Raw genomic sequence first — 57,614 nt, 5'->3', positions numbered from 1 at the left:
TCACATTGCTGTTGGTTGATGACAGTCCGGTCGACAACGAGGTCACGTTACTGTTGGTCGAGCTCAAGCCTGTCGACAACGAAGTCACATTACTGTTGGTGGAACTCAAACCCGTCGACAACGAAGTCACGTTGCTGTTCGTGGAACTCAAGCCGGTCGACAACGAAGTCACGTTACTGTTGGTGGAACTCAGACCGGTGGATAACGAAGTGATACCGGTCGACACTGCCGTCGACAATGTAGTGAGCTGGCGAACCGTTACTGCATCCTGAAGAGCAGAACCATCTGCCACATTAGTAATGCGACGCAACGCGGTTGGCGCGCCGACCGAGATTTCCGAAAGTGCCGTGGTTCCAGTCAGGAAACCCTGGCTAGTCGATGTGCTCAGTCCGGTAACACTGCCCTGTCCAATCGCCACGCTGTTGGCATAACTTGCAGTCGCCCCGACGCCAATGGCGACACCATTGGTGGCAGTGCTTATTACGGAGGACGATTTTCCGATTGCAATGGACTGATCAGCGGCAGCTTTTGAGCCATTAAAAGTGTCACCACTACCGCCGCCAATAGCGACTGATGAAATTCCGCTGGCAGTGGCATCGTCGCCTAGAGCGAAGGAGCCGGCCTTGGTCGCTTGGGCATTAGAGCCGATCGCGGTTGAACTACCTCCAGAAGCATTCGCAACATTCCCGATAGCGATGCTGTAGTTGTTAGCTTTCGCGCCGTTGCCGAGTGCGGTTGAATTAGTTCCATAAGCATTCGCGCCGTTGCCGAGTGCGGTTGAATTATCTCCAGCAGCATTCGTGCTAGATCCCACGGCAACGGAGTTGGCTCCGCTTGCGGTAGTGCTGGAACTGGCATTGTTACCATTGCCACCTTCCCCAATCGCTATACTGGTATTTGAAGCAGAGCCTCCGCCAAGCTGAGTCCCGACCGCCCCCGCTCCCGGAGACGCCAACATCACCGCTCCCAACACCGCAGCAACCATCACAGCCCCAACCTTCGAACTACTACGCTTACCCCGTGCGGCAGTATTCTCAGAGACGGCAACCCACGTGCCAAGTACTTCGCTGTATACGGTGCGGTAAATTTTATTCATGTTTAGCTCTATGCAAAATTTGGTACGGCTCGCGACAAGGGATCAGATTGATCGCGCAAGCGGGATCACATGGAAATCAGGAATGCTAAAAGCGGGAAGACAGCTGATGGCGGTTGGCCGGGTACCGTTACCGGGACCGATATCGGGACCGGCAACGCGTCATTTGGCGGCAGGAGTTATGGCGCCGTACTGGTAGCCAACCGGCACCCAGCGTTCGCCCTGCCAGACCAGCGCTACTCTTTCCCAGGCACGCGCTTTGGCGTAGCCCGACACAAAAGTGACGCTGACAAACTCGCCGTGCGGCAAGTCGGGGTGATCGATCTGGTGTTCCATCGCCTCCCAGACCCGCGCGTCAAGAGAGCGGCCTAGTTGAGTGCGCATGCCGCCGATGTAGCCGATCCAGGTGTTCCGGTCCGACTGGCTTTTCATCAAGGTGGAGCTCTGCTCCCACATCTGCCCTGCCTGATCGGCATCGGCCAATGTCAGCCATTGACGCGCGACGCTAATGGCGGCGTCTGCGGATTGGGCCATCGCACTTGCCGAAAGCGACATGCTCACGGCAAATAGCAAAATCAGTTTCGCCAGCCCTTTGAATGAAATCATCTGATGCAACTTGCCCATCTTTTTCCCCGAAAATTTGCCGCTTCCCTGACCAAAGAGCACTCAGCTTCATCGCATCAAAGATGAAAGACCCAAGTGATTTGGCCACTTGCCTCAAATCTCGATTGAAAAATTAGGAGCTCAGATAAATTGCCTTGCTGGCGGATTTTGGTACCGCTCTTGTCATATTTCAAAGTTCACAATATTAAACTTCAAATAACATTTAACGACGTCTTAAGTTCTTCTTACTGATCGTTTTGTTACACAAATGTCACCGCCCCTCGCCGGTACCTGGTGGCACCGGTCATACGCCTGGGCAAAAATGGCGGAATTTCAATTTAGACAACATGCTTTTGCATCTGAGCGCTCAATTAATTGCCCATCGCTGCAATTTGAACGTCAATAAATGTCCAAAATTCATATTTTACAAAACGAGGCAAATGTTAATTTCAATTAGCATTTATGTCATTAAAATAAGTTCCCCAAAGTCGCTAATAAACAACGAAAAATTTCATATATGACGCCCCGTTTCCTTAAAATAAATCATGATTTTTCACGATTACTCATAAAAAAATATGTCGCAAATCCTTGTAAACATTAAAAATTTTTAGTTATATAAAATTCGTATATCACAAGAAAAAAATTTTCAAGATAAAAAATTAACGGGTCACAATTGTTCACATATCGATAGTAAAAACCCTCTAAAGTAAAATAAACCCAAAAAGTATTTCTGCGTGGAAATGATAAATATGTCTCTTAAAATTAATGTCATGACAACCAATAAAATTTCCAGCCGACAAATTTACAATCACAACCGCGACTACCCGATTCGATGCATAAATAACATTTTATATAGCAGTAATTACAAGATATGAATGGCGCGCGGTAGCCCTTTTCAGCCGTCGAATAGCAGGATGCGCGGCAATCCGGAGCATATGGAGAGGCTTGAGGAGTGATTCTGGTTATTTCATTACCAGATGTAGTGAAGTAGATAGAAATGTGAAATTAATTGTCAATTCAACCATCTTACGGGTGCTCTGATAACCCCCCTCCCAAATTCCCCGGGCAATAAAAAAACCCGCAGCGACATGGTCGTTGCGGGTTTTTATTGCGAAGCGGAAGCAGATTATCTCGTGCTGTCCTGATTGTCTTGATCGTCGCTTTCCGCCTCTGCCTTAGCCTCGGCCAGACGCTGCGCTATTTCTTCCTGATGACGTGCCAGCAATGCCGCCCGAGTCTGTGGCGTTTCCAGGCTGATGCGGCCAAGCGCGCCGGTCCGGTAATCTTGCAACAAGGTGTGCGCGGCCTTCTCCAGATCAAGATCGCCGCCCTTGAGGCGAAAACCACGACGTAGCGCCACACCTTCAATCACGCTAACGCCATCGATACCTTCCGTCTTGATGCCGTAACGTGCCGCCAGCAAAGGTGCGTAGCGAATCAGCAACTCGTCGGCCAGGAACGTCGCGACTTCTTCCTCGATCAGCGCATTGGTGCCGATGGCGTGGCTGGCCGCCAGCATCAGGCCGTCGCTCGGATGGGCGATCTTCGGCCATAACATGCCGGGGGTGTCGATCAACACCATGTTGTTGCCCAGGTACAGGCGCTGCTGAACCTTGGTCACGGCCGGCTCATCGCCTACCGCCGCCACGCGACGCTTCAGCAAGGCGTTCATCAGCGTCGATTTGCCAACGTTAGGGATCCCCATGATCATCATGCGCAATGGCTTCAAGGGCGTGCCGCGGTGCGGCGCCAGCTTCAGGCACAAACCCGGTATCTTGGCGACATCGGAAGGCTTCTTGCAGCTCAGCGCCACCGCATGAACGTTTTTCTGGCTGTTGTAAAAGGCAAGCCAGGCCTGCGTGACAGCAGGATCGGCCAGATCGCTCTTATTGAGGATTTTCAGGCAAGGACGCTGGCGAAACACGCGCAGCTGTTCGATCATCGGATTGCAACTGGCTTGCGGCAAACGGCCGTCGAGCACTTCGATCACAAGATCGACCTTCTCCATAGCTTCCGCCGCCTTCTTGCGGGCGGCGTTCATGTGACCTGGGAACCATTGTATGGACATGCGTTGTCTTGTCTGGCTAAAATAAACCGCTATTGTACGGACTTATTTCGGTTCTACCTTGGGTTCTACCTTATCCTTGACGGCGTTCGCTATATGGCAGAGGGTGGTCAATAGCGGTTTGCCCGGCCCTTTTCGCATCCCGCTCATGGTCCTGTGGCGATACATTTATTCGAGGTCGGCCAATACTTTCATATGAGCAACCACACTACGCCCTAGCGCCGACAGGTTGTAACCGCCCTCCAGGCAACTGACGATACGGCCCTGAGCATGCTGCGCAGCGACTTGCATGATTTGTCGGGTCAGCCAGGTATAGTCGGCCTCGACCAGGCCCATCTGCGCCATATCGTCTTCTCTGTGCGCATCAAAACCGGCAGAAACAAAAATCATTTGCGGGCGATGCGCCTCCAGCGCCGGCAGCCATTGCTCCGTCACCAATTTCCGCACCACGCTGCCATCGCTATAGGCTGACACAGGAATATTGACGGCATTATCGCCTTCATCCGGCTCGGTACCGCTGTACGGATAAAACGGGTGCTGGAAAAAACTCACCATCAGCACGCGCGGATCGTGCGCGAAAATCTGTTCCGTGCCATTGCCATGATGGACGTCGAAATCGACAATCGCCACCCGCTCCAACCCGTGCACCTCAAGCGCATGGCGGGCCGCCAGTGCAATATTGTTGAACAGGCAAAATCCCATGGAGGTGTTCGAGGTTGCATGATGCCCGGGCGGACGCACCGCGCAAAACGCGTTATCGATATCACCCGCAATGACCGCGTCAGTCGCGGCCAATGCAGCGCCTGCGGCACGTAGCGCCGCTTGCCAGCTATGCGCATTGACTGAAGTGTCGGGGTCCAGCGGATAAATACCGGCGCTACCGGCCAGAGCGCGGCTATGCTCTCGTACTCTGGCGATCATGGCGGCACTGTGTACGCGCGCCAGATCGTCCTCGAGCGCCAAAGGCGCGGTGCGGTGATCCAGCAACTGGTCGATACGGCTCGCAATCAGCTGGTCTTCGATCGCCTGTAGCCGCGCCGGCGATTCCGGATGCCCTGGGCCCATGTCGTGCAGCTTGCAGTCAGAGTGAGTATAGAAAGCAGTAGTCAATTGATCTCGCCAAAGGTCATGCTGAAAATGATGCCGCAATATGCCTAGTGTACCCAAGAAACGGAAGAAAAATGAGCAGATGCACATACTTCGTCCTGATCCATGGCTGGAAATCAGGGTGGCCTTAAGAAAAACGCCATAATTCCTTAAAGGAACTAGGTTAACTCCTGGGAAGTTTGTATGATTCTCTCTCCCGACTCTCTCCACCATGCCGCCCTTACCAGACAAACCCATGTTCGCAAAAATCCATGCAGTAGCACAGCAAGTCGGTCAGATCGTCGTCGGCAAGGATCACCAGATCCGCCAGGCGTTGGTATGCTTGCTGGCGGGCGGCCATCTCCTGATTGAGGATGTGCCGGGTGTCGGCAAAACCACCTTGGCGCATGCATTGGCCATTTCCCTGGGGCTGCGCTTCAATCGCCTGCAATTTACCAGCGATCTGCTACCTGCCGACGTGGTGGGAATTTCGGTTTTCGATCGCGAGAAAAGCAGTTTTGTGTTTCACCCGGGGCCGGTGTTCACCCAGGTGCTGCTGGCCGATGAAATCAATCGGGCCACGCCCAAGACCCAGTCGGCGCTGCTGGAAGCGATGGAGGAACGCCAGGTCACCGCGGAAGGTTTCACGCGCGACCTGCCGGAGCCGTTCTTCGTTATCGCCACCCAAAATCCAGCCCATCAGGTTGGCACCTTCGCCTTGCCTGAGTCGCAACTGGATCGCTTCCTGATGTGTTTGTCGCTGGGCTATCCGGACGCTGCCGCCGAACGCGCGTTATTAATGGGGGAAGATCGCCGCACCCTGCTGAAATCCATCGCCCCGGTGATGCACGCTGCTGAACTGATCGAAGCCAGGCTGGCATTGAAGCAGATCCATACCTCGACGTCGTTGATCGATTACATACAGGCGCTGGCCCATGCTTCGCGCCAAAATGGCTTGTTTGCGGAAGGCATGAGCCCGCGCGCTGCAATCGCGCTGCTGCAGGCGGCCCGGGCCTGGGCTGCCATGGAAGGCCGCAACCATGTCATTCCCGAGGACGTCCAGGCGGTATTGGTGCCGGTGACAGCACATCGCCTGCGCCCGCTGAAAGCACACGCCGGCAGTACTCTTGGCGCGCGCGACATGGTGCTGCAGCTGATGAAGTCGGTCGCGGTTTAAAACCAGCTTGCTTCGCTATCAGTCTGCGATCGCCACCATGCTGACCTCTCTGCGCAAACGATTCCGGGATTGGCTGGATCGCTCCTTGTTCCAGCTACGCGATGCCGAACCGGGGGAGGTTTTTCTCAACCAGCGACGGGTATTCATCGTGCCGAGCCGGCCTGGGCTGGCTTTTGCCGTCATGCTGGTATTGCTGTTCTTATGTTCCATCAACTACAACCTGAGCCTTGGCTTTGGCTTGACCTTCTTGCTGGCCGCCTGTGCTGTCATCGACATGCACCTGACTTTCCGTAACCTGGCCTATTTGCATCTGACTGCCGGCAAGGTAGCGGCGGTATTTGCCGGCGAAGATGCGCTGTTCGAGCTGCATCTGGCGAACCGGCGCAAGCATACCCGTTATGCCATCTGGCTTGGCTTCATCGGACGTGGCTTGCCTGCCATGGAACGGGCGACCGATGTTCCCGCCCATAGCACCAGCCACCTGACGCTAGCGACCACCACCACCCGTCGCGGCTGGCAGCCGGCTCCCAGGATACGTTTGCAAACGCGCTTTCCGCTTGGTTTGCTGCGCGCCTGGAGTTACTGGCAACCGGACAGCAGGGCCCTGGTCTACCCACGGCCGGAGGCATCGACATCGACCCCGCCGCTGCCGCTGGCGCCAATCGAAAGAAGCGACGGCAACGGCGTCGCCGGGCATCAGGATTTTGCGGGAATCAGGACCTATCAAAGCGGCGACTCGCTCAAACACCTGGCCTGGCGCCAAATCGCCAGGCTGGATACCGATCTCGATCCCAAGTTGATTACCAAGCAGTTTGAAGGCGGCGCAGTCAGCGATTTATCGATTGATTTTGATTCGCTGCCTTATGACATGGCGCTCGAAGACAAACTGTCGCGCATGACGCGCTGGATACTGGAAGCGGAAGCGCGCCAGCTGCCGTATGCGTTCCGCCTCGGCGACAACATCCATGCCGCAGCGCTGGGACCGACCCATCAGCGCGCCTGCCTGCGCGCGCTGGCGCTGTATCAAGGTGTGCCATGAACCACCACCCCATCCAACAGATCAGGGCCGAGCTTGAGAGCAAACCCTTGTTCCGTATCTCAAGCACGTACATGCATACGCTGCCGCGCGACAAAAGCGACACCTTGCTGCTGCTCGGCGCCTGCGCCATGGTGCTGCTGCCGCATTTTTTGCATCTGCCCTGGTGGACCTCGCTGATCTGCGGCGGGCTGCTGCTGTGGCGCGCCTGGGTCACCGTACGCGGCCAGCGCCTGCCGCCACTATGGCTGTTGCTGCCACTGGCGACGCTCACCATGGCGGGGATCTATATCGACTTTCACACCTTGCTCGGACGCGACGCAGGGGTAGCAATGCTGGCGTTATTGCTGACATTTAAATTGCTGGAAATGCGTGCCAGGCGGGATCTGTTCGTGGTGCTGCTGTTGAGTTTCTTTTTGCTGCTTACCGGCTTTTTCTATTCGCAATCGATGCTGTCCTTGCTGTGGATGATGGCTACCCTGGTGCTGATTTTGACGGTACAGCTGTCGTTTCAATATACCGGCCTGGTGCCGCCACTCAAACAGCGGCTGCGCCTGGGCGCTTTGGTATTGGCCATGGCGTTGCCGCTGACGCTGATTCTGTTTTTGCTGTTTCCGCGAATCCAGGGGCCATTGTGGGGCCTGCCGGGCGATGCCCACGGTGGCCGCACAGGTTTGTCGGATAGCATGGCGCCCGGGAATATCGCGCAACTGGCTTTATCCGATGAGATTGCCTTCCGCGTCAAGTTCATCGATGCGCCGCCTGCCCCTGCCAGGTTGTACTGGCGGGGCGCAGTGCTGAATGATTTCGATGGCCGCACCTGGACTCAGGGACGGGCAAGCCGTCCTGCAGTCGATACTGCGACTCATGTTCAGGCAGTATCTGATCTTAACCGCAGTCTTGATCCGGCAACCGCGGTACGCCAGCAAATCACAATGGAAGCGAACGGCCAACGCTGGCTGTTCGCACTGGAAACACCGCAACTGGCGCCGACGCTGGAGGGCATCCCGGTACGGCTGACGGCAGACCATCAAATTCGCGCAGCACGCGCGATCAACGAACGCGTACGCTACGATGTCACCTCGAATCTCAAACCCGCGCCGGCAGATCCGATATCGGCCAGCAGCCTGCAACAAGCGCTGGCATTACCGAACAATTTCAATCCGCGCACCCAGGAATTTGCGGCTGACTTGCGTAAAAAATGGCCGGACGACGTTGCGCTTGTGAACGCAGTGCTGAGTTTCTTTCGACATGAAAAATTCAGCTACACGCTGGAACCACCTCTGCTGGGCCGGGATAGCGTCGACGATTTTCTGTTTTCCAGCCGCGCCGGCTTTTGCGAACACTATGCCAGCTCCTTTGTGGTGCTGATGCGCGCTGCAGGGATTCCCGCGCGCGTGGTGACCGGTTACCAGGGCGGTGAAATCAATATGGTCGATGGCATGATGACCGTGCGTCAGTCCGACGCCCATGCCTGGGCTGAAGTCTGGTTGCCGCCACGCGGCTGGGTAAGAGTCGACCCGACGGCAGCGGTGGCGCCGAGCCGGATTGAAACCCAGCTCAGCAATGTACTGCCGCGCTCTTTCTTTGGCAACCTGCTAGGTGGCGCTGCGGGCCAGGCCAACTGGTGGTCCGGCTTGAACGACGCGACCGCCCTGCTCCGCGCCAATTGGGAAGCACTGGGCAACGGCTGGAACCAATGGGTTCTGAACTACACGCCAGCACGGCAAATGGGCCTGCTGCGCTGGCTTGGATTTGATGGATTCGACTGGCGCAGCCTGATCATCCTGATGCTGACCATCGGCACGGTCGCGGTCGGCAGCGTCACCTTGCCTTTGCTGTTAGCGCGAAACAAGAAGAACCCGCTCGATACTGTATACTCTTCGCTGTGCGCGCAGATGGCGCGGCGTGGCATGGCGCGCAACAAGCATGAGGGGCCGGGCACTTACGGTCGCCGGCTGTGCGCAAGCAACTCGCCACTAACGCCATCTGTCAAAATAGCGGTCAAGCGCTTCATGGCATTGTACGAGGCCCTGCAATACGGCGCCGACTACGGGCCGGACAATAAGCCACCGGCGCCTTTAATGGCACAACTAAAATTACTGCTCTCCCAATGTCGATGAAATCAACTTCAGGTCTCCACACTGTCGCCCAGCTTTGCACTATCGCGCTGGCGATCTCAGCCAGCCCCGATCTTCTGGCGCAGCAAAGCAACTCCGGCAAGACAGCTTCGGCAAGAAACCAGGCACAGGTGCAGGTACAGGTGCGTAAAGCCAGCAGCAATGCCGACGATGGCGAATTCGCCAATTTCGCCGACTGGAAAGAGGTCTCTGCTTTCATCGATCAGATGGTCGAAAAAAATGGCTTCGACCGCGCTGAGCTGGTCACCATGTTTAACAAGGTGCGCTATATCGACAGCGCTATCCAGTTGATGAAACCGGCGCCGGCGAGCAAGCCAAAGAACTGGGCAGCCTACCGCGCCCGTTTCGTCGAACCGGTGCGGATCCAGGCCGGCGTCGATTTCTGGAATACCTATGCCGATGCCTTGAGCCGCGCGGAAGCGCAATATGGCGTACCGGCGGAAATCATCGTCGGCATCATCGGCGTGGAAACCGTGTACGGCCGTAATGTCGGAAGTTTCAGGGTCATGGATGCCATCACCACGCTGGCATTCGACTATCCGAATACACCCACACGCGAGGCGCGGATGCGGTTTTTCCGCAGCGAGCTGGAAAATACCCTGCTGTACGCCAGGGAAACGGGCATCGATCCATTTACCTTGTTAGGTTCATACGCCGGCGCCATCGGCTGGCCGCAGTTCATGCCGAGCAGCATACGCCAGTACGGCGTGGACTTTGACGGCAAGGGGAAAATCGATTTGCGCAATTCGCCAATCGATGCAATTGGCAGCGTCGCCCACTATCTGGCGGAGCACGGCTGGAAAACCGGCATGCCGACCGTCTTCCCGGCAACGCTCTCAACAGACACCAGTTCCGAAAACCGCTGGCAGACATTTATCGGCCAGGGCCTGGAAGCCAAATATTCGCTGGATGATTTAACTGCCGCCGGAGTAGTGCCCGGCGTGGTGCCGCCGGCTGACATGCGATTCGGCCTGGTCGACTTGCAAAATGGCCAGGGACCGACCGAATACTGGCTAGGCACCGATAATTTCTTCGCCATCACGCAATACAACCGCAGTTTCTTTTATGCGATGTCGGTGGTGGATCTGGGTCGCGCGGTACGGGTGGCGCGCGACAAAAACTAACATCAGGGATTGCTGACGTTAGGGCGTATTGACCTATGATTTGGGAGTGCGAACGCGCGGCAGGCGTTGCGTGCCTAGGCGCAGCGACGCGACGTAGCGGGCTACGGCAAGGATGCGGATGGCCGCCCCCTGCAACAACGGCATGCGACGCCTGCAGCCGTTCCCGAAGGGTTCAAACCAAAACGTGCGCTGGCCGCGTTGCATGGCTTGCCGGGGTACCAGCCCCAGCTGCGCCACGCGCCTTGCCACCACACGTTTTGGTTTGAACGCATCTCCCAAATCATAGGTCAACACGCCCTAAGCTCGACTTCCACGGTCTGGTCACCGGCGGTCAGCCAGATCTGCGCATCCTGGATGGTGCATTGCAGCTGCATGTTACGCTGGGCGAAGCGGGTCAATGCCTCGCTGCTGGCCGCGGCAATATTGATGACGGTCAGGTTACGGGCGCGTGCCACTTTGCTGCTGATCTGATTCCACCAGATGTGGCTGGTACTGCTGTAGCTGTACACCACCACCTGCGCCGCCCGTCCGCAAGCCTTGAGAATACGCTTTTCATCGGGCTGGCCGACTTCAATCCAGAGATCAATCGCACCGGTCAAATCCTTGGCCCACAAATCGGGCTCATCAGCATCCGACAAGCCTTTACCGAATACCAAAGCAGCCGATGCGTGACGGGCGAAGGCCAGCAATCGCACCATCATGCGTTCGTCAGTTTCCGAAGGATGACGCGCCAACGTCAGTGCGTGCTCCTGATAATAATGACGATCCATATCGGCAATTTGCAGATCGGCTTTGAAAATAGTTGCTTTAAGGGCCATAACGCCTATTGTTATATATAAGTTGAATCAAACCCGGCGTGAAGCGATCACGGGATCGGAAGAATAACCCGATTTCTGCCAGATGTAGCACGAATAAAGTACATATATGCACGCCGGCAGGCTTGTTGCCTCCAGGTTCGCCCCTATATTTGTCTTAACACCTTGTAAATATTGATACTAATCCAATGACAACTGCTGCATCAGCAACATTATCGCCATTCTCCAGCGAAGTAATCGCTCACACCAAATTATGGCTGGAGCGCGCTGTGATCGGACTCAATCTTTGTCCTTTCGCCAAGGCGGTGTTTATAAAGGACCAGATTCGCTACGTCGTCAGCGCAGCGCAGACGCCGGAAGAATTGTTGGCAGATCTGATCAAGGAACTGGAATTTCTGCACCAGGCGGATCCGGAAGCGGTTGATACCACTTTGCTGATACATCCTGATGCGCTACGTGATTTTTTGGATTACAACGACTTTCTTGATGTCGCCGATGCGGCCGTCGATGAGCTTGAGCTGGATGGAGAAATCCAGGTTGCCAGTTTTCATCCCGACTATCAGTTCGCCGGCACCGAGGTGGATGATATCAGCAACTATACGAATCGTGCGCCGTACCCGACTTTGCATCTTTTACGCGAAATTAGCGTCGAACGGGCAGTAAATGCGTTTCCGGACGCGTCCGAGATATTCAACAAGAATATGCAAACCTTGCATCAACTGGGTTTAGATGGCTGGCAGAAAGTATTGAGGGAGGGATAGACAAAAACAAACTTTATTGGTATTTTACTAATTAAACAATGTTGTAAAACGATGTTCCTTGTATTTTTTACGGAAAGTTACTAAATAGTAATAGACATCGTAACAAGAAAATTTTAAATTGAGCTTGTGCAACTTATTTGTATATTTGGTCACTAAACAAAGGTAGGTTGTTTGTTACCAAAATAATATACAACATGCTGTGCAATGTACTTGGCGGTATCAGCTGTACCATGAAGAAAAAGATAGGGAGTTTCTTTATGACAAATATGTGCTCAAAATCAGTATAAAATACGGCAATCTTATAAGGCTGCCAATAAAACTGGGAGGTGCACTTGGTAATAGTTCGGTACAAATTGCACAAACACTTCCCATATATCAACTAGGATAACGGAATCAATTGATTATGACTATGAATACTACCCCAGACGCACCAACCAGCAACAAGCTCGATGAACAGGTGACCTATGACCCAAATCACCTGCTGGATTCATTGATCGACAAGTTGCATTTGAAAAATGATGCGGCACTTTCACGCTCGCTAGAAGTAGCGCCACCGGTCATCAGTAAAATTCGCCATCGCCGCTTGCCGGTTGGCGCATCGCTACTGATCCGTATGCACGAAGTCAGCGATCTGACGATTCGTGAGTTGCGTGCCTTGATGGGCGATCGTCGCGAAAAATTCCGTATCAGCGACAAGCAATTCAAGCCAAAGAGCAAGATCGAAGCCGAAAAGCTGAAGTAATCAGCATGTCGGCAACGTCCGAAACTCCTGCCTGGAGCAGTTCGCTTCAGGCAGGGAAAACGCCTGTAGATAAATAACGATCGCCGCGATCGCACACGACAAAAACAATCGTCGCGTTCTCTACTTGCTGCGAAATCCTGAGTGCCACTTCGCAGGCACCGCCTGTCGATATCCCACAGAAAATCCCCTCTTCGCTTGCCAGCCTGCGTGCCATATGTTCGGACGCGGCCTGACTGACGGACTCAATCTGGTCTACCCTGGAATGCTCGTATATCTTTGGCAGATATGCTTCCGGCCACTTTCTGATGCCTGGAATTTGTGAGCCTTCTTCCGGCTGCGCACCGATAATCCGGATCGCCTGATTCTGCTCCTTCAGATAGGTCGAAACGCCCATGATGGTGCCGGTGGTCCCCATCGCACTCACAAAATGAGTGATGCGTCCTTCGGTATCGCGCCAAAGTTCGGGACCGGTGGTTTCATAATGCGCCAGCGGATTGTCCGGATTGGCAAACTGGTCGAGGATCAGCCCTTCGCCGTCTTTCTGCATTTTTTCTGCCAGGTCGCGCGCATATTCCATGCCGCCGGTCTTGGGCGTGAGAATGATCTTGGCGCCGTATGCCGCCATGCTCTGACGCCGTTCCTCACTCAGGTTTTCCGGCATCAACAACACCATCTTGTAGCCGCGCATCGCAGCCACCATCGCCAGGGCAATGCCGGTGTTGCCGCTGGTTGCTTCAATCAGGGTATCGCCCGGTTTGATCTGGCCACGCGCTTCGGCATGCTTGATCATCGACAATGCCGGCCGGTCTTTCACCGACCCGGCTGGATTGTTGCCTTCCATCTTGGCCAGGATAACGTTATTGCGTTGTTCGGCATCGCTGCCGGGGATACGTTTGAGTTGTACCAGAGGCGTGTTGCCGATTGTGTCTTCGATAGTCAGATAAGGCATAGTGTGTGCAGGCGTCTTGGGCAAAGAACCCATTTTAATATGAGACTTTGTTACGCGTATGAAAGCCTGACAAACCGGACAAAATAGTGCCTGGCAAGCGCACAAGCAGTCTTGAAAAGAAAAGGCCCCGAAATACGGACGGGGCAAGCAGGAGCTTCATGGTTTGTTTGCCTGGATTTGAACCGGTAGCTGCCGGGACACCTACTTGGCTGGCGGCTTGGCCGTAATCTTGGCAGGTGCAGTGGCGGGGGTAGTGGCAGATGCGGTGGCAGATGCAGTGGCAGGTGCCGTTGCGGCCTCTCCACCCGCCTTCGGCTTACCGTTCACCAGCAAGCCGGCCTGTGACAACTTGACCGACTTCTTGTCGCCAATGCCTGGCACGCGGCTTTCAAAATCGGCCCAGTCCTTGAAGTTACCGCCTTTGCCGCGCTCGTCCACTATGCGTTTAGCGGTAGCGGAACCGATGCCCTTGACGCCGTCCAGGGCACTCAGATCACCCTTGTTGACGTCGACCTGAGCAAAACTGGCGGTGGCCATCAACATGCCAACTATCAGCAATAATTTTTTCAGCATTTCGTCTTTCTCCCATGAATGTGTTGGTGATTCAAATGATCAATCAGACGCGAAAACGTCCAATTAATTATAATCACCGACACATGGAAAATTGACTTTTACACCACAAACAAGATTTGACTTAGCTAAGGGAGGCGTTTCGCAAATAATGAAACGCTACCCGAGCAACTCTTCGCGGCTGACGGTTGCCGTACCGAGTTTGCCGACCACGATGCCGCCGGCACGGTTCGCCAGCGCAACGGCGTCGGCAATCGGCAATCCCGCTCCCAGCATCACTGCCAGGGTGGCAATCACGGTATCGCCAGCGCCGGAAACGTCATATACCTCGCGCGCCATGGCAGGAAAATGACGAATTTCCTTCGCGGTATATAAACTCATTCCTTCTTCCGAGCGCGTCAGCAGCAACGCCTCGAGTTGCAGCGACTCACGCAAGTTTTGCGCTTTGAGCGTCAACTCTTCCTCACTCTTCCAGTTGCCGACAATGTGCTTCATCTCCGCTTTATTCGGCGTCAGGACGGTTGCCCCCACATAGCGCGAGAAATCGTCGCCCTTGGGATCGACCAGAATGCACTTGCCGGCTTGCCTGGCGGCAGCGATCATTTCGGCGACGTTGACCAGGCTGCCTTTGGCGTAATCGGATAGCACCACTACCGGGTATTGCGGCAGCAAAGTATTGAAACGGGTCAGCTTGTCGCGCAATACTGCGTCGGTCGGCGCTTCCTCAAAATCGATGCGCAGCAATTGCTGCTGGCGGCCTATCACGCGCAATTTGATGATGGTCGAGATGGCCGGATCGCGGGTCAGGAAACTGCTGACGCCCATTTCCGCCAGCATGCTGTCGACGGTATCGCCAGCTTCGTCTTGACCTACCACGCCCAACAAGCCAGAGCTGCCGCCCAGAGTGGCGATATTGCGCGCGACGTTGGCTGCGCCGCCAAGGCGTTCTTCACGCTTTTCGACCCGTACGATCGGCACCGGCGCCTCTGGCGAAATCCGGCTTACTTCGCCGAACCAGTAGCGATCCAGCATGACATCGCCAACCACCAGGATCTGTACGCTTTCAAAGGAAGCGGGCACTTTGTAGACAGATGTGCTCATGTTCTTATCCTCGCGCCAGCACCGAACGACCGATGCCGTAATACTCGAAGCCCAGTTCGCCCATCACCCCGGGTTCGTACAAGTTACGGCCATCGAAGACGACTGGCGCCTTGAGCAACGTTTTTACCTGTTCAAAGTCGGGGCTGCGGAAGGTCTTCCACTCTGTCACGATGACCAGGGCGTCAGCATTTTGCAAAGCGTCGGTCTGGTTGTCGCAAAAACGGATGCGCTCGAAGGCGCCAGGCGTCGCGGCAAGATCCAGCGCCAATACCCGCCTGGCCTCGGCCATCGCTACCGGATCATGCACCGCCACGGTAGCGCCGCGCGCAAGCAGTTCGCCCAGCAGCACGCGCGATGAAGCTTCGCGCATGTCATCGGTATTCGGCTTGAACGCCAAGCCCCACAATGCAAAGTGCTTGCCGCTCAGGTCCGCGCCGAAACGTTCGGTGATCTTTTGTCCCAGCACGTGCTTCTGGTTGTTATTGACTTGCTCAACCGCGCGCAGGATATGTAATTCCTGGCCATACGCGCGTGCGGTCCGTTCCAGCGCCTGCACATCCTTCGGAAAACAGGAACCGCCGTAGCCGCAACCGGCATACAGGAAGCTGTAGCCGATGCGTGGATCGGAACCGATGCCATGGCGCACGGCTTCGATATCGGCGCCGACTTTATCGGCCAAGTTGGCCAGTTCATTCATGAATGAGATGCGGGTCGCCAGCATCGCATTCGCTGCGTATTTGGTGAATTCGGCTGAACGTACATCCATCCAGAATGTGCGTTCGTGATTACGATTGAACGGCAGGTATAGCTGTTTCATCAGCGCCTGCGCCTGCTGGCCCTCAGCGCTTTCGTCGCAGCCGATGACGATGCGGTCAGGCCGCATGAAATCTTCGACGGCGGCGCCTTCTTTCAGGAATTCCGGATTGGAGACGACCGAGAATTGCGGTGCCTTGCCGCTCAGCTTACGTGTGTCCAGTTCGGCCTGGATCGCTGCGCTCACCTTGTCTGCGGTACCCACCGGCACCGTCGACTTGTCGACAATGACCTTGAAGCCGGTCATGTATTTGCCGATGTTGCGGGCCGCGGCCACCACGTATTGCAGGTCGGCGGAACCGTCTTCATCGGGCGGCGTGCCCACCGCAATAAACTGCACCTGGCCATGCGCCACGCTGGCCGCAATATCGGTGGAGAAATGCAAGCGTCCGGCTGCGCGATTACGGCCGACGATTTCAGCCAGGCCCGGTTCATGGATCGGAATGCCGCCGCTATTGAGCAAATCGATCTTGCGTTGATCCAGATCCAGGCAAAATACATCGTTGCCCAATTCGGCCAGGCAAGCACCTGTGACCAAACCGACATAACCGGTACCGATAATAGTAATTTTCATGTTATTCCGTGAATGCGCTGCGCTGCCCGCTATAGGTGGCGGGCCAGCAGGATTAATTCATTACGTTCAATTCTTCAGTACGGCGCGGCGGGTAGGTTTCCCATCGGCTGCACCCCGGGCATTGCCAGTAGAACTGACGCGCCTTGAAACCACAGTGACTGCATTGGTAACGTGCCAGCTTCTGGGTATAGCCATGCACCAGATTTTTGACTACCGACAGCTCGGTATGCATTTCCGGCGTGATTTTCATCAAGCGTGCTTCCAGCAGCTTATCCAGGCCAAGCAAGGTCGGCGTACGCCGCAGTTCATCGCTCACCAGCTGATTGGTGGCTTCGACGCCATCCAGTTCCAGCACCGCCTTGAACACCACTTCCAGCAGATCGATGGAAGATGCTTCCGCAAGATAGGAGCGCAGCAAGCTGACGCCTTCATGCGGCCTTCCGACAGCACGATAGCCATCCATCAAACGCTGGGCCACCAGCGCCACATGCGGCACACTTTGCTGCTCGACCCGGCGCCAGGCATGCAATGCCGCTTCGACGTCACCCTGGGCCAGATGTACGTCGCCTAGCAACATGGTGGCACGCACGCTGTTGCGGTCGTTTTTCAGCGCTTTTTCCAGCAGGGACATGGCGGCTTCGGGGTGACCGTCCACCAGCTCATCCTGCGCCAACTCGCAATAAAACTGTGAAATTTCCTTTTGCCGTCCACCGGCGCCGGATTGTTGCAGAGTCTGTGCTGCCTCAATCGCGCGCAGCCATTCTTTTTCGCGCTGATAGATTTCGAGCAGCGCGCGCCCTGCTTGCGCCCCGTATTGACTGCCGGCGAGCAAATTGAAACTCTCTTCGGCGCGATCCAGCAAACCGGCTTTCAGGTAATCCTGCCCCAGCTCATACTGCGCGTGCAGGCGGTGCTCTTGCGCCAGATCGGGGCGTGCCAGCAAGTTCTGGTGCACCCGAATTGCGCGCTCGGTTTCGCCGCGGCGGCGGAACAGGTTGCCTAGTGCGAAATGCAGCTCGGCGGTTTCCGGATCGAGCTTGACGATTTCGATGAATGCATCGATAGCCTTGTCCGGCTGTTCGTTAAGCAGAAAATTCAAACCCTTGAAATACCCACGGGGCAAACTGCGCGATTCGGATATCAGTTGATTGATATCGACCCGTGCGGCGATCCAGCCTAATCCAAAAAAGACTGGGATACCGAGTAACCACCAAATTTCAAATTCCATACGGGCTGTGCTTTATGCGTGACCTGAGTCTCAGACGAGTCTCAGGTGTGATTTGCCGGTAAGCTGCCGCTGCAGCGGTATATAGCAACCAGCAATGCAGCGATGCAGCAAATTAAATACCTAGCGGCATTATATATTCTTGATGCTGTCCGGTTGCGGTGCTTGCGACTCTGCCAGCCGTTGCGCTTCTTGTTCTTTCTGCAGGGAAGTCAGTGCCTTTTTCGTCTTCGAGGCATTGCGACGGTGACGCAGTACAGATGGCGCCATGGCCAGTACGCCAAGGATCGCACCAAAGACAAAGAAGCCCAGCAGGAATAGCACCAGCGGCCCTTGCATCGTCGTGCCAGGGAAAAACTGGAGATCGACGGTGCTTTTGTTCTGCAACGCGAATCCAAAAAATACAACGAAGAGCAAGATCGAAAGAATTCGGGAAATGATTTTCATGATGCCTTTCCGTTTGATTGGGTAATAGCGGGTAGTGGCGGGTAGTAAGCGCGCTGCTTGAATGTGCAATTGGCCGGACAAAATCTTGCCATATTTACAAATTCACTACTAATACACAAACAATATAACTTTAAATGATGCGAAATTGTACGTGAAAAAAAACGGCATCCGAAGATGCCGTTTCGATTTGCTCGCGCGTTAACACTAACTAAGCACTAACTCAGCAACTACAACTCAGTCCTCTTGAATCGGTTGCCCGACCATCGCGTCGACCCGTTCGCGCAATTCCTTGCCTGGCTTGAAATGCGGCACCCGTTTTTCGGGCACCATCACTTTGTCGCCGGACTTGGGATTACGTCCGATCCGCGGTGGCCGCCGATTCAGCGCAAAACTGCCGAACCCGCGAATCTCGATACGCTGGCCGGTCGCCAAGGCGTCCGTCATTGCATCGAGTATCGTTTTCACCGCGTAATCCGCATCCTTAGCTACCAGTTGCGGATAACGCTCGGCCAAGCGGGCAATCAGCTCCGACTTTGTCATTAGCTTGACTCGCTCAGTTAATTGTTACTTAGTTCTTGCTGTTATCGAGCTTTGCCTTCAACAGTGCACCCAGGCTGGTTGTGCCGGAAGCTGCATTGGAGTCCGAAGACAGCTTTTGCATTGCTTCCTGGGTTTCAACATTGTCTTTCGCCTTGATCGACAGCTGGATGCTGCGAGCTTTGCGATCGATGTTGATGACCATGGTTTCAACAGTGTCGCCAACCTTCAGGTGGGTACCGGCATCTTCCACGCGGTCGCGGGAGATTTCGGATGCACGCAGGTAGCCTTCGACTTCTTCCGACAACTGGATCACTGCGCCCTTAGGCTCAACCGACTTGACCGTACCGGAAACCAGTGCGCCCTTGTCGTTCATTGCAGCGAAGTTGTTGAATGGATCGCCTTCCAGTTGCTTGACGCCCAGGGAAACGCGCTCACGCTCAACGTCGATTGCCAGAACGATGGCTTCCAGCTCGTCACCCTTCTTGAAGCGACGAACGGCTTCTTCGCCGGTTTCAGTCCAGGACAGATCCGACAGATGCACCAGACCGTCGATGTTACCGGCCAGGCCGATGAACACGCCGAAGTCGGTGATCGATTTGATCGCGCCCTTAACTTTGTCGCCCTTTTTGTGGGTAACAGCGAAATCGTCCCAAGGATTAGCCTTGCATTGCTTCATGCCCAGGCTGATACGGCGACGGTCTTCGTCGATTTCCAGAACCATGACTTCAACTTCATCGCCCAATTGAACGACTTTGTTTGGCGCCACGTTCTTGTTGGTCCAATCCATTTCGGAAACGTGGACCAAACCTTCGATACCTTGTTCGACTTCAACGAATGCGCCGTAGTCGGTGAGGTTGGTGACTTTACCGAACAGACGGGTGCTTTGCGGGTAACGACGTGACAGACCGGTCCAAGGATCGTCGCCCAGTTGCTTGACGCCCAGGGAAACGCGATTCTTTTCTTGATCGTACTTCAGAACCTTGGCAGTGATCTCTTGACCGACTGTCAACACTTCCGATGGGTGACGCACACGACGCCATGCCAGATCGGTGATGTGCAACAGGCCGTCGATGCCGCCCAGATCCACGAATGCGCCATAGTCGGTGATGTTCTTGACGACGCCGGTAACGATGGTGCCTTCTTTCAGGGTTTCCATCAGCTTTTGGCGCTCTTCGCCCATCGAAGCTTCGATAACCGCACGACGCGACAACACAACGTTGTTACGCTTGCGATCGAGCTTGATGACCTTGAATTCCATGGTCTTGCCTTCGAACGGCGTAGTGTCCTTGACCGGACGGGTGTCGACCAGCGAACCCGGCAGGAAGGCACGGATGCCGTTGGTCAGAACGGTCAGGCCGCCCTTGACCTTGCCATTGACAGTACCGGTAACGATCTCGCCGGACTCCATCGCTTTTTCCAGCGAGAGCCACGATGCCAGACGCTTGGCCTTGTCGCGCGACAGGATTGTGTCGCCGAAACCGTTTTCCAGCGATTCGATAGCGACGGAGATGAAATCGCCGACAGCTACTTCGAGTTCGCCGTTGTCATTTTTAAATTCTTCAATTGGAATGAAGGCTTCTGACTTGAGGCCAGCGTTGACGATAACGAAGTTATGGTCAAGGCGAACGACTTCAGCAGAAATCACTTCACCAGAACGCATGTCTTGACGTGACAGCGACTCTTCAAACAGCGCGGCGAATTCATTTGCGCCGGCAGATGCAGGGGACAGAACGGTGATTGACATAGTTTTGACTAGTTTGACAGTATTGCCGTCTTATCTACGCAATGTACTAACTACTAACTAATGTACGTTACGTACCGACTACTAAGATTCGGTCAATATTGGGTTAGGTTTTTCAACGTCCGGCCAGACTTTGCGTCAGACCGAACACCAAGGTGCTGCAAAAAAACAACGTATTTCTTGATAGCTCGAGATAAAACACCCCTTACTACCCTCTTCTACTGCTTATCTACTACTTATTCAGACTGCGTATGCAGTGCCTTGGCAGCGGCGTACCAACTGAGCACTTGTTCGACCGCCTGATCGGCAGTCATTGCAGAAGTATCCAGCAAATACGCCCCTTCCGCGGCCTTTAACGGTGCCGAGCTGCGGTTGCTATCGCGCGCATCACGCTCCGTCAAATCCTTTGAGAGGTCTTCCATATTAGCAGAAAAACCCTTGTCAATCAATTGCTTATAGCGTCGCTTAGCCCTGGCTTCAACGCTGGCGGTCAAAAACACCTTCAAGCCGGCATGCGGGAAAATTACCGTGCCCATGTCGCGGCCATCGGCAACCAGCCCGGGATGTTGCCTAAAACTCAACTGAAGGCCAAACAAGGCTTGCCTGACTGTTGGTATTGCCGCAATTTTCGAGGCGAGATTGCCGACTTCTTCCGCCCGGATATCATTCGACACATCTTCATTCGCCAGGAAAATGTGGGCGCCATTGAAATGGCAATGCAGATGCTCGGCGGCCTTGGCCAGGGCATGCTCATCGTCCAACGGTATGGCGCGCCGCATCACGGACAAGGCGGTCAGGCGATACAAGGCGCCGGAATCGAGATAATGAAAACCCAGGTGCTGCGCAACTTTTTGTGCCACCGTACCTTTGCCGGATGCCGTTGGGCCATCAATCGTGATGACAGGAAAGTGAGAAGTGGGCATAGGGATACTCGATGGTTATTATTAATTTAATGAAATTATTACCTGCATGAAATGCAGCGGTCACTCGGACAAGGGTGCAAAAATTGCCTGCAGATCGTCTTGCGTCAATCCGACATTCTGGGTTTCGCCTTCCGGAGAAAGCATTGCCTGTGCCAGATCGGCTTTTTTCTGCTGCAGCAGCTGGATACTTTCCTCTACCGTACCCTTGGCAATCAATTTGTAGACAAATACCGGCTTGTCCTGGCCGATGCGCCAGGCGCGGTCGGTAGCCTGGCTTTCTGCCGCCGGATTCCACCACGGATCATAGTGAATCACGGTATCCGCTGCGGTCAGGTTAAGGCCAACTCCCCCGGCCTTCAGGCTGATCAGGAACACCGGCACTTCACCATCTTGAAAGCGGCGCACCGCTTCTGCCCGATCCACGGTGGCGCCGGTCAGCAAGGTATAGCCGATATCGCGCTCCTGCAGCTCGGCAGCGATCAGCGCGAGCATACTGGTAAATTGCGAAAACACCAGGATGCGCCGGTCTTCCTGGCGCAGCTCATCCAGCATTTCCATCAATTCAAGCAGCTTGGCTGACGGCACTTCAGCTTGCGCCGCCTCGGCTTCCGGCGATTCGGTTTTGAGCAAACGCGGATCGCAGCAAGCCTGGCGCAATTTCAGCAACGCTTCAAGGATCACGATATGGCTACGCGCTACGCCTTTCTTTGCGACTTCTTCCCGCACTTTCTTATCCATCACCAGACGCACGTTTTCATACAGATCGCGTTGCGCCCCGCTCAGTGTCACTGAGCGCAGCATTTCGGTTTTCGGTGGCAGCTCCTTGGCCACCTTGTCTTTGGTCCGGCGCAGCAAGAAAGGCTTGATGCGACGACCTAACAACGCGCGCCGGGCAGCATCGCCCTGCTTTTCGATCGGCTGCCGGAAATCCCGGTTAAAGGATTTTTCATCGCCGAGCAAACCTGGCAGCAGGAAATGAAATTGCGCCCACAGTTCGCCCAGATGGTTTTCCACCGGTGTGCCGGTAAGACATAGGCGATGCCGGGTATTCAGCAACGCCACGCTTTGCGCCACTTTGGAGCGCGGATTCTTGATGTAGTGCGCCTCGTCCAGGATCAGCAAATGGAAGGCATGTTCGCGCCAGCGTTCCTCATCCCGTGGCAGCAAGGCATAGGTGGTCAAGACCAGATCGAACTCACCGATCTGGTCGAACTGTTCCAGCCGCTGCTTTCCTTGCAAGACCAGCACCCGCAAATCTGGCGTAAAGCGCGCGGCTTCCTGCTGCCAGTTGTCCATCAGGCTGGTTGGCGCAACCACCAGAGCCGGCGCGGTCAGACGGCCGCTTTGCTTTTCGATCAGGATATGCGCCAGGGTCTGCACGGTTTTGCCCAAACCCATGTCATCGGCCAGGATGCCGGCCAGATCGTACTCGCGCAGGAACTGCATCCACGCCAATCCTTCCAGCTGATAATCGCGTAATGTCGCTTGCAGCCCGGGTGGTGCGGCAATCTTCTGGATGCCGCCGAAGGTACTGAGTTTCTGTCCCATGCTGCGCAGGCGATCGCCGCCGACCCAGCGCAATTTGGCGCCGGCGTCCAGTTCAGCCAAGCGCGCCGCATCGAGTGCGGATAAACGTATCGGGGCGTCCTGCTTTTCCGCGAAATACAGCTCGCCCAAGGTGTTCAGGATCGGCTTGATCCGGCCCCAGGGCATTGCTACATGGACGCCATCCGGCAAGCGCACCAGCAATTCATCCTGGTCGTCTCGCTGGGCCAGCGTGCGCGGATCGAAATCCTGCGGCGCCTGGCGAATCAAATTGACCAGCAACGGCAGCAACGGCACGCGCTGGTGGTTGACCACGATGCCCAGTTCAAGCTCGAACGGGGTATTGGCGGCCAGGTTGCCGGCCGCGTCGGCGGCAGCGTTGGCTAAGTCGGCAACTTCGGCATACCAGTCTTCTACCGCAGCGACATCAAAACGGTATTCGGCACGCTTGTCGATCAGCCAGCCCTGCGCGGCAAGACTCGGCAAACCCTCTTTCGCAAAACGTATCCAGGACGACTGGTCCGGCTGCATGAACATGCCTGGCATCATGGCCAGCGGATGCTGCGTGCCCTGGAGCGGTTGCATGCCAAGCGCCATCAACGTCTGTCCGAAGGCTGCTTCGGCGTCCTGGTCGCGCACGATCTGCTCGATACCTGCGGACGTGTTACGGCTCAGCGTTGACGTAAATTGGGTGGAGACGATTTCGCCGTCGTAACGAAAATGCAGTTCAGCAAAATCCTGCATCAGCGGATTGCTGACGCTAGGTAAGCTGCCCAAGACCAGCAACGGCTGCGGCGCGATATTCTTGCGAATCGTCTGCGGCACTTGCGGTGGGAACGGAATCACGTCGTTCAAGCCTTGCGTCAGCAATTGCTGAGCAACGGCCAGGCGATCTTTCGGATCTAGCAAAGGTGCTTGTATCACCAGATCGTTGAGTGCCTTGCTGGAAATCCTGGCGTTGCGATGCAAGAGCTGCAGCTCGCCGCACGACAGATTATCGATATACCAGGGCGGCTCGGTCGGCAGCATGTAATCGACGTTTTTCCGTGACTGCCCGGACGCGATCCCGGACCCAGGCGCGGACTCTGCTTCCGCTTCAAATTGCCAGCCAAGCTGCCACTTGTCGCGCGCGGCGTCGCGGCTGTCGTCCACCGCTTCATACCAGGCCAGGCTGGCACAACGCGTGGCAGCAAGCTGCAAAGGATAGGCCGTGCCTTTGGCCAGGTCGGCCAGCGAATTGGCCCATAACAAACGCTGCTGCTGCAACAACGAATGCAGCAATTGCGCACCGAGTTTGCCGCTCAGTTCGCAAGCCGCGTGCTGCGCATGGTTGCCGTCATTCTGGGCGACAAACAAACCGATCAGATCACGATCTTCCGGCCCCAGGAATACGGCAGGATCGGCTAACAGGCGCGGTACGTCAGTCACTGGCTGCACAGCTGAAAACTGGCCGTTCGGGCGCTGCTGCGCCTTACATAAATGCAGCGCGGCTTTCTTGCCGTTATAAGCAGCGGACAAGACAAATACCACCTGGTGCGTGGCGACCTTCTGACGTAATCCGGACGGCTGCACAGGCGCCGATCCGACCGCGGCGATTTCACTTTCGACACGTGCCAGCCAGGCTTCCATCGGACGGGCAAGCGGGGCATGTGCGTTGGCCTTCGCAATGGCTTTAGACTCAACGACAGGTTTTGCCGGCGCCACCGGCTGGGTTTGCGGTTGCTGTAGCGACGACGGCTTGCCAGCAGGGATTGCCAGCTGATCCTCAGACGGACGCTGCAGATACGCAATCAAAGCTGCTGCCACGTGCTTGCAATTGGATCCGACCGGACAGGAACAAACACTATCAATATCCGGCGTATCGCGAAATACGGACAGCGTGATTTCCTGTTGATAGATGTTGCTGCCGCTACCCTGAACCGTAGCGTTGAGGACATCGCCGTCCTGCGCCACCGCAAGCACGCGGTGCTGGCGCACGTACTCCTCCCCGCGGTCATAGGTTTTCTGGTGCAACACGTCGCGCACATCGTCAAGTGTCAAATTCATGCGCGGCTCACTACCTTACAATAAAGTCTGCTCGGCGATTTGCGCGAACACGGTGAAATAATCGGGAAAAGTCTTGGCGACGCATTGCGGATCATTGATGCGCACGGTGGTGCCGCGCAGCGCCGCACCGTCCAGCGAGGCTAGCGAAAAACACATCGCCATGCGGTGATCGTCATAAGTGTCGATAGTCGCCGCTTGCAGTTGCGCTGGCGGTGTCACGCGCAGGTAATCGGTGCCCTCTTCAATCGTCGCACCAAGTTTGCGCAACTCGGTCGCCATCGCGCTGAGGCGGTCGGTTTCCTTGACGCGCCAGCTGGCGATATTGCGCAAGGTGCTCGGACCATCGGCGTATAACGCAGCTACGGCAATCGTCATCGCGGCATCCGGGATGTGGTTGAAATCTGCATCGATGGCTTTTAACACGCCGCTCGACGATGCTTCAATCCAGTTATCGCCCATCGTGATGGTGGCGCCCATCTGCTGCAAGGCTTCGACAAAACGGACATCGCCCTGGATACTGTTGTTGCCGACGCCTTCAACCCGCAGCGGTCCGCCGGCAATCGCGCCGGCTGCCAGGAAATAAGATGCGGAAGAGGCATCGCCTTCAACGTGGATCACCTTCGGGCTTTGATACTGCTGGCCGGCTGAAATGGTAAACGACTGCCAGCCATCGCGCTCTACGGTCACGCCGAAACGCTGCATCAGGTTTAACGTGATTTCAATGTAGGGCTTGGAAATCAGCTCGCCGATCACTTCTATCGTCACTGCTTCATGCTTCGCCATCAATGGCGCCGCCATCAGCAAGGCAGTCAGGAACTGGCTGGAAACATTGCCACGTACCTGCATGCGCTGATTATGCAACTGGCCGCGCTGGATATGCAATGGCGGATAGCCGGCAACGCCGGTATAGGCGATGCGGGTGCCGACCGCATTCAAGGCGTCGACCAGATCGCCGATCGGCCGCTCGTGCATGCGCGCCACGCCGTGCAAGGTGTAGTCGCCACCCATCGCAGCCAGAGCTGCAGTCAGGGGGCGAATCGCGGTACCGGCATTGCCCATGAACAGATCGGCCTGGTGCACCGGGAAACTACCGCTGCTGCCATGCACAGTATAAGTCTGCGTGCCTTCCGCCTGCTCCCAGACCACGCCCAATTGCTTGAGCGCCATCAGCATGACCAGCGTATCGTCGGATGCCAGCAGATCAAGAATTCGGGTAGTGCCGTTGGCTAACGCCGCCAGCAATAAGGTACGATTGGAAATACTTTTGGAGCCGGGTAGCCGGACGGTGCCCTGCACTCGCGCTACCGGATGCAGATCTATGTATTCGGGATAATGTTGCTTGCGTTGCGTAGTCATTAATCTCCACCCTCCTTGTTCTGTTGTTCCGCCGACTCGATGGCGCTGATCCAGCTGTGTCTGGCTTGTTGTGCGTTGCTGTAGATGGCTTCTAGTCCGGGGCCGTCGCCGGCCGCCAGCAAGCCGCGCAAACGCGTCAGTTGCAGCAGGTAAGCATCCAGCTCGCTCAGCAAGGCGCTTTGGTTTGCCAGCGAAATATCACGCCACATTTCCGGCGATGAACCGGCGATACGCGTGAAATCCCGAAAACCGCTGGCGGCATATTGAAACAGCGAAGCCGCGTGCGGCTTGTTGGCGATATCGTCCACCAGCGCATACGCCAGCACATGCGGCAAATGGCTTACCGCAGCAAAAATCGCGTCATGCTGCTGTGCCGACAAGCGATGTGTCAGCGCTCCGCATTGTTGCCATGCAGCGGCGACGCGGGCGATATCCTGCTCGGTATTTTCCGGCAATGGCGCCAACACCACTTTCTTGCCGACATACAGCTCGGCCAGCGCTGCCTCGGGACCATTCTGCTCGCGGCCGGCAATCGGATGTCCCGGGACAAATTGCGCAATCTTGTCACCCAGCGCTGCGCGTGCAGCAGACACCACATCGGATTTGGTGCTGCCGGCGTCGGTCACGATAGTGCCTGCCTGCAGATGAGGAGCGATGCTGGCCAGAATCGTGCCAGTCTGCGCTACCGGCGCTGCGATCAGGATCAGGTCGGCGCCGGTGACAGCCTCGGCCACCGAGGTGGCGATAACGTCGATAACGCCCAGCTCCTGTGCGCGCTGCAAGGTCGTCAGCTGACGACCTACACCGACCAGCTGTTCCACCACGCCGGCTTTTTTCAAAGCCAGTGCGAAAGAACCGCCGATCAGTCCCACACCAAATATTGCGATTTTCTTGAACACGAATGATGCTTTAATAAAAATTAATCGAAGCCAAGGGAAGCTAAACCAAGCAAAAATTAGCGCCAGCGTCAGCCCAGCAGCTTTTTCAACGCATCGATGAAAGCCGCATTTTCATTTGGCAAACCGATGGTGACGCGCAACCATTGCGGCAAGCCATAGTTGGCAACCGGCCGCACAATGATGCCCTGCTTCAGCAACGCCAGATTGACGCGCGCGCCGGCAGCCTCGTCCTCGCCAACTTTGACCATGACGAAATTACCGAACGAAGGCACATATTCCAAACCCAGTTCATCGAAAGTTTGCGTCAGTTCTTTATATCCATCGCGATTCAGTTGCGCGCTACGCTGTAAGAAAGCGGTATCGCTCAAGGCCGCCACCGCCGCGGCCTGCGCCAGCGAGTTGACGTTAAACGGCTGGCGGATCCGGTTCAGCAAATCGGTGATCACCGGCTGGGCGATGCCGAAGCCGATGCGTAAGCCGGCCAGGCCATAGGCCTTCGACATGGTGCGCGAAACCAGCAAATTGGGATATTTACGCACCCATGCAATCGAATCGTATTGCAGCTCCGGCAGCAGGTATTCGTTGTAAGCCTCGTCCAGCACCACCACGATGTTCGCCGGGACCCGCGCCAGGAACGCTTCAAGCTCAGCGGCCGGGATGAAGCTGCCGGTCGGGTTATTCGGATTGGCGATGAAGATCAGCTTGGTGTCGTCGGTGATGGCGGCTGCCATCGCTTCCAGGTCGTGCCCGTAATCCTTGGCCTTGACCACGATAGCGCGCGCGCCGACAGCTTGAGTCGCCAGCGCATACACCACAAAAGAATATTCCGCATACATGGCTGCTTGCCCCGCTTGCACGAAAGCGTGGGTGGCCAGTTCAAGGATATCGTTACTGCCGTTGCCCAGCGTGATCCACTCTGCCGGCACGTCGTATTTGGCAGTGATGGCGGCTTTCAAATCGAAGCCGTTGGCGTCCGGATAACGGCCGATATCGGCGACTGCCTTTTCCATTGCCAGCCGCGCCGATTCCGGCATCCCCAACGGGTTTTCGTTAGACGCCAGCTTGATGATGTTTGCCTCGTCCAGGCCGAACTCACGCGCAACTTCAGCAATCGGCTTGCCGCCTTGATATGGAGCGATAGCACGCACATACTCTGGACCAAATTTAATTGACATTGTCTGCTTTCAAAACGAAATATTGAGCTAAATAAATGTTTGCCTGGAACTACGCTGTTCAGAAATTCAGAAACTCCGAGGATACGACCCCAGCAGTTTGTAGAACGCGGCGTTTTGCTGCAGTTCCGCCAGCGCCTTGGCTACCTTGTCGTCTTCTGCATGACCTTCGACGTCGACATAGAAATAGTATTCCCATGCGCCCATGCGCGCCGGCCGCGACTCGAAACGCGTCATGGAAACGCCATGCTTGGCGAGCGGCGCCAGCAACTTGTACACAGCGCCAGCCTTGTTCGCCACCGACAGCACCAGCGATGTCTGGTCCTTGCCGCTAGCGCCGTTTTTCAGGCGACCGACCACAGCAAAGCGGGTGCGATTGTGCGGATCATCCTGAATATGGGCGCTGACAATTTCCAAGCCGTACTTTTGCGCCGCGATCTCACCGGCAATCCCTGCCACCGAAGCATTTTCGCTAGCCATGCGTGCCGCTTCGGCATTGGAAGCAACCGCCAGCCGTTCGATATTTGGGTAATGCTGGTTGAGCCAGGCGTTGCATTGCGCCAGCGCCTGCGAGTGTGCGCAGATACGGGTGACGGCATCCATGGTGCCCTCTTTGCTCATCAGGCTGTGATGCACCGGGATCGACACTTCACCGCTGATGCTGAGCGTGGTCTGCAACAGCAAATCGAGGGTGCGATTAATCACGCCTTCGGACGAATTTTCGATAGGCACCACGCCGAAATCTGCAGTGCCGGCTTCTGCCGCGCGAAATACTTCGTCAATCGATACGCAAGCCAAACCCTCTACCGCGTGACCGAATTGCTGGTACACAGCCTGTTCGCTATAGGTGCCGGCCGGGCCCAGGTAGGCTACCGTGACGCGCTTTTCGAGCGCACGGCAAGCCGACATCACTTCGCGGAAAATGGTTTGCACGTCGCTGCCTTGCAGCGGTCCGGGATTCCGCTCGGCCACTTTTTGCAAGACTTGCGCTTCGCGCTCAGGGCGGAACACCGGTGCATTGGTCTCGGCCTTGACGTGGCCGACCTCTTGCGCGATTTGCGCACGGCGATTCAGCAAGGCCAGGATTTCTGCATCAATCGCGTCGATCTGTTGACGCAGGGGGAGGAGTTTATCTTCGCTCATGTTTACTGTATTTCTATCTCTGGTTCTAATACTTGGCTAAACAGATCATCGCCAACCACAGCAGTCCCGGCCAATGCCGGACCTGGCTAGCCGCGCTGCTTTTCGAAATCTTTCATGTACGCCACCAATGCTTGCACGCCGGCCAAAGGCATCGCGTTGTAGATCGACGCACGCATGCCGCCGACCGATTTATGCCCCTTCAATTGCAACAAGCCGTTTTCTTTGGCGCCGATCAGGAAAGCCTCGTTCTGCGTTTCATCTGCGAGGAAGAAAGGCACGTTCATCCGCGAGCGACTGTTGGCGGCGATTTTGGTACGGTAGAAATCGGTGGAATCCAGATAGTCGTACAACAACGCCGCCTTGGCGATATTGCGCTGTTCCATCGCGGCGACGCCGCCCTGCTTCTTGAGCCACTGGAACACCAGGCCGGCGATATAAATCGCATAGGTCGGCGGCGTGTTGTACATGGAATCGTTGTCGGACACTGTTTTCCAGTTGAATGCGGACGGGCAAGCCGGCAACGTGTGGCCGAGCAAATCTTCGCGCACCACCACCAAGGTCAATCCGGCGGGGCCGATATTCTTTTGGGCGCCACCGTAGATCACGCCGTATTTGGAAACATCCACCACACGCGACAAGATGTGCGAGGACATGTCAGCTACCAGTGGTGCGTTATTGGTTTCAGCTGCGATATCCGGCGTGAATTGATACTCAACGCCGTCAATGGTTTCATTGGTGCAGATATGGACGTAGGCCGGATCTTTGGACAGCTGCCAGCTGTCGCGCTCAGGAATCTGCGCGAAATGACTGTCCTCGGAAGAGGCTGCAACGTTGACGTTACCGTAGCGCCGCGCTTCTTTCAGCGATTTGGTCGACCAGGAACCGGTATTGATGTAGTCGCTGGTGGCCGGCTGGGATCGACCGTCGCGGCCCAACAGGTTAAGCGGGACAATCGCGTTCTCGGCAATCGCGCCACCTTGCATGAACAGCAGTTTGTAATTGGCCGGAACCGCAAACAACTCGCGGAAATCGTGCTGCGCTGCCGCCAGGATCGACATGAATTCTTTGCCGCGATGACTCATTTCCATCACGGACATGCCACTGCCTTCCCAATCCAGCATTTCGGCGGCAGCTTGCTGCAACACCTCTTTCGGTAACACGGCGGGACCAGCAGAAAAATTATAGATAGGCATGATGAATGTCGTCAGATAAAGAACCAGAACCGAGAATGATTACGAACCAACAGATGGCGTTACCGTGTTGCTACAACTTACTAGTGCAAACTTACTTGCGTAAAACCTACGCGACTCAGCTTACGGGCTGAGTCGCGGTACTCTTTTTACTCTGCGGCGGGATCCGCAGCGCCGCCTGCTTCGGCATCGCTGCCAGCATCGGTACCGGCATCGGCCTCAGCAGCCTCAACCTCGGCATCAGACTCGACCACACGCTGCAAACCACTCAGCTTGTTACCGTCTTCCACCGCGATCAGCGTCACGCCCTGTGTCGCACGACCCATTTCACGGATCTCTGCAACGCGGGTGCGAATCAGGATGCCACCGGTAGTGATCAGGATGATTTCGTCGCTAGGCTCAACCAAGGTAGCGGCAACTACCTTGCCGTTACGTTCGCTGGTCTGGATTGCGATCATGCCCTTGGTGCCACGGCCATGGCGGGTGTACTCGGTGATCGGGGTACGTTTGCCGAAGCCGTTTTCGGTTGCAGTCAATACCGATTGCTGTTCGTTTTCCGCGACCAGCAAAGCGATGACTTGCTGGCCTTCTTCCAGATTCATGCCGCGCACGCCGCGTGCGGTACGGCCCATCGGACGCACATCGTTTTCGTCAAAGCGTACTGCCTTGCCGGAGTCCGAGAACAGCATCACGTCATGCTGGCCGTCCGTCAGTGCAGCGCCAATCAGGAAATCGCCCTCATCCAGATCAACCGCGATAATGCCGGCCTTACGTGGATTGCTGAAGTCCGACAATGGCGTCTTCTTGACGGTGCCAAGGCTGGTCGACATGAAGACATAACGGTCTTCAGGGAAGGTGCGGTTATCTCCGGACAATGGCAACACCACGGTAATCTTCTCGCCATCCTGCAGCGGGAACATGTTGACGATAGGCTTGCCGCGCGAGTTGCGCGAACCTTGCGGCACTTCCCAGATTTTCAGCCAGTACAAACGGCCGCGATTGCTGAAGCACAAAATGTAATCGTGGGTATTGCCGACGAACAGCTGGTCGATCCAGTCGTCGTCCTTGGTGGCCATGGCTTGTTTGCCGCGGCCGCCGCGTTTTTGCGCGCGGTATTCGGAGACCGGTTGCGATTTCATGTAACCGGTATGCGACAACGTCACCACCATGTCTTGCGGCGTGATCAGATCTTCAGTGCCGAGATCGGTAGGATTCAATTCGATCTGCGAACGACGCTCATCCTTGTTGCCGATGCCGTATTCGTTTTTGGCCGCGGTCATTTCATCAGTGATGATGATGGTGACGCGTTCCGGCTTGGCCAGGATATCCAGCAAGTCGGCGATCTGCGCCATAACGTCTTTGTACTCGTTGACGATCTTGTCCTGTTCCAGGCCGGTCAGGCGTTGCAAGCGCATTTGCAGGATTTCCTGCGCCTGGTCGTCCGACAGACGGTACATGCCGTCAGTTTGGATGCCGTAATGCTTAGGCAGATTCTCGGGACGGAAGGACTCGATGCCGCCGATGTTTTCATCGCCGGTACGGGCCAGCATTTCACGTACCATGGAAGAATCCCAGGCACGCGCCATCAGCTCGGATTTCGCTACCGGCGGGGTCGGCGCGGCTTTGATGAGAGCGATGAAATCATCGATATTAGCCAGCGCTACCGCCAGGCCTTCCAGCACGTGGCCGCGTTCGCGCGCCTTGCGCAGTTCGAACACGGTACGCCGTGTAACCACTTCGCGGCGGTGCGAGAGGAAACATTCCAGCATCTGCTTCAGGTTCAGCAGTTTCGGCTGACCGTCCACCAACGCCACCATGTTCATGCCAAAAGTATCTTGCAGCTGCGTTTGCTTGTACAGATTGTTCAGCACCACTTCCGCTACTTCGCCGCGCTTGAGCTCGATCACCACGCGCATGCCGGATTTATCCGACTCGTCGCGCAGATCGGAAATGCCTTCCAGCTTCTTGTCGCGCACCAGTTCGGCGATACGCTCCAACAATGCCTTCTTGTTTACCTGGTACGGCAACTCATCGATGATGATCGCTGTGCGGCCTTCACGGCCGAATTCTTCGAAGTGGGTCTTGGCCCGCATCACTACACGGCCGCGGCCGGTGCGATAACCATCGCGCACGCCGGACACACCGTAGATGATGCCGGCGGTCGGGAAATCCGGCGCCGGGATGATTTCGATCAGCTCGTCGATCGTGCAATCGGCATTGCGCAAAACGTGCAATGCGCCGTCGATCACTTCGGTCAGATTGTGCGGCGGAATGTTGGTCGCCATACCAACCGCGATCCCTGAAGAACCGTTGATCAGCAGGTTAGGAATGCGTGTCGGCAACACCGACGGTTCTTTTTCCTTGCCGTCGTAGTTCGGCACGAAATCGACGGTTTCCTTGTCCAGGTCGGCCAGCAATTCACCGGCGATCTTGTCCAGGCGGCACTCGGTGTAACGCATCGCTGCGGCGCCGTCGCCGTCGATCGAACCGAAGTTACCCTGGCCGTCGACCAGCATGTAGCGCAGCGAAAACGGCTGCGCCATCCGCACCAGCGTGTCATAAATCGAAGCGTCGCCATGCGGGTGATATTTACCCATGGTCTCACCGACCACGCGCGCGCACTTCACGAACGGGCGATTCCAGACGTTGTTCATTTCATGCATCGCGAACAAGACCCGGCGATGCACCGGCTTGAGGCCGTCACGCACGTCCGGCAGCGCACGGCCAACGATCACGCTCATCGCGTAATCGAGATAGCTCTTGCGCATTTCTTCTTCGAGGGAAATCGGGATTGTTTCTTTAGCGAATTGATCCATTTAGCGAGTCGGCCAATCTTTACTTAGGTTGATCAATGTAGAACCAGAGATAGAACCAGCGTTCGCAACCGATCTGCCAGCTGGTGGCGAAACGCGGCTTGAAACGAAGGTATAACCGCATGATTTTAGCACGCGAGAGAGGCTATTCTGGCTTTTCAGGCAAGGCAGTACCAGCCGAAAACCTGCCGACCGGAAAAAATATGTTTAAATGCCGCCTTGCCCGACAATCCGGCGATCTTAAAAACAATCTCGCCATTGTTATTTCTCTCAGGAAACAATTTATGCGTTCTTCAATTGCGCTCTGCCTATTGTTAGGCTCGGCCCTCGGCTCTGTGTCCAATCCTGGCTTGGCCCAAACCACCGTGGTTCAGGCCGCTCCGGCAAAAAGTGCTTATTTGCAAGATGGGGGCGGCCCGATCGTTCGCAGCCAGGATGGCTTGTGCTGGCGCTCCGGTTATTGGGAGCAAGACGATGCGGTCACCGGCTGCGATGGCGCCCTGGTATCGCCGGTAATGAAAGCCAGCGCGCCGGCACTGGTTGCCGACCCGATGATTGCCAACAAGGAAGTACCTCCGGCAACTGTAAGCGCGCAATGTGATATCAGCGTGACGCTGGCGAGCGACCAGAACTTCCGTTTTGGGAAAGCAACACTGACCAATACTGCCAAGCAACGCATTGACGAGGTGATTACTAAATTGGCCAGTTGCGGCAGTGCGAACCTGATATTAATTACCGGCCATACCGATCGCCTTGGCGCCGCCAAATATAACCAGAAACTGTCAGCGCAGCGCGCCACCAATGTTGCCAGTTATTTGAAAAGCAAAGGTGTCACTAATAAGATGCAGATCGTCGGCGCTGGCGCATCCGATCCAATATTGCAATGCGGGAATAATTTGAGCCGTCAGAAACTAGTTAGTTGCCTGAGCCCCAATCGCAGAGTCGTAATAAAAGTACAACCGAATTAAAATAAAATAGATAGTTTTCTTGCGCCGATGTAAGATGTTGCCCGTGGTACTGTTTTCATATTGCTATGTTGTATGAAAACAACGAAGCAGGCGAAACGTAGGCTGGATCATTTGGCATCCTTCGCTAGCGCTTGAAGCCTGTGGCAGAATGGTGGTCAAGTTCATTGCGTGTGGTCAAACCCACACGTAACGGCCTGAACCACGTGGTACTATCCAATTTTTGATGTCGTATATTAGTTGCGCAGTTAATCTGCGGATATCTCAACCGAGAGGAGAAACATGAATAAATTAGCAAAACTCGTCTTCGCTGCGTCCGCAGTCGTCGCACTCTCTGCCTCTGCGCAGGAAATCAAAGATATCCAGGCAAACACTCCGAACAGTGCTTACGTGCAAGATGCACGCGGTACAATCGCACGTGACCCGTACGGTCTGTGCTGGCACACTGGCTACTGGACACCAGCTGATTCGGTTCCAGGTTGCGACGGCGAAATCGCTCAAGCGGCTCCACCTGCTCCTCCTGCACCAGCACCAGTAGTTCCTGCACCAGCACCAGTATCGCAAAAAGTTACTTTTGCTGCTGACGCATTCTTTGACTTCGACAAAGCTGTCCTGAAGCCAGAAGGCAAAGCAAAGCTGGATGATCTGACATCGAAACTGGGCGCAATCAACCTGGAAGTCATCATCGCTGTTGGTCACACTGACTCCGTCGGTTCAGTTGCTTACAACCAAAAATTGTCGGTTCGCCGCGCTGAAGCTGTTAAGGCATACCTGGTACACAAGGGTGTCGAAGCTAACCGCGTCTACACTGAAGGTAAAGGCAAGTCGCAACCGGTCGCTGATAACAAGACCGCTGCTGGCCGCGCTAAAAACCGTCGCGTTGAAATCGAAGTTGTTGGTACACGTACCAACTAATCGATTCAGACTCGATCAGAACCCCGCCTTGGCGGGGTTTTTTTTCGCACTATGATTCACAGAGACAATGTAGGGTGGGCAGGCTTTTTTGCCCACGGCAGCGCCCATGTGCAGCCCGCACCAGGCGTAGAGGTGAATTTGAGGTCACGCGTGGGCATAGATGCCCACCCTACGCGATGGTTTTTAATCAGACAACAAACCGCAAAACCGTACTTTCCAGCTATGATTCAACCTATGAACGCAGACCCGTCAGAACTCAAGAAATTCAGCGACCTGGCTCACCGGTGGTGGGACCCTGAATCCGAATTTCGCCCTCTGCATGAAATCAATCCCTTGCGCCTGGAGTGGATCAACTCACGTGCGCCGCTTGCCGGCAAGAAAGTGCTGGATATCGGCTGCGGCGGCGGCATCCTGGCTGAGTCGATGGCCCGGAAAGGCGCGATCGTTACCGGCATCGACTTGTCCGACAAAGCCTTGAAGGTCGCCGATCTGCATAGCCTGGAGTCAGGCATCGAGGTCCGCTATGAAAAAATCGCCGCCGAAGACATGGCCAGCCGCGAAGCTGGGCAGTTCGATGTCGTGACATGCATGGAGATGCTGGAGCACGTACCGGATCCGGCTTCCATCGTGCGCGCCTGCGCCACATTGGTGAAACCTGGCGGCCACGTGTTTTTCTCGACCCTGAACCGCAACCTGAAAGCGTATCTGCAGGCGGTCCTGGCAGCCGAATACTTGCTGCGCATGCTGCCCAAAGGCACGCATGACTATGACAAGTTCATCACGCCGGCCGAACTGGCGCAGTTCGCTCGCAACGCCGGGCTGACCGTCGATGTGATGCGCGGCATGAGCTATAACCCGCTCACCCTGATCTATTCGCTCAACCAGGATACCAGCGTCAACTATCTGATGGCTTGCACCCGGCCCGACTAGCCGTTTTGCCTCGGCAGGCGTCGCACTGCCTGCCCACCTGCTTGTTTGTTGGCCTGCTTGTTAGTCCGCTTGTCAGTCCGCCAATTCGTCAATTCTTCGTACTTTAGGAATCACCATGCCCTTGCCAATGCCGCGCGCCATTCTGTTCGATCTTGACGGTACGCTCGCCGACACCGCCCCAGACCTGGCAGCAGCGCTTAACCGGCTGCGCAACGATCGCGGTTTGAGCAGCACTCCCTACGAACAACTGCGGCCACACACCTCCGCCGGTGCACGCGGCATGATAGGCGCCGCCTTCGGCCTGAAACCGGGCGATCCCGACTATGAAGAATTACGGATCGGATTCCTTGATCATTACGCCGCCGCGCTGGCAGTCGACAGCACCCTGTTCGACGGTATACCGGCGCTTCTCGACGATCTGCGCCAACGCAATCTCGGTTGGGGAGTGGTGACCAACAAGGCCGCCAAATTTACCGATCCCCTGGTTGCACAGATCGGCCTGTCGGATGCCGATTGCGTTATTTCCGGCGATACCACCGCCCATTCCAAACCCCATCCGGAGCCGTTGCTGGAAGCAGCGCGACGCCTCCATTTACAGCCGCAGGAATGCTGGTATGTCGGCGACGACCTGCGCGACATTCAAGCCGGCCGTGCGGCCGGCATGGCTACCGTCGCCGTAGCCTGGGGCTATTGCGGCGAGAGCGCCCCGGACACCTGGGAAGCAGACGCCCTGATCGATACGCCACTTCAATTGCTGGCCCTGCTACCGCAGCACTGACTCCCCCTGTACGGAATCAGCGCATACGCTTGTGCATGATTGAACGTTGAAGATTGATCGATTAACGGCCTCCTGCCGCTAAGCGACTCGAATAATTGAATAAATTAGCGGGCAAGACTGTCTGGCGGTATATTGTGGACATCCTTGCCCAAAGGAATAAAAATGGCAAATATCCCACGTCCCTCCTGGCTGCCACGCGCCATGCGCTGGACCGGCATCACCGTTATTGTCTTGCTGGTATTGGCACTGATCAGCTGGCTGGCGGTGCCGCCTGTCGCCAAACACCTGGTCGAACAGCAAATTGAAGCCCAGATCGGCCGCAAGGCAACGGTCGGCAAGATCGCCTTCAATCCGTTCACCCTGACGCTGACGGCATCCGATTTCACGCTCTATGAGCAAGACAAAACCACCGCGGCATTCTCGGCAAAAACATTACTGATCAACGCCTCGTCGGCATCGCTGTTCCGACTGGCGCCGGTGCTGAACGAAGCCAGGCTGGTCAATCCCGATCTGCATCTCGTGCGCACCAGCGCCGACGGCATCGGCCGCTACAATTTCTCCGACGTCATCGACCGTATTCTGGCGATGCCGAAGAGCGACAAGCCTACCCTGTTTTCAGTCTCCAACATCCAGCTCGAAAACGGCACCATCAAGTTCGACGACAAGGTGACCAACAAACTGGTCGATATAGAAGCGCTCAACATCGGCCTGCCTTATGTGTCGAATTTCCCCAGCAAGGTAGACACCTTCGTGCAGCCGCATGTCTCTGCAAAAATCAATGGCACGCCGTTCGATTTGAAAGGGCGCAGCAAACCCTTCGCCGGCAGCCTGGAAACCGCGCTGGCGATCGATATCGACCAGCTTGATGTAGCCAGCTTCGTGGCGTTTTCTCCGGTGGCGCTACCGCTGGCCATCCAGAGCACAAAACTCTCGACCAAGCTCGACCTGTCGTTCTCGCGCAGTAAAGACAAGCCCGAAGTATTGCTATCGGGAGCGATCAAACTGGCCGACGTCGCATTGGCTGACAAGAATGCAGCGCCGCTGCTCAAGGCGCAGGCGATCGACATTCAGATGAATAAGCTCAATGTCCTCACCGGCAGCGCCGCACTCGATCAGATCGAAATCCAGCAGCCGGAAGTCTGGGTTAACCTGAACGCCAATGGCAGCCTGAACTGGGCTGCGCTGAGCACGCCAGCCGCCAAACAGGAAATCGTCAAGGATGCACCGAAGAAAACAGCTAGCCCGCCACTGCAAATGACCCTGGCCAAGCTCGCAATTCATGATGGTACGGTCAATTGGCTGGACGCCGCCAATGCTTCGCCGGCACTGAACCTGCAGGTCAAGAACGTGGCGTTGAACGCGACCCAGCTATCGCTGGCGGCCGATGCAAAACCTGCAACGGTAACGCTCTCCAGCGGCACCGAAAGTGAACAGCATATCCAGTTCATCGGCCAGATCACACCCGCCAAAGGCATCGTCGCCGGCAAGGCCAGCATCAATGCCTTGTCCCTCGCGCAGTACCAGCCCTATGTCAATCGTTCTCTGGCGGCGGTACTGTCCGGTCAGTTATCGCTCAATACCTTGTTGTCGGTAGATCGCAGCCGCATCCGGTTGCATCAGTTGGGCATTGATGTCGACGACCTCAAAGTGGCGGCAAAAACCAACGCAGGTGGCAGCATCGGCGCCAAGAAGATCAGCCTGGAAAACGCCAGCGTAGATACCGAAGCGCATACATTCAATGCCGAAGCATTGCGCCTGACAGGCATACAGGGCGACGTGCGCAGGGATGCCCGCGGCAAACTCAATGTGCAGCAATTTGTCGCCAACACTGGTGGCGCAAACAAGGCGGCCGTCAACTCATCTGCAAAAAAAACCGGACCGGACTGGGTCGCCACCCTGAACCAGTTTGCCATCAGCGACAGTAGCGTTGCTTATCAGGACGATGCAGTAAAACCGGCGGTCAAGTTGCGCGCCGACGGCCTTAACCTGAGCGCCGAAAATATCTCCAGCAAACTCGACAAACCGATCAAGATTGCGCTGCGCACGCAGCTTAATAAAACCGGAAAATTATCGGTCGACGGTAGCCTCGCAGCACAAATGAAATCCGTCGCGCTCGACATCGATGCGCAAAATCTGCCGGTCGCCGCATTACAGCCCTATTTCACCGATTACCTGAACGTGATCCTGACTTCGGGCCTGGCCAGCAGCAAAGGCAAGTTGGCGCTGACGCTGCCTAGCGGCCGTCAGGAACTGGTTACCAGTTATAACGGCAACCTGCGCCTGGCTAATTTCCGCGTGCTGGATAAAGAAAATTCTGTGGATTTCCTGAAATGGAAACTGCTCGACGTCAGCGGCATCAACGCCAATATCGGCGGCGCCCAGCAACAGCACGTGACGTTGGCAAAAATCGCGCTCAACGACTTCTACGCGCGCATCATCTTGTCCGACAAAGCTAAACTCAACCTGCAAGATATCGTGGTGTCGAAGAACGCTCCTGAAGGCGCGCCTGCGCCTTCGCTGACTTCGGCCGAGGCAGGCAGCCCGGCGCCGCAGAAGGTCACAAAAACTACCTCCGAAGGCAGCACCACGGTGGCGCCGATCGCGCCTGCCGCCCCCAAAGCCAATGCACCGGTGATCAGAGTCGGCCAGGTCGTCATCAAAGGCGGCAACATCAACTACACCGATAACTTCGTCAAGCCGAACTACACCGCCAACATGACAGGCATGAACGGTACCGTCGGCGCAATCGCCTCCGACAAGCCGCAGCCAGCACCGATCGACCTGAACGGCAAGATCGATAACGATGCGCCGGTTGCCATTTCCGGTTCCCTGAATCCCTTGTTCAAGCCGATGTTCCTCGACATCAAGGCCAGCGCCAACGGCGTCGAACTGCCGCGCCTGACACCGTATGCCGCCAAGTACGCCGGCTACGCTATCGAAAAGGGCAAATTGTCGATGGATGTCAGCTATCACATCGAAAACGACAAGCTGATCGCGCAAAACAGTGTGCGTATCGACCAGCTGACTTTCGGCGACAAGATCGACAGCCCGACCGCGACCAAGCTGCCTGTGCTACTGGCGGTAGCGTTGCTGAAAGACCGTAACGGCCAGATCAACATCAACCTGCCGATCTCCGGCACCTTGTCGGATCCGGAGTTTTCGATCGGCGGCATCATCGTCCGAATTTTCATCAACCTGATCGTCAAAGCGGTCACCTCGCCATTCGCATTGATCAGCTCGGCGTTCGGCGGCAGCGGCGGCGACGATCTCGGCTACGCTGAGTTCGCCCCCGGCTCGGCCACTCTCACCGCGGCCACGCAAACCAAGCTGGATACCATCGCCAAGGCGCTGATTGACCGTCCGGCGCTGAAGCTGGACCTGACCGGCCGGGTCGACCCGAAAACCGATACCGACGGCGTCCGTCAGCAAATGCTTAACCGCAAGCTGGAAGCACTGAAGCGCAAGGATTCGGTCGATCAAAGCGACAATGCCGATTCAGACGATGTGACCCTGACCGATGCCGACAAAGAAAAATACATGGGCAAAGTGTATGGCTCCTCAAAATTCGACAAGCCCCGCAACGTCATCGGCCTGGCCAAATCGCTGCCGACCGCGGACATGGAAAAATTGATCGTCGCCAATACGCCTGTGACCCAGGACGCCTTGAGCGCGCTGGCAACCCGACGCGCCGAGGTGGTCCGTACATATCTGGAAACCAAGGGCAAGATCCCGCTCGAACGGATCTTCCTGATAGCCCCGAAATTGACTGCAGACGGCATCAAAGACAAGGGCCAGCCGAATCGGGTCGACTTTGCGTTGAAATAAGGCTGACAGGCCTCAGTTTCAATACAGGCAAGGTTCTGACACGAAGACCCCAAGTGCGCTACAATACTAGTCTGCTTGGGGGCGACCTGGTTTCGACGTGGGTTACAAAGCAGCGCAGGGCATACCGAGGACCGACTACCTCGTAAATACAATCGGAATAGATCTAACTGCAAACGATAACTCGTACGCACTAGCCGCTTAATAACCGGTTAGCTCTACACCATCTCGTCCCTGGGGTGGGCTGGTAAAACAGCAGTAGAGTCATTTACAGGGAATCGCTTTTGGCCGGGTTACTTGGTTAAAAGTTAAATTTAGGTGACTCGCCTGAACGAAGCGTGTGCGTCCGCGTCGGCTGGGTTAAATCAAATGACAGCACTAAGTATGTAGAACTGTCTGTAGAGGGCTTGCGGACGCGGGTTCGATTCCCGCCGCCTCCACCATTACAAAATACCAACTGCGGATGCTGTTGGTATTTTTTTGCCTAAACCCGCGTACCTGCGAGGGTTCCCGAGGGTTCTTGCGGACTTCGGGGTTCACTGCTACCCCTCGAAAATGGCCATTTTTGCTCTCTCCAGGCCATTATTCTCTCCGACTCTCTTTCATTCAACGGGCCGAAGTCCGCAAAGGCCGAAAATTATTCCCATATAAATCAATATGTTACGCGCGGACAAATCAAGCGGTTTTATTTTAGCATTGGTAGGGAAAGGAATACGCGACCTCCTGCTGCAGTGGGTCGTCAGTCGTGAGGAGCTTGGAATTCAGTAGTAAAAAGGTCGGCTTTTCTTTCTTCACAGTCGCCACGGGCGTTGCCGTCAAAACACAGCGCCAATATTGACTGCAGTACAATCGCTGTGACGACTTCGCTACTGATGCCGCGTTTTCTTTAAAACAATGACCGCCTCGGTCAAAAACAACATTGAATATGAACCTAATTGATTGGTTTCCTGCGGTAACGACATCATGCTTATTTGCTGGAGCACTATGGTTGGGGCGTAACCTCATATCAACGCGTTTGACGAAGAGCGTCCAGCACGAATTTGATACCAAGTTGGAACGACTAAAGGCCAACGTACGCGAGGGAGAGGAAAAACTCAAAGCTGAACTTCGCGCGAAAGAAACGGACATTGCTGCTTTACGTAGTGGCGCACTTACAGCGCTAACAAGTAGGCAAACCGCGCTGGATAAGCGACGTCTTGAGGCCGTAGATCAACTATGGTCCGCGGTTACATCTTTAGGAACAGCACGAGGGATTGCCGAATCTATGAGCATTGTCAAATTTGAGGCGGCGGCAAAACTTACCGAGGGAGACGTAAAAGCACGAGAGGCATTTGAGATGTTTGGTGCCGGCTTCGATTTGAAAAAACTGGACCTCAGCGGCGCTGACGCAGCGCGCCCATTTTTAACGCCGATGGTGTGGGCGATTTACTCCGCTATCCACGCAATAACAATGCACGGGGTTGTCAGATGGAGTGTGCTTAAATTTGGTCTGGGGGCCAAGAATTTGGTTGACGACGAAAAGGTCGCAAAACTCATAAAGGCGGTGCTGCCAGGTCACGCCGAATTTATCGATAAATTTGGGCCGTCGTCGTATTTTAACGTATTGGCTTCACTGGATTCGCAACTGATGATTGAGTTGGACAATATGTTGGCTGGCAAGGAAGTCGATAAGGCGAGCATAGAGCAGGCCGTCGATATAGTGAACAAATCGCATAGTTTATTAAGCAAAGACAGAACTGACGCGCAATCACGCGACATTTCTGGTGGGCTAGACGGAATCGTGAGGGGCTCCACTTCAGCCTCTGATTTTTTTTCCAAGGGTTGAGATTTCATGCTGAACAGTATGCAGTGGCCAACGGTTCATGCTGCAAGCTATCCGTGCTGCGAACTGGTCAATGTCAGAATAAATTGGAATGTTCGATCGCCAACAAGCTCCTTTGATTGAGACTTAGGTATTCAAGGAAACTGTAAATGGGAGTCTACTTTATTGGAGGATCGAGCGCCTCTGGCAAGTCCACAATTGCGAAACAGCTATGCTTCGAGTTGTTTTTAGCGCGATCCACGATGCCAAGTTTGGGAGCTGGCGCCGGAGTTATGCAGCAAACCTGCTCCCGAAAACAAAGTTGGGCCTTTTGGGAGCGGAATGCATGAGTCTGTTTGAGTACTATGTAGCGCTGCGTGGCGATATCCTCGGAATTGTCACAGGTGTCGAGAACTCTGCTTATAACCTGTTATGGGATAACACAACTCCAAATAGCGTCACGAAGACGCGTCTGGAAAAGTTATACGACAAGTACATAGCTGCCGCAAAAGAATTTGGCTTGCTCGTGGTTACGAGGCATTGTGACTGCCCAAATCCGAACCATAGCAGCTACGCAACAAGCAATAGATACGGACTCGATATTAGTTATAGAGGCAGCGGCTATGTTTGGGGCGGTGGTCAGTTTTATCAGGGGGTGCGGCGATCCATCTGCCCATGTTCAAATGAAAACCGGATGACGGAACATAATGTCATAGATGACATTATCTACGATGAAAATGCCGACGCGGACGTGTGCAAACGACTAGAGATAATTCTTGGCGATATTTTTGATTCAATTGTCTGTGCGGGGGACAAAAGGCCCCGTTCCGCCATTCGTGAGTATTTGCTAAGGGCGGTGCTGCGAATCAATGATGAGCTGCTTCCTGAACCTATGAATGCATACATTCAGAACCATTGTGCGCCTGACTCGGGCCAGCCATTACGGATCAATGGGTTACGCGCGATCAATTAGGCGGTTATTTTTCAACATTGGTATGCGAAGAAACAACCGCAGTGCACCGATCCCGTGCCAATCACCCAATACGACGGAAAAACTGCTTCGCTGCGCTTCGAGCTACTGCGTCTAGTTCGTCATTGAGGGGGGCGAGATCTACGCCGTCGCGACCAGCAGCATAGACAGCCCCGCCGACATCATCGTCGTAGTCCGAACCGTCCTCGTTGATCGCGTAGTGCGCGTCCTTGCTCAGATCCGTTCCCACCAGCTGAGAAAGATACACCCACGTCCAGCATCGGAGCAGATCATCTTGATCGTGTTCCTCAATGAGCTGAAGCATGGCATCCGTGTTCCCGCTCTCGGCAGCAACGGTCAGCCAATGCTTGGCATCAGCAGCACGCCCCATGCGCTCTGCGATAGCGGCAACTGCCGCTGGATCTGCGCCAACATCGCGACGCGACTGCTCGAAGAAGGACGGGTCGTCAAACCGGTCCGCCAAGTCGAGAAGTGCTTGCTGATTGCCCAGTCGACCAGCCTCTCGGAGATGACGTAAGTACTTTTCGGCTTTAGTGAGATGAGCCTCGTAAGCTTCGGCCCATTCCTTTTCCACCCCGGTCAGCACGCGACCTTGTTGCCCCTGTGAGTACCAGTAGGGGTTGCCAGCGTCCGGTTCGTCGTCTTCATCGTCGGGGGCGTGGATCAGCGCCAGTGCGTAATGAGCGAGAGCATTTCCTTTGCTGGCTGCGAGTTCCAGTCCTTCCAGCGTGATCAGCGCGAGCCCATCATCGCCTGAGCCTTCCCAGCCGCGAACGATCATATCCGTCTGGTCACCATCGGTCTGTTCATCCTCAAACTCTTCGAGGTAATCGTCCTGGTAGTGTGATTCGCTGCGCAGTTCGTCCACCAGTTCGGAAATCCTCACGGCAACGATTTGACGCTCTACCAAGAACGCTAGCAATGCCGATGAAGCCAGATCTGCTGTGTGAGGCTGATAACCAAGGTCGGCGCATCGCTGCCTAATGACTGAGTTGTCCAGAGACGCGCGTTTCTTGTCTGATCGTCGCCGCGTGAAAACGGCATCTACGCTGAGTGCCGCGTAGGAGTTGAACCCAAAGGACGCTGCCAGCAGCTCGTAGATGTGGGCTCGTTTGACCGAGTGGCCCGTGCTGGACTGAAGGTGCAACTGCGCGGAGTATGCGAATTCTTTGATTGTCATGACAAACCTTTCCTAAATGCCACGCCGATTTCGGGTCAGGCGCACACGTTTAAGTCCCCGACGACGAGGCTCAAAGAGAGGTTTTCAATAACAGGTAAACAACGCCTTTTTTTACTCGTGTGCAAGTAAGGTGGGCACCTGGCGGCATTTTATCCCGGTTCCCACGACTGGTCTACGCAATTCGTGCTCGCTGTTCATCCCACAGCGCCGACGGATCGACCGCCAAATCGAACAGCGTGACATGGTTCGGCAACTCGCCATCGAGGATGGCCGCGACGATGTCAGGTGCCAGCGTAGTCAGGTTGACCATCCGGCTCACGTAGCTGCTGTCGATCTTCTCGCCCTCGGCGATCTCCTTCAATGACTTGGCTTCGCCGGATTCCAACATTGCCAGCCAACGGTGGCCTCTGGCCAGTGCCAGTTGCAGCGGCGTCGGGGCCAAGTCCCAAGGCCTGGGCTTGGCAATCTCCCCATTTGGCAGCGTCACCAGATTACGCCCGCTGCGTCGCTTGATCTGGATCGGAATGGACAGCGTCAAGCGACCATCACTCGATGGAATGACGTCGGTGGGGCCGGTCGTTTTGATGCGAACTTCGTTCATGCTACCACCTCAAGCGCACCGGCAGATTCCGGCCGCAACTCCAGAATCAACCGCTCGATGCCGTTGGCACGCAAGCGCAGTTCAATGTCGCTCTGCGAAACGATCACTTTCTCGATCAGGAGTTTGACGATACGGATTTGCTCAGAAGGAAACAACTGATCCCAAATAGCGTCCATCCGCGTCATCGCAACCGTAACCTTTGCCTCATCCAAGGTCGGGTCAAGCGCAATAGCCTTGGCCACTACACCATCCAGCAAATTGGGTGCCCGCAGAATGGCGCGCAACTGGTCAAGGACCGCCGACTCGAGCTCAGCCGCTGGCAGACGTGGCAACCCGGATGCGCCAGCGCATTCTTTGGCATCGCGCTGCGGGATGTAATACCGGTACCGACGGCCAGTTTTCTTGGTCGTGTGCCATGGTGATAGCGCTCGCCCGTCATTGCCGAATACAATCCCTTTGAGCAGAAATGGAATCGTCGCTCGGGTTGCATTGCCACGTTTGCGACCATTGGTGGCCAGGATCGCATGGACGTCATCCCACAACGGCTGGTCGATGATGGGGGGGTGTTCTGCCTTGTACCACTGTTCCTTATGGCGTAACTCACCAAGGTAGGTGCGGTTATTGAGCAGTTTGTAGATCAGACTCTTGTCGATCGGTTTGCCCTCGCGAGCCCGGCCATCCTGCGTTGTCCACGCTTTGGATGTCACGCCATCGAGTCGCAGTTCCTTGACCAGCGTGGTCGAGGAACCAAGCTCGACAAACCGTTTGAAGATGTGGCGAATGGTCCTGACTTCCTTTTCGTTGGCAACTAGTCGCCGGTTGTCGACGTCATAGCCCAAGGGTGGCACACCCCCCATCCACATGCCCTTACGTTTACTGGCAGCGATCTTGTCACGAATACGCTCGCCGGTGACCTCGCGCTCAAACTGGGCAAACGATAACAGTACGTTGAGCATCAACCGCCCCATCGAGGTCGTGGTGTTGAATTGCTGCGTGACCGATACAAACGATACGCCCAGGCGCTCAAACACTTCGACCATCTTGGAAAAATCCGCCAGACTGCGCGTCAGCCGGTCAATTTTGTAGACCACCACGATGTCAATTTTTCCATCTTCGATGTCGACCATCAGGCGCTTCAGTCCCGGCCGCTCCATGTTGCCGCCCGAAAAAGCTGGGTCGTCGTAATCGTCCGCGACGGCAATCCATCCTTCTGCACGCTGACTGGCGACGTAGGCATGGCCAGCATCGCGCTGGGCATCAATCGAGTTGTATTCCTGGTCGAGGCCCTCCTCGCTGGATTTGCGGGTGTAGACGGCACAACGTTGCCGGCGCTTGAGAATTTCACTCATTACCGATCTCCTCTATTGGGTTTTGCTTTGGCTTTAATTTTTGATTTCGGCACCGCCCTCTCCCGCAGACCAAAAAACAATGGCCCCGACCAGCGGGTACCGGTTATTTCGCGGGCGACCATCGAGAGGCTGGGGAATACCCGTCCCTGGAATTCATACTGGCCATCCGCCGTGGCGACGACCTGATATTCGATGCCCTGATATTCGCGCCTCAGTACCGTACCCGGCACCGGCTGATATTCGCGTTCGCGTTTTTGCATCTTGCCGTGGCTGATCAACGCATCAATCCGTCGCTTGTTCCGCTCGAGGAGTGCCCTGTTTTCCTTTTTGAACTCAAGCTCCTGGAGCTTGAAGGCAATACGGCGCTCAAGGAATTGCCGGTTGTGGTTTGGCGTTTCGTCTCCATACAGGCGCCGCCAGAGCTTTTTTATCTCGGGCATGGCCAATTCTGGCAGTTGCGCTATCTGCGCTGTCACCGATGCCGGCGTGGGTGAAATGTGGATTGCTGCGTACATCACGACTCCTTGATTTTCATGTTGGCGGGGTCTCTATGAACGCTCTGGTGGGCAGAAAAACCAAGTGAAACTGCTCTCTGTTCGGATGTTTCTGCGAACTGTGCAAACTTTCCGTCACGTAAGCGCGCAAGACCCGCTGCCAAGAGGCCGGCGATTTCATTACGACGCTGCTCGGGCGTCATGCGGTCGGGCGGAAGGTGGTTGATTTGGCACATCAGTTATCGCTCCTGAATATCAAACTTGCTTGGAAGCGACATTGTCAGGTCAGGCCAGCACCGTGACCATGAGGGAGTTTCTGGCGGAAACAGGCTGCTGATGACAGGTACCAAAATCCCCCGTAATTTCCACAAACCGTGTTTCGGTTCAAAGCTTGTTAATTACAGGCAAATCCGGAATATTCGAGATGTTGCGTGCTTGACACTGTTTTTACACACAGTAAAATGCTGGTAAGCAAACCTGAAAGAAGGCGCCATGGTGAAAAATAAAGCACAGGTCAAAAACGGGCTCAACGATTCAGAAAATCTGACAAAGCTCCTCGGGCACCTGCCGCCAGCTGTATTTTGCGCTTTCATGGAGGCGGAATTCACGCTCTCGATGCCGGTGCTGGACGTCAAGAGGCCTAAAAAAGAACAACTCGTTACCATCGAAGAAATCTTGGCAGGTCTTGACGTCGCACATCGGCAGCAAATCGAGGAAGTGGCAGAGAAAATCGTCCTCCTTTCTGATGGCCCTGGTCAGGATGTTATCGATGGGTTCAGCGCCGACGTTTTCGACGATGCTTTCGGTGCCATACGCAACCAGTATGAGCGGGCAATGTGGCTCTACGCCAACCAGCCAGAACTGTTCAAGGAAGCGCTGGATGCAAGGCAGGCCGATGTATTCCGGCAAAGCATCTCGTGCTATTCCGGATTTATTGCCCCGGAAAATCTCGCCGTCGTGACCGATGCCGCAGCCAGGGATGCATTTCATGACAACGTCGCGCAGCAGCTTGGTTGTGCGAAGGATGCCGTAGCCATCCAGATTTTCAAACGACTGCGCCCGGACACCAACACCGGCGATGACGTTGCACTTTACCAAATCAGTGTTCACCACAACCGCCCGCCGGAAATCATCGACTGCGTACAGGCCAGCGAACTCGTGTCGCAAGAAGTGATCCGTGCACTGTCATCCCACATCACCTATGAACCCGCCAACGGCCACCTTGAGGTGCTGTCCAAGGATTCGGACGGCCGCGAAGCGCTGGCGCGCATTGCTGCAGACGCCCTGTTGCAGTCGCCGATTTCCGGCGAAAAAATCCCGATCAAACAATACGACTACCAGAGTCTTGCCGCACCACGCAATTTTGACGTGGCAGGCGAGGCGGTTTCGTCCGTCAAAGTGACCGAACTTGGTTATACCGAGGTGGACCGCACGCTGCTCGTCAAAATATGGGCGAAGGACCACGATGATATCTACACCGCAGCCAAGTCGATCATCGGCCCGACATTCGAATTTCAGCAGCATCAACTGACCTACGCCAAACTGACCATCAAGTTAAAGAAAATCGGTAAGGAACGGGCAAGAACGATTTCGATCGTTCTGCGCGATGCAAATAAATGCAACATCAAGACCAAACGTGAAAAAGACCGGGCGCTATGTGATCGCCTGCTAGCCAAATGGCATCTGGTGAAAGAGATTGGTGACGTCCTTGCCGAACCTGTCGACGCAATCGCTGCTTGACCTGACTAGCCTGTTCGAGCAGTCTCGCCAGTCGGTCAGTGGCGGCGACGGGCAACGCCTTCACGGCGTGCCCGGTTGGGATATCTCGCGCACGACATCGCTGTCTGTACCGCAATTATCGGCATGGGCAGAATGCATCGGCTATGCTAGCCACTACCCTGCAATTCGTGACGATGAGCGGATTACCGTTGAGCTCGAAGAGGACGACGACCCATCCCGCTATCGTTACCGATGCCCACAGACATTTCGACGGAAATACGTCCCAGCCGTTGAGGCGGCAGTCTATTGCGTCCAGTCCACCAAATTTCTGAACCTGATTGCCGACCTGCTCACCATTCCGCAAGCATTGCGCAATGGACTCGAATTGCCACCGCTGAACGGTGTATTGTGGCACCTCGGCAAAGCCCGAATCGGTGCTGCCCACACCGATGTCTGGCTGGTACGTGGACTGGCGCAGTCGGTCGATGACGTGTTCCGTCACTTTAGCTCCCAAACGCTTCCAGACCAGGGACTCATTCTGTCATCGGGCGTGGCGCTGCCCGATTTCATTCGTCCGCCCAGGAATTACCGTTTTGCTTCCCTGCGCGACGTGATCGTCCCGGATGTGCCGAAACCGTGTCTCGACATGGATCTGCTGCATCGCATACTGACGATGCCGGCCGACGGTACCCTGCGGCCAGCCCTGTCAGTCAATTTCGACGAGTACACGAATACTCTCACTATCCGCAGCAAGGTCAAACCGTGGGTGATCAAGGGTGCGCGCCAGGCGGCCGCTATCAAATATATGTTTGACCAGTTCCAAAATGAACGCGTCTTGCTCAGCGCAAAAGAGATTTTGGCCGCGGCATACTCGGACAAACAGTCCGGTAAGAGTCAGCGCATGCAAAACCTTTTCAGCGGCAACGCCGATTGGCAGGACTACATCGTCAACCCTGAAAAGGGCCAGTACGGATTCGACCTCGATTAGCCGGATCACGCCGTAACCAATAGCAAAACCGCCTTCGGGCGGTTTTTTTGCTTTCTCCCCTCCAAAATTCTCCGCTTTTGCTACGCCCGTACATCAGCCCGTACATGGCAGCGGCAGACACCCGTACATCCCAAAATTCAAACTGTATTCACGTACCCGCACTAACCGAAAGGAGCAAATACGTGAATATCAAACATCTTAATCAACGCCAATTGGCCGACCGTTGGGACGTCAGCGAAGCGACACTTGAACGCTGGCGGTCTGAAGGAATCGGCCCTGTTTTTCTGAAGCTGCAAGGACGCGTTCTCTATCGCATTGAGGATATCGAAGCCTACGAAACCGAATGTCTGCGCAAGAGCACCTCCGAAGCTGTTCATACAGGAGGTGCAGCATGAACCGCCCTACACCAGCGCAAATTCCCAGCATTCCGGTCAGCGATCTGGCTGCGCTGCCGCTTGCCGAGATGAGCGTCACACAAATCGCCGCGCTGCCACCGAGCCAGTTGCAGGAAGCGCACACCAATCTACTGGCGCTGCAATCGATGGTCAAGGGCGTCCTGGATCGCGTGCACGCCGCGTTGGACCAACGTTATGCCGAACAGGCTCACGCCACACGACAAGCCAATGGCCGTGATTTTGGCGTTTGCCACCTGACCGACGGATCACTTCGTATCACGGTCGATCTACCTAAAAAAGTGACCTGGGATCAGGTGCAACTTTCGGTCACTGCAGCGCGCATCGCCGCCGCTGGCGACAAGGTCGAGGACTACATCGACACCGAGTACTCGATTCCCGAATCCCGCTTCAACGCCTGGCCCCCGGCGCTCAAGGAGCAGTTCGCGCAGGCCCGCACCGTCAAACCCGGCAAACCGAGCTACCGGCTCGCCTTCATCCAGGAGAACCACGAATGAAAACTCTCACCCTTTACCAAGCCCTTCAAGCCAAGCTCGGCGCCTACTCCGGCGAGCATCTGACCACAACGCTCCGCTACCAGGACCAGTACGGCGACACGGTCGAGAAACCCTTGCTCGATGCGACGCTGGACGAAATGGCATTCGCCATCCAGACGCTCAGCGTAGAGGGCAGCGTCATCTACCGCCGCCGCAGCGCACTGGAAAACCTCTACACCCTTGCTCGTGATCGCGGCTGCCTCGGCGCAGACACCATCGGCGCAATCGCTGCGGAGGTGACGAAATGAATCAACTCGTCGCTTTCAATTTCGAGACCCACAACGTGCGCGTCTGCATGGATGACAACGGCGAACCGATGTTTGTCGCAGCCGACGTGTTGTCTACCTTGAGCCTCGATCGCAAAGCTCTGGAGCGCCTTGATGATGACGAAAAGGGTGTGAATTCAATTCACACCCCCGGTGGGCCGCAGGATATGACCGTGGTCAACGAGTCTGGGCTCTTCAATCTGGTGCTTGGCAGCCGCAAACCTGAAGCCAAGCGGTTCAAGCGCTGGGTCACCCACGACGTTCTGCCATCGATCCGCAAGACCGGATCGTATGCGCCGGGCGGGCCGATTGCAGCCCTGCCAACGCCGACGCACGACAAAGTCAACGCCATCCTGTCCATCGGCGAAGCAATTGCCCGGGTGCCTGGCGTCAAACCCGGTATCGCAATGGCAGCAACCCTGACCGTGATCCATGACAACACCGGTCTGGCGGTCGAGTCCTTGCGCAAAGTGCTGCCAGCGGCTAATGAACCGATCTGCAGCCTCAACCCCACCCAAGTGGGCGAACGGGTCGGTATGTCGGCGCGCGCCATCAATACGCGCTTGCAGACCCTGGGATTTCAGTTCAAAAACGACCGCGATGATTGGGAGTTGACGGATGCCGGCCAGCAGTGGGCCGAGGCACTGCCATTCTCGCGCAACGGGCACTCCGGCTACCAGATCCTCTGGAACCCGGCCGTGACTGAGCTGATTCGCGAGGTGGCGTGATGGCACTGCCAATCATCTCCGCCGAAGAACGGCTCAAGGAACGCCACAGCGCCAAGGTCGGACTGGTCGGATTCCCGGGCGTGGGTAAAACCACCCAGCTCAAAACACTGCCTGCCGACACCACCCTGTTCGTCGACCTCGAGGCCGGCGACCTGTCGGTGCGGGACTGGCCCGGTGACACGGTGCGCCCGCGCACCTGGCCGGAGTTCCGTGATCTGGTGGTATTCCTGGCCGGGCCCATGCCCACCGCCAGTGCCGAACAGGCGTTCTCCGAACCGCATTTCCAGCACGTCTGCACCAAATTCGGGGACCCGGCGCAGCTGGCCAAGTACGACACCTACTTCGTCGACAGCCTGACGGTCCTCTCGCGATTGTGCTTTGCCTGGTGCAAGACCCAGCCGCAGGCCTTCAGCGAGAAGACCGGCAAACCCGACAACCGGGGTGCGTATGGCCTGCTGGGGCAGGAAATGATTACGGCGCTTACGCACCTGCAGCACGTGCGGGACAAGCACGTCATCTACGTCGCCATCCTGGAAGAGAAAACCGACGACTTCAACCGGCGCTTTTACCAGTTGCAACTGGAAGGCAGCAAGACCGCGCTGGAGCTGCCCGGTGTCCTTGATGAGGTCGTGACGCTGGCGATCCTCAAGGCCGATGACGGTACCAGCTACCGGGGTTTTGTCACCCGCGCAGACAACCCGTTTGGCTATCCATCCAAGGACCGCAGCGGCCGGCTGGAAGCCATCGAGGAGCCCCACCTCGGAAAACTGATCGCCAAGTGCCTGGGCCAAGACAAGGACCAAGACCTGCCGGCACAGCAGGACCCATCAATTTAAAGGACATCTCATGAACAACCAAACACCGAGCAACTGGAACGATTTCAATGATGCCGAAGCCCAGCATGGTGCATTCGACCTGATTCCCAAGGGCACCATCGTGCCACTGCGCATGACCATCAAACCCGGTGGTCATGACGACCACAGCCAAGGGTGGACTGGCGGCTATGCCACCGAGTCCTTTGAGACTGGCGCAGTGTATCTCGCTTGTGAGTTTGTCGTCACCTGCGGCCCGTTCGCCAAACGCAAGATGTGGTCGAACATCGGACTGCATTCCAAGAAGGGGCCGACCTGGGGCCAGATGGGTCGCAGCTTCATCCGCGCCGCGCTCAACAGCGCGCGCAATGTCCACCCGCAGGACAACACGCCGCAGGCGGCGGCCGCGCGCCGCATCAACAGCTTCGCTGATCTGGACGGGATCGAGTTCATCGCCCGCGTCGATGTGGAGAAGGATGCCAAGGGCGAGGATCGCAATGTCGTCAAGATCGCGATCGAGCCCGATCACAAGGACTACGCTGTCCTGATGGGGAGTGTGTCCAAGGGTGGGACCGGTGGAGGTAATTCCGGTGCTCCGGCGCAGGCTGCGCCAGTCTATGCCGCACCGGCACGGCCTGCCCTGCCGGCCGCGACGGGCAAGCCATCGTGGGCGCAGTGATGAGGAGCAGTCATGAAATGCTGGATCTGCTCACGTCAGGCGCGGGGCCTGGGTTGCAGCGACAACCGTTACCGCTGCGGAGATCCCCGACGCTACCCCGTCGATTGGGTGTTCTGCTCACGCCGGTGCCAGAACGCATTCCACAAACTGTATGGGACGTGGAGCCACGCGCTCAACAAGGGCTTGTCGCCAGAGGCTGCCATGGTTGATGCCACCCCCCTGGAAAAAGCAGCCATGCGCACGTGCCTCAAATTCTTCGGAGAGGCGGCCAGCGCGATCGGCTTCGACAAACCCCTCGGGGCTTACTCGGAAGTCGATGCCTTGTCAGTGATCGAGGCCATCGTCACCGCCTACGTGGATGAAATGGCTGCGCAGCACGAGCGCAGCAAATATCCGCCGGTGCACATGCTGGGAACGGCGCCGATCAGCGATCCCATCATGCCGCCAACTGCGGATTCTTTCGCGGACCTCGAGGATGACCGGCTCTGGGAGACCAAGCCATGATCGATTTCAATGCAACGGCAAGTCTTTCGGGCCGGCTCCAGGCACTGTTTGACCAGGCGCTGGAAACCGAGCGGGATGCCACGGCCCCGCGTGAATACCTGGGCGCATCGCGCCTGGGTGCTGCCTGCGAGCGCCAACTGCAATACGAATATGCGAAGGCGCCGGTCGATCACCGCAAAGGTTTTTCGGGACGGTTGCTGCGCATCTTCGAGCGCGGCCATCGCACCGAGGACATGGTGATCCGCTGGCTTCGGCTGGCTGGATTCATCCTCAAAACTGAGGATGCCGATGGCCGCCAGTTTGGTTTCTCAGTCGCAGGCGGGCGGCTGCGCGGTCACGTCGATGGCGTACTGATCGGTGGCCCAGACGGCTTTGCCTACCCATCGCTTTGGGAAAACAAGTGTCTCGGAGCCAAGTCGTGGCGCGATGTGGAGAAGCACAAGTTGGCCGTATCGAAGCCCATCTATGCCGCACAGATTGCGCTGTACCAGAGCTACCTGGAGTTGCACGAGCACCCTGCACTGTTCACAGCGGTGAACGCAGACACGATGGAAATCTACGCCGAGTTGATTCCGTTTGATGCGGGACTGGCGCAGCGCATGTCGGACCGCGCGGCACGCGTGATCACCGCCACTGAATCGGGTGACCTGCTACCCCGCTCGTTCACCGACTCCACCCATTTTGAATGCAAGTTCTGCGTGTGGGCAGATCGTTGCTGGAGAACTGCTCCATGAAAACAATGACAACACCGTCTGTGGCGACGAACGGGCCGTTTGTCGATGCCCACGAAGCGACCTACACGATGAATCGGCCGATGCACGACCTGACCAACACGGCGCAGGAGGTATCCGATGACTGAACAAGAAAACCGAGGCCCATTGGATTTCAACGATTGTGCCTCGCCGGTCGCAGTCGACCGCAGTGCAGAGCGCGAAGAGATTCGCACCGCGCTCTTGGCTCGGCTCGAACCGGTGTTGTTCACTCTGTTTCCGGCAGGCAAAAAGCGTCGCTATAAATTCCATATCGGTGACATCTTGGGCAGTCCGGGAGACAGTCTAGAAATCGTGCTCGACGGTCAAAAAGCGGGTTTATGGACCGATCGCGCGACCGGCGATGGCGGCGATATTTTTGATTTGATTGCACGGCAGATGGCTGCCGACGTGCACACTGATTTCGCCAAGGTGCTGCAACACGCCGGCGATCTGCTGGGTCGAGTTCCATCGATATCAGTACGCAAAGTCAAACGCGAAGCGCCGGTCGATGATCTCGGACAGGCCACCGCCAAGTGGGACTATCTGGACATCAACGGTAAATTGATCGCCGTGGTCTATCGCTACGACCCACCCGGTCGGGGCAAGGAGTTCCGACCTTGGGATGCGAAGCGCCGCAAGATGGCGCCGCCGGATCCACGACCACTGTACAACCAGCCGGGCATCGCGCAAGCGAACCAAGTGATTTTGGTTGAGGGCGAGAAATGCGCTCAGGCGCTGATTGACCTGAGCATCTGCGCCACCACGGCCATGCACGGGGCCAACGCGCCATCCGACAAAACTGACTGGTCGCCACTAGAAAGAAAGATCGTACTGATCTGGCCGGACCGTGATAAGCCGGGCTGGGACTACGCCGACCGTGCATCTCAGGCGATCTTGGCCGCTGGCGCACAGTCCTGCAGCATCCTCTATCCGCCAGCAGAAAAGCCGGGCGGCTGGGATGCGGCAGATGCCATCGCGCAAGGGTTCGACGTCCAGGGCTTCCTGCTTGCAGGTGATCGTGTCCCCGTTGCACGTCAGACAGAAGCCTCCCTCGACGACGACCTGGTGGGAGGGCTCGACTGGACGACCGAGGACGGGCTGGCCACGGCCTTCACACTCCGCTATGGTGAGGACTGGCGCTACTGTGCCCAATGGGGAAAATGGCTGGTGTGGACCGGGATCCGCTGGAATCCGGATCAGTTACTCTACATCCAGCACCTGTCGCGCAACATCTGCCGGGCCGCGTCCCTTAAAGCCGACACGCCGCGTCTGCGTGCGCGACTGGCCAGCTCCTCCACCATCAGCGCCGTGGAGCGCATCGCACGCAGCGACCCAAAGCACGCCTCGATGGCCGAGCACTGGGACGCCGATGTCTGGCTCTTGAACACGCCCAGCGGTGTCGTCGATCTACGCAGCGGCGTGATTCGCACTCACAATCGGGCCGACCGCATGACCAAGGTCTGCACCGCTTTGCCCCAGGGCCACTGTCCGACATGGCGCGGCTTTCTGTCGGACGTGACCGGCGGCGATGCGGAACTCATGGTCTATCTGCAGCGCATGGTGGGCTACTGCCTGACCGGAGTGACTAGTGAGCACGCGTTGTTCTTTTTGTACGGCACCGGGGCCAACGGCAAGTCAGTGTTCGTCAATGTGATCGCCACCATCCTCGGGGACTATGCCGCCAACGCGCCGATGGACACGTTCATGGAAACCCGTTCGGACCGGCATCCTACCGATCTGGCTGGTTTGCGTGGCGCGCGCTTTGTCGCGTCGATCGAGACCGAACAGGGGCGGCGTTGGAACGAATCCAAGATCAAGACGATCACGGGTGGCGACAAGGTGTCCGCACGCTTCATGCGTCAGGACTTCTTCGACTACACGCCGCACTTCAAGCTGGTCATTGCCGGCAACCACAAACCGTCCATTCGCAACGTGGACGAGGCCATGAAGCGGCGGCTGCACCTGATCCCATTCACGGTAACGATTCCGCCAGAGCGACGGGACGGCAAGCTCACCGAGAAACTGCTCCAGGAGCGCGATGGCATCTTGGCCTGGGCCCTGGAGGGTTGTCTGCTGTGGCAGCGGACCGGCCTCAAACAGCCGCAAAGCGTGATGGATGCCACTGAAGAGTATTTCGAAGCAGAGGATGCCATGGGTCGCTGGATCGAAGATCGGTGTGTTTTGCACAGCAACGCCAAGGCGCTGACCTTTGAGCTTTTTAACGACTGGAAGCAGTGGGCCGAGGCCAACGGCGAATTTTTGGGCGCGATGCGCCGATTCTCGGATGCGCTATTAGCACGTCGCTTCGAGAAATGGCGCAATAGTTCCGGCGTGCGCGGCTTTGTTGGCATCGGCTTGAAAGAGCCCACCAGCATCCCGCGTTCGTCCTATCCGTACAACGATAACTGAGGACTTGCCATGACAAAAAACTCAAGTTTCAGCCACAGTCTGACGCAGCTGACAACCGATAACGTTAACTTGCTACACGTGCGCGCGTGCGCACCTAAAGAGAAGTTGTGTTGTTCCGAGTCGGCTGCGTCAGACCGTGTCGGCGATGCTGTGGAGCCGCCTCCGCAAATCGGTGGCGCGTTGACCGTTCTGGCTATTGATCTGGGTACCACCACAGGGTGGGCACTGCGCTCGCGTGACCATCAGATTGCCCACGGCTTCGTCAGTCTGCGGCCACAGAGGTTCGAGGGTG

General features: G+C 56.1%; 52 protein-coding genes and 1 other RNA gene (1 of these 53 only partly in view). 27 read left to right on the top strand and 26 right to left on the bottom strand.

Features of this window, described 5'->3' with window-relative positions:
• From BM029_RS25610 to BM029_RS11420, 4 genes are all read right to left on the bottom strand, one after another.
• Positions 1-1,096 (bottom strand): ESPR domain-containing protein (locus tag BM029_RS25610; RefSeq protein ID WP_256381605.1); only part of this gene is annotated, 1,096 nt, incomplete at its 3' end.
• A gap of 159 nt (positions 1,097-1,255) precedes the next feature.
• On the bottom strand, positions 1,256-1,717 hold the full coding sequence (locus BM029_RS11430; RefSeq protein ID WP_092436091.1) for a DUF4019 domain-containing protein: 462 nt from the start codon (positions 1,715-1,717) through the stop codon (positions 1,256-1,258).
• Positions 1,718-2,822: 1,105 nt separating this feature from the next.
• Complete coding sequence (gene ylqF, locus BM029_RS11425) at positions 2,823-3,764, bottom strand: ribosome biogenesis GTPase YlqF (RefSeq protein ID WP_092436089.1); 942 nt, start codon at positions 3,762-3,764, stop codon at positions 2,823-2,825.
• A gap of 165 nt (positions 3,765-3,929) precedes the next feature.
• Positions 3,930-4,871 (bottom strand): histone deacetylase family protein, encoded by a 942-nt coding sequence (locus BM029_RS11420; RefSeq protein WP_092436087.1) that lies wholly within the window; start codon positions 4,869-4,871, stop codon positions 3,930-3,932.
• 232 nt (positions 4,872-5,103) lie between these two features.
• Between BM029_RS11420 and BM029_RS11415 the strand changes: the two genes are divergently transcribed.
• From BM029_RS11415 to mltB, 4 genes are read left to right on the top strand one after another with little or no spacing between them, the layout of a single operon-like run.
• Positions 5,104-6,024, top strand: coding sequence for an AAA family ATPase (locus BM029_RS11415; protein ID WP_092436085.1), 921 nt, complete (start codon positions 5,104-5,106; stop codon positions 6,022-6,024).
• Positions 6,025-6,061: 37 nt separating this feature from the next.
• Entirely contained in the window at positions 6,062-7,063 is a 1,002-nt protein-coding gene (locus BM029_RS11410; protein WP_092436083.1) for a DUF58 domain-containing protein, read from the top strand.
• Complete coding sequence (locus BM029_RS11405) at positions 7,060-9,183, top strand: transglutaminase TgpA family protein (RefSeq protein WP_092436080.1); 2,124 nt, start codon at positions 7,060-7,062, stop codon at positions 9,181-9,183. The genes BM029_RS11410 and BM029_RS11405 overlap by 4 nt, the downstream gene beginning before the upstream one ends.
• Entirely contained in the window at positions 9,174-10,325 is a 1,152-nt protein-coding gene (gene mltB, locus BM029_RS11400; protein WP_092436078.1) for a lytic murein transglycosylase B, read from the top strand. Before BM029_RS11405 ends, mltB begins: the two co-directional genes overlap by 10 nt.
• A 287-nt stretch (positions 10,326-10,612) precedes the next feature.
• Here mltB and BM029_RS11390 read toward each other — a convergent pair whose 3' ends face one another.
• Positions 10,613-11,143, bottom strand: a complete 531-nt coding sequence (locus tag BM029_RS11390; RefSeq protein WP_092436073.1) for a YaeQ family protein — start codon at positions 11,141-11,143, stop codon at positions 10,613-10,615.
• Between the two features lie 185 nt (positions 11,144-11,328).
• Between BM029_RS11390 and BM029_RS11385 the strand changes: the two genes are divergently transcribed.
• Positions 11,329-11,901, top strand: coding sequence for a DUF1415 domain-containing protein (locus BM029_RS11385; protein WP_092436071.1), 573 nt, complete (start codon positions 11,329-11,331; stop codon positions 11,899-11,901).
• Positions 11,902-12,310: 409 nt separating this feature from the next.
• Positions 12,311-12,643 carry a hypothetical protein gene (locus BM029_RS11380; protein ID WP_092359910.1) on the top strand — a complete coding sequence of 111 codons (333 nt, stop codon included), beginning with the start codon at positions 12,311-12,313 and terminating at the stop codon, positions 12,641-12,643.
• Between the two features lie 46 nt (positions 12,644-12,689).
• On the opposite strand, the gene cysM is transcribed toward BM029_RS11380, so the two are convergent.
• From cysM to gyrA, 16 genes are all read right to left on the bottom strand, one after another.
• Complete coding sequence (gene cysM / locus BM029_RS11375) at positions 12,690-13,592, bottom strand: cysteine synthase CysM (protein WP_092417104.1); 903 nt, start codon at positions 13,590-13,592, stop codon at positions 12,690-12,692.
• Between the two features lie 201 nt (positions 13,593-13,793).
• Positions 13,794-14,165, bottom strand: coding sequence for a ComEA family DNA-binding protein (locus tag BM029_RS11370; RefSeq protein WP_092436069.1), 372 nt, complete (start codon positions 14,163-14,165; stop codon positions 13,794-13,796).
• A 156-nt stretch (positions 14,166-14,321) separates the two neighbouring features.
• Positions 14,322-15,263, bottom strand: a complete 942-nt coding sequence (rfaE1, locus tag BM029_RS11365; RefSeq protein WP_092436068.1) for a D-glycero-beta-D-manno-heptose-7-phosphate kinase — start codon at positions 15,261-15,263, stop codon at positions 14,322-14,324.
• 4 nt (positions 15,264-15,267) lie between these two features.
• The gene (locus tag BM029_RS11360; protein WP_092436066.1) at positions 15,268-16,650 is read right to left on the bottom strand and encodes a UDP-glucose dehydrogenase family protein; all 1,383 of its coding nucleotides are present in this window, start codon (positions 16,648-16,650) and stop codon (positions 15,268-15,270) included.
• A gap of 52 nt (positions 16,651-16,702) precedes the next feature.
• The gene (lapB, locus tag BM029_RS11355) at positions 16,703-17,878 is read right to left on the bottom strand and encodes a lipopolysaccharide assembly protein LapB (RefSeq protein WP_092436064.1); all 1,176 of its coding nucleotides are present in this window, start codon (positions 17,876-17,878) and stop codon (positions 16,703-16,705) included.
• 129 nt (positions 17,879-18,007) lie between these two features.
• A complete protein-coding gene (locus tag BM029_RS11350; protein ID WP_092436062.1) occupies positions 18,008-18,322 on the bottom strand; it encodes a LapA family protein in 315 nt (104 codons plus the stop codon).
• 234 nt (positions 18,323-18,556) lie between these two features.
• Positions 18,557-18,862 carry an integration host factor subunit beta gene (locus BM029_RS11345; protein WP_092359917.1) on the bottom strand — a complete coding sequence of 102 codons (306 nt, stop codon included), beginning with the start codon at positions 18,860-18,862 and terminating at the stop codon, positions 18,557-18,559.
• 28 nt (positions 18,863-18,890) lie between these two features.
• A complete protein-coding gene (gene rpsA, locus BM029_RS11340; protein WP_092359918.1) occupies positions 18,891-20,606 on the bottom strand; it encodes a 30S ribosomal protein S1 in 1,716 nt (571 codons plus the stop codon).
• Positions 20,607-20,839: 233 nt separating this feature from the next.
• The gene (gene cmk, locus BM029_RS11335) at positions 20,840-21,526 is read right to left on the bottom strand and encodes a (d)CMP kinase (RefSeq protein ID WP_092436061.1); all 687 of its coding nucleotides are present in this window, start codon (positions 21,524-21,526) and stop codon (positions 20,840-20,842) included.
• A 60-nt stretch (positions 21,527-21,586) separates the two neighbouring features.
• Positions 21,587-25,117 (bottom strand): DEAD/DEAH box helicase, encoded by a 3,531-nt coding sequence (locus BM029_RS11330; RefSeq protein WP_092436059.1) that lies wholly within the window; start codon positions 25,115-25,117, stop codon positions 21,587-21,589.
• A gap of 15 nt (positions 25,118-25,132) precedes the next feature.
• Positions 25,133-26,473: a 3-phosphoshikimate 1-carboxyvinyltransferase gene (gene aroA / locus BM029_RS11325; RefSeq protein WP_092436056.1), complete on the bottom strand. Its 1,341-nt coding sequence runs from the start codon at positions 26,471-26,473 to the stop codon at positions 25,133-25,135.
• A complete protein-coding gene (locus tag BM029_RS11320; protein ID WP_092436054.1) occupies positions 26,473-27,372 on the bottom strand; it encodes a prephenate dehydrogenase in 900 nt (299 codons plus the stop codon). The genes aroA and BM029_RS11320 overlap by 1 nt, the downstream gene beginning before the upstream one ends.
• A gap of 68 nt (positions 27,373-27,440) precedes the next feature.
• Complete coding sequence (hisC, locus tag BM029_RS11315; protein ID WP_092436052.1) at positions 27,441-28,547, bottom strand: histidinol-phosphate transaminase; 1,107 nt, start codon at positions 28,545-28,547, stop codon at positions 27,441-27,443.
• A gap of 66 nt (positions 28,548-28,613) precedes the next feature.
• Positions 28,614-29,687, bottom strand: coding sequence for a prephenate dehydratase (pheA, locus tag BM029_RS11310; protein WP_092436050.1), 1,074 nt, complete (start codon positions 29,685-29,687; stop codon positions 28,614-28,616).
• Between the two features lie 86 nt (positions 29,688-29,773).
• Positions 29,774-30,880 carry a 3-phosphoserine/phosphohydroxythreonine transaminase gene (gene serC / locus BM029_RS11305; RefSeq protein WP_092436048.1) on the bottom strand — a complete coding sequence of 369 codons (1,107 nt, stop codon included), beginning with the start codon at positions 30,878-30,880 and terminating at the stop codon, positions 29,774-29,776.
• 146 nt (positions 30,881-31,026) lie between these two features.
• Positions 31,027-33,693, bottom strand: coding sequence for a DNA gyrase subunit A (gene gyrA, locus BM029_RS11300; protein ID WP_092436046.1), 2,667 nt, complete (start codon positions 33,691-33,693; stop codon positions 31,027-31,029).
• Between the two features lie 119 nt (positions 33,694-33,812).
• Between gyrA and BM029_RS11295 the strand changes: the two genes are divergently transcribed.
• The 8 genes from BM029_RS11295 to BM029_RS11260 all read left to right on the top strand — a co-directional run bounded on the left by BM029_RS11295 (position 33,813) and on the right by BM029_RS11260 (position 43,874).
• A complete protein-coding gene (locus BM029_RS11295; RefSeq protein ID WP_092436044.1) occupies positions 33,813-34,658 on the top strand; it encodes an OmpA family protein in 846 nt (281 codons plus the stop codon).
• Between the two features lie 279 nt (positions 34,659-34,937).
• On the top strand, positions 34,938-35,570 hold the full coding sequence (gene ompA / locus BM029_RS11290; protein WP_092436042.1) for an outer membrane protein OmpA: 633 nt from the start codon (positions 34,938-34,940) through the stop codon (positions 35,568-35,570).
• A gap of 234 nt (positions 35,571-35,804) precedes the next feature.
• Complete coding sequence (gene ubiG / locus BM029_RS11285) at positions 35,805-36,500, top strand: bifunctional 2-polyprenyl-6-hydroxyphenol methylase/3-demethylubiquinol 3-O-methyltransferase UbiG (protein ID WP_092436040.1); 696 nt, start codon at positions 35,805-35,807, stop codon at positions 36,498-36,500.
• A gap of 115 nt (positions 36,501-36,615) precedes the next feature.
• A complete protein-coding gene (locus tag BM029_RS11280; protein ID WP_092436038.1) occupies positions 36,616-37,278 on the top strand; it encodes an HAD family hydrolase in 663 nt (220 codons plus the stop codon).
• Positions 37,279-37,440: 162 nt separating this feature from the next.
• Complete coding sequence (locus tag BM029_RS11275) at positions 37,441-41,103, top strand: DUF748 domain-containing protein (protein ID WP_092436036.1); 3,663 nt, start codon at positions 37,441-37,443, stop codon at positions 41,101-41,103.
• Between the two features lie 77 nt (positions 41,104-41,180).
• Positions 41,181-41,543, top strand: a transfer-messenger RNA (tmRNA) gene (gene ssrA, locus BM029_RS11270).
• Positions 41,544-42,025: 482 nt separating this feature from the next.
• The gene (locus BM029_RS11265; RefSeq protein ID WP_139217229.1) at positions 42,026-42,925 is read left to right on the top strand and encodes a hypothetical protein; all 900 of its coding nucleotides are present in this window, start codon (positions 42,026-42,028) and stop codon (positions 42,923-42,925) included.
• A gap of 322 nt (positions 42,926-43,247) precedes the next feature.
• Positions 43,248-43,874: a hypothetical protein gene (locus tag BM029_RS11260; protein ID WP_139217228.1), complete on the top strand. Its 627-nt coding sequence runs from the start codon at positions 43,248-43,250 to the stop codon at positions 43,872-43,874.
• 61 nt (positions 43,875-43,935) lie between these two features.
• On the opposite strand, the gene BM029_RS11255 is transcribed toward BM029_RS11260, so the two are convergent.
• The 5 genes from BM029_RS11255 to BM029_RS11235 form a co-directional block, all read right to left on the bottom strand.
• Positions 43,936-45,072: a hypothetical protein gene (locus tag BM029_RS11255; RefSeq protein ID WP_092436029.1), complete on the bottom strand. Its 1,137-nt coding sequence runs from the start codon at positions 45,070-45,072 to the stop codon at positions 43,936-43,938.
• Positions 45,073-45,244: 172 nt separating this feature from the next.
• A complete protein-coding gene (locus BM029_RS11250; RefSeq protein ID WP_092436027.1) occupies positions 45,245-45,673 on the bottom strand; it encodes a LacI family transcriptional regulator in 429 nt (142 codons plus the stop codon).
• Complete coding sequence (locus tag BM029_RS11245) at positions 45,670-47,022, bottom strand: recombinase family protein (RefSeq protein ID WP_092436026.1); 1,353 nt, start codon at positions 47,020-47,022, stop codon at positions 45,670-45,672. Before BM029_RS11245 ends, BM029_RS11250 begins: the two co-directional genes overlap by 4 nt.
• Complete coding sequence (locus BM029_RS11240) at positions 47,022-47,537, bottom strand: DUF2924 domain-containing protein (RefSeq protein WP_092436024.1); 516 nt, start codon at positions 47,535-47,537, stop codon at positions 47,022-47,024. Before BM029_RS11240 ends, BM029_RS11245 begins: the two co-directional genes overlap by 1 nt.
• Positions 47,537-47,752, bottom strand: coding sequence for a hypothetical protein (locus BM029_RS11235; protein ID WP_092436022.1), 216 nt, complete (start codon positions 47,750-47,752; stop codon positions 47,537-47,539). The genes BM029_RS11240 and BM029_RS11235 overlap by 1 nt, the downstream gene beginning before the upstream one ends.
• A gap of 256 nt (positions 47,753-48,008) precedes the next feature.
• On the opposite strand from BM029_RS11235, the gene BM029_RS11230 reads away from it, so the two are divergent.
• From BM029_RS11230 to BM029_RS11175, 13 genes are all read left to right on the top strand, one after another.
• Complete coding sequence (locus tag BM029_RS11230) at positions 48,009-49,256, top strand: hypothetical protein (protein ID WP_092436019.1); 1,248 nt, start codon at positions 48,009-48,011, stop codon at positions 49,254-49,256.
• The gene (locus tag BM029_RS11225; RefSeq protein WP_244545007.1) at positions 49,216-50,223 is read left to right on the top strand and encodes a hypothetical protein; all 1,008 of its coding nucleotides are present in this window, start codon (positions 49,216-49,218) and stop codon (positions 50,221-50,223) included. Before BM029_RS11230 ends, BM029_RS11225 begins: the two co-directional genes overlap by 41 nt.
• Positions 50,224-50,405: 182 nt before the next feature.
• Positions 50,406-50,618 carry a MerR family transcriptional regulator gene (locus tag BM029_RS11220; protein WP_092436015.1) on the top strand — a complete coding sequence of 71 codons (213 nt, stop codon included), beginning with the start codon at positions 50,406-50,408 and terminating at the stop codon, positions 50,616-50,618.
• On the top strand, positions 50,615-51,133 hold the full coding sequence (locus BM029_RS11215) for a hypothetical protein (protein ID WP_092436013.1): 519 nt from the start codon (positions 50,615-50,617) through the stop codon (positions 51,131-51,133). Before BM029_RS11220 ends, BM029_RS11215 begins: the two co-directional genes overlap by 4 nt.
• Complete coding sequence (locus tag BM029_RS11210) at positions 51,130-51,420, top strand: hypothetical protein (protein WP_092436011.1); 291 nt, start codon at positions 51,130-51,132, stop codon at positions 51,418-51,420. The genes BM029_RS11215 and BM029_RS11210 overlap by 4 nt, the downstream gene beginning before the upstream one ends.
• Positions 51,417-52,166: a BRO-N domain-containing protein gene (locus tag BM029_RS11205; RefSeq protein WP_092436009.1), complete on the top strand. Its 750-nt coding sequence runs from the start codon at positions 51,417-51,419 to the stop codon at positions 52,164-52,166. The genes BM029_RS11210 and BM029_RS11205 overlap by 4 nt, the downstream gene beginning before the upstream one ends.
• A complete protein-coding gene (locus tag BM029_RS11200) occupies positions 52,166-53,002 on the top strand; it encodes an ATP-binding protein (protein ID WP_092436007.1) in 837 nt (278 codons plus the stop codon). Before BM029_RS11205 ends, BM029_RS11200 begins: the two co-directional genes overlap by 1 nt.
• 10 nt (positions 53,003-53,012) lie before the next feature.
• Positions 53,013-53,657 (top strand): hypothetical protein, encoded by a 645-nt coding sequence (locus BM029_RS11195; RefSeq protein WP_092436005.1) that lies wholly within the window; start codon positions 53,013-53,015, stop codon positions 53,655-53,657.
• A gap of 12 nt (positions 53,658-53,669) precedes the next feature.
• Positions 53,670-54,161, top strand: a complete 492-nt coding sequence (locus BM029_RS11190; RefSeq protein ID WP_092436002.1) for a DUF6511 domain-containing protein — start codon at positions 53,670-53,672, stop codon at positions 54,159-54,161.
• Positions 54,158-54,895: a hypothetical protein gene (locus BM029_RS11185; RefSeq protein ID WP_092436000.1), complete on the top strand. Its 738-nt coding sequence runs from the start codon at positions 54,158-54,160 to the stop codon at positions 54,893-54,895. Before BM029_RS11190 ends, BM029_RS11185 begins: the two co-directional genes overlap by 4 nt.
• Entirely contained in the window at positions 54,892-55,020 is a 129-nt protein-coding gene (locus tag BM029_RS26450; RefSeq protein WP_256381604.1) for a hypothetical protein, read from the top strand. The genes BM029_RS11185 and BM029_RS26450 overlap by 4 nt, the downstream gene beginning before the upstream one ends.
• Positions 55,013-57,322 carry a phage/plasmid primase, P4 family gene (locus BM029_RS11180; protein ID WP_092435998.1) on the top strand — a complete coding sequence of 770 codons (2,310 nt, stop codon included), beginning with the start codon at positions 55,013-55,015 and terminating at the stop codon, positions 57,320-57,322. The genes BM029_RS26450 and BM029_RS11180 overlap by 8 nt, the downstream gene beginning before the upstream one ends.
• Positions 57,323-57,502: 180 nt before the next feature.
• Positions 57,503-57,614, top strand: the 5' end (the start) of a protein-coding gene (locus BM029_RS11175; protein WP_092436099.1) for a crossover junction endodeoxyribonuclease RuvC. The gene runs 347 nt beyond the window's last position; only the first 112 of its 459 coding nucleotides appear in the window; the start codon lies at positions 57,503-57,505; its stop codon lies off the right edge, out of view.

Origin of the sequence: Collimonas sp. OK607 (assembly GCF_900111995.1) — a bacterium.
Classification (GTDB): Bacteria; Pseudomonadota; Gammaproteobacteria; order Burkholderiales; family Burkholderiaceae_D; genus Collimonas.
Note: the sequence above shows the minus strand (reverse complement) of the source record. Positions and strands in the feature narration are given on the sequence as shown.

What these genes read in the sequence shown, in the direction of transcription:
- BM029_RS11430 (WP_092436091.1), bottom strand. Translation starts at nt 1,717, where the DNA reads ATGGGCAAGTTGCATCAGATGATTTCATTCAAAGGGCTGGCGAAACTG.
- ylqF (WP_092436089.1), bottom strand. Translation starts at nt 3,764, where the DNA reads ATGTCCATACAATGGTTCCCAGGTCACATGAACGCCGCCCGCAAGAAG.
- BM029_RS11415 (WP_092436085.1), top strand. Translation starts at nt 5,104, where the DNA reads ATGTTCGCAAAAATCCATGCAGTAGCACAGCAAGTCGGTCAGATCGTC.
- BM029_RS11410 (WP_092436083.1), top strand. Translation starts at nt 6,062, where the DNA reads ATGCTGACCTCTCTGCGCAAACGATTCCGGGATTGGCTGGATCGCTCC.
- BM029_RS11405 (WP_092436080.1), top strand. Translation starts at nt 7,060, where the DNA reads ATGAACCACCACCCCATCCAACAGATCAGGGCCGAGCTTGAGAGCAAA.
- mltB (WP_092436078.1), top strand. Translation starts at nt 9,174, where the DNA reads ATGTCGATGAAATCAACTTCAGGTCTCCACACTGTCGCCCAGCTTTGC.
- BM029_RS11390 (WP_092436073.1), bottom strand. Translation starts at nt 11,143, where the DNA reads ATGGCCCTTAAAGCAACTATTTTCAAAGCCGATCTGCAAATTGCCGAT.
- BM029_RS11385 (WP_092436071.1), top strand. Translation starts at nt 11,329, where the DNA reads ATGACAACTGCTGCATCAGCAACATTATCGCCATTCTCCAGCGAAGTA.
- BM029_RS11380 (WP_092359910.1), top strand. Translation starts at nt 12,311, where the DNA reads ATGAATACTACCCCAGACGCACCAACCAGCAACAAGCTCGATGAACAG.
- cysM (WP_092417104.1), bottom strand. Translation starts at nt 13,592, where the DNA reads ATGCCTTATCTGACTATCGAAGACACAATCGGCAACACGCCTCTGGTA.
- BM029_RS11370 (WP_092436069.1), bottom strand. Translation starts at nt 14,165, where the DNA reads ATGCTGAAAAAATTATTGCTGATAGTTGGCATGTTGATGGCCACCGCC.
- rfaE1 (WP_092436068.1), bottom strand. Translation starts at nt 15,263, where the DNA reads ATGAGCACATCTGTCTACAAAGTGCCCGCTTCCTTTGAAAGCGTACAG.
- BM029_RS11360 (WP_092436066.1), bottom strand. Translation starts at nt 16,650, where the DNA reads ATGAAAATTACTATTATCGGTACCGGTTATGTCGGTTTGGTCACAGGT.
- lapB (WP_092436064.1), bottom strand. Translation starts at nt 17,878, where the DNA reads ATGGAATTTGAAATTTGGTGGTTACTCGGTATCCCAGTCTTTTTTGGA.
- BM029_RS11350 (WP_092436062.1), bottom strand. Translation starts at nt 18,322, where the DNA reads ATGAAAATCATTTCCCGAATTCTTTCGATCTTGCTCTTCGTTGTATTT.
- BM029_RS11345 (WP_092359917.1), bottom strand. Translation starts at nt 18,862, where the DNA reads ATGACAAAGTCGGAGCTGATTGCCCGCTTGGCCGAGCGTTATCCGCAA.
- rpsA (WP_092359918.1), bottom strand. Translation starts at nt 20,606, where the DNA reads ATGTCAATCACCGTTCTGTCCCCTGCATCTGCCGGCGCAAATGAATTC.
- cmk (WP_092436061.1), bottom strand. Translation starts at nt 21,526, where the DNA reads ATGCCCACTTCTCACTTTCCTGTCATCACGATTGATGGCCCAACGGCA.
- BM029_RS11330 (WP_092436059.1), bottom strand. Translation starts at nt 25,117, where the DNA reads ATGAATTTGACACTTGACGATGTGCGCGACGTGTTGCACCAGAAAACC.
- aroA (WP_092436056.1), bottom strand. Translation starts at nt 26,473, where the DNA reads ATGACTACGCAACGCAAGCAACATTATCCCGAATACATAGATCTGCAT.
- hisC (WP_092436052.1), bottom strand. Translation starts at nt 28,547, where the DNA reads ATGTCAATTAAATTTGGTCCAGAGTATGTGCGTGCTATCGCTCCATAT.
- pheA (WP_092436050.1), bottom strand. Translation starts at nt 29,687, where the DNA reads ATGAGCGAAGATAAACTCCTCCCCCTGCGTCAACAGATCGACGCGATT.
- serC (WP_092436048.1), bottom strand. Translation starts at nt 30,880, where the DNA reads ATGCCTATCTATAATTTTTCTGCTGGTCCCGCCGTGTTACCGAAAGAG.
- gyrA (WP_092436046.1), bottom strand. Translation starts at nt 33,693, where the DNA reads ATGGATCAATTCGCTAAAGAAACAATCCCGATTTCCCTCGAAGAAGAA.
- BM029_RS11295 (WP_092436044.1), top strand. Translation starts at nt 33,813, where the DNA reads ATGATTTTAGCACGCGAGAGAGGCTATTCTGGCTTTTCAGGCAAGGCA.
- ompA (WP_092436042.1), top strand. Translation starts at nt 34,938, where the DNA reads ATGAATAAATTAGCAAAACTCGTCTTCGCTGCGTCCGCAGTCGTCGCA.
- ubiG (WP_092436040.1), top strand. Translation starts at nt 35,805, where the DNA reads ATGAACGCAGACCCGTCAGAACTCAAGAAATTCAGCGACCTGGCTCAC.
- BM029_RS11280 (WP_092436038.1), top strand. Translation starts at nt 36,616, where the DNA reads ATGCCCTTGCCAATGCCGCGCGCCATTCTGTTCGATCTTGACGGTACG.
- BM029_RS11275 (WP_092436036.1), top strand. Translation starts at nt 37,441, where the DNA reads ATGGCAAATATCCCACGTCCCTCCTGGCTGCCACGCGCCATGCGCTGG.
- BM029_RS11265 (WP_139217229.1), top strand. Translation starts at nt 42,026, where the DNA reads ATGAACCTAATTGATTGGTTTCCTGCGGTAACGACATCATGCTTATTT.
- BM029_RS11260 (WP_139217228.1), top strand. Translation starts at nt 43,248, where the DNA reads ATGAGTCTGTTTGAGTACTATGTAGCGCTGCGTGGCGATATCCTCGGA.
- BM029_RS11255 (WP_092436029.1), bottom strand. Translation starts at nt 45,072, where the DNA reads ATGACAATCAAAGAATTCGCATACTCCGCGCAGTTGCACCTTCAGTCC.
- BM029_RS11250 (WP_092436027.1), bottom strand. Translation starts at nt 45,673, where the DNA reads ATGAACGAAGTTCGCATCAAAACGACCGGCCCCACCGACGTCATTCCA.
- BM029_RS11245 (WP_092436026.1), bottom strand. Translation starts at nt 47,022, where the DNA reads ATGAGTGAAATTCTCAAGCGCCGGCAACGTTGTGCCGTCTACACCCGC.
- BM029_RS11240 (WP_092436024.1), bottom strand. Translation starts at nt 47,537, where the DNA reads ATGTACGCAGCAATCCACATTTCACCCACGCCGGCATCGGTGACAGCG.
- BM029_RS11235 (WP_092436022.1), bottom strand. Translation starts at nt 47,752, where the DNA reads ATGTGCCAAATCAACCACCTTCCGCCCGACCGCATGACGCCCGAGCAG.
- BM029_RS11230 (WP_092436019.1), top strand. Translation starts at nt 48,009, where the DNA reads ATGGTGAAAAATAAAGCACAGGTCAAAAACGGGCTCAACGATTCAGAA.
- BM029_RS11215 (WP_092436013.1), top strand. Translation starts at nt 50,615, where the DNA reads ATGAACCGCCCTACACCAGCGCAAATTCCCAGCATTCCGGTCAGCGAT.
- BM029_RS11210 (WP_092436011.1), top strand. Translation starts at nt 51,130, where the DNA reads ATGAAAACTCTCACCCTTTACCAAGCCCTTCAAGCCAAGCTCGGCGCC.
- BM029_RS11205 (WP_092436009.1), top strand. Translation starts at nt 51,417, where the DNA reads ATGAATCAACTCGTCGCTTTCAATTTCGAGACCCACAACGTGCGCGTC.
- BM029_RS11200 (WP_092436007.1), top strand. Translation starts at nt 52,166, where the DNA reads ATGGCACTGCCAATCATCTCCGCCGAAGAACGGCTCAAGGAACGCCAC.
- BM029_RS11195 (WP_092436005.1), top strand. Translation starts at nt 53,013, where the DNA reads ATGAACAACCAAACACCGAGCAACTGGAACGATTTCAATGATGCCGAA.
- BM029_RS11190 (WP_092436002.1), top strand. Translation starts at nt 53,670, where the DNA reads ATGAAATGCTGGATCTGCTCACGTCAGGCGCGGGGCCTGGGTTGCAGC.
- BM029_RS11185 (WP_092436000.1), top strand. Translation starts at nt 54,158, where the DNA reads ATGATCGATTTCAATGCAACGGCAAGTCTTTCGGGCCGGCTCCAGGCA.
- BM029_RS26450 (WP_256381604.1), top strand. Translation starts at nt 54,892, where the DNA reads ATGAAAACAATGACAACACCGTCTGTGGCGACGAACGGGCCGTTTGTC.
- BM029_RS11180 (WP_092435998.1), top strand. Translation starts at nt 55,013, where the DNA reads ATGACTGAACAAGAAAACCGAGGCCCATTGGATTTCAACGATTGTGCC.